This is a genomic window from Kitasatospora sp. NRRL B-11411 (assembly GCF_000721345.1).
GTDB classification, from domain to species: Bacteria; Actinomycetota; Actinomycetes; order Streptomycetales; family Streptomycetaceae; genus Kitasatospora; species Kitasatospora cineracea.
The window spans coordinates 1-55268 of sequence record NZ_JOGH01000022.1; the positions used below are offsets into that span (position 1 = coordinate 1).

The 55268-nt window shown below is 76.3% G+C and carries 50 protein-coding genes; 22 read left to right on the top strand and 28 right to left on the bottom strand.

Features of this window, described 5'->3' with window-relative positions; all coding sequences use genetic code 11:
• A partial coding sequence (locus tag IH44_RS0113280) for a PAS domain-containing protein (protein WP_157852301.1) occupies positions 1-1265 on the bottom strand: 1265 nt, incomplete at its 3' end.
• A 119-nt stretch (positions 1266-1384) separates the two neighbouring features.
• On the opposite strand from IH44_RS0113280, the gene IH44_RS0113285 reads away from it, so the two are divergent.
• Entirely contained in the window at positions 1385-2551 is a 1167-nt protein-coding gene (locus tag IH44_RS0113285) for a polysaccharide deacetylase family protein (RefSeq protein WP_051816851.1), read from the top strand.
• On the opposite strand, the gene IH44_RS0113290 is transcribed toward IH44_RS0113285, so the two are convergent.
• Complete coding sequence (locus IH44_RS0113290) at positions 2542-3669, bottom strand: mechanosensitive ion channel family protein (protein WP_063759601.1); 1128 nt, start codon at positions 3667-3669, stop codon at positions 2542-2544. The genes IH44_RS0113285 and IH44_RS0113290 overlap by 10 nt on opposite strands.
• A 145-nt stretch (positions 3670-3814) precedes the next feature.
• Between IH44_RS0113290 and IH44_RS0113295 the strand changes: the two genes are divergently transcribed.
• The 3 genes from IH44_RS0113295 (at position 3815) to IH44_RS0113305 (ending at position 5750) form a co-directional block, all read left to right on the top strand.
• Positions 3815-4876 (top strand): YihY/virulence factor BrkB family protein, encoded by a 1062-nt coding sequence (locus tag IH44_RS0113295; RefSeq protein WP_051816852.1) that lies wholly within the window; start codon positions 3815-3817, stop codon positions 4874-4876.
• A 119-nt stretch (positions 4877-4995) separates the two neighbouring features.
• Positions 4996-5349: a hypothetical protein gene (locus tag IH44_RS0113300; protein WP_030459715.1), complete on the top strand. Its 354-nt coding sequence runs from the start codon at positions 4996-4998 to the stop codon at positions 5347-5349.
• 44 nt (positions 5350-5393) lie between these two features.
• The gene (locus IH44_RS0113305; protein ID WP_030459716.1) at positions 5394-5750 is read left to right on the top strand and encodes an immunity 51 family protein; all 357 of its coding nucleotides are present in this window, start codon (positions 5394-5396) and stop codon (positions 5748-5750) included.
• Positions 5751-5899: 149 nt separating this feature from the next.
• On the opposite strand, the gene IH44_RS49390 is transcribed toward IH44_RS0113305, so the two are convergent.
• The 3 genes from IH44_RS49390 to IH44_RS0113320 all read right to left on the bottom strand — a co-directional run bounded on the left by IH44_RS49390 (position 5900) and on the right by IH44_RS0113320 (position 9254).
• Entirely contained in the window at positions 5900-6598 is a 699-nt protein-coding gene (locus tag IH44_RS49390; RefSeq protein WP_051816853.1) for a LysM peptidoglycan-binding domain-containing protein, read from the bottom strand.
• 524 nt (positions 6599-7122) lie between these two features.
• Positions 7123-7890 carry a type I methionyl aminopeptidase gene (map, locus tag IH44_RS0113315; RefSeq protein WP_030459718.1) on the bottom strand — a complete coding sequence of 256 codons (768 nt, stop codon included), beginning with the start codon at positions 7888-7890 and terminating at the stop codon, positions 7123-7125.
• A gap of 299 nt (positions 7891-8189) precedes the next feature.
• Positions 8190-9254 (bottom strand): aldo/keto reductase, encoded by a 1065-nt coding sequence (locus IH44_RS0113320; RefSeq protein WP_030459719.1) that lies wholly within the window; start codon positions 9252-9254, stop codon positions 8190-8192.
• Between the two features lie 117 nt (positions 9255-9371).
• Between IH44_RS0113320 and IH44_RS0113325 the strand changes: the two genes are divergently transcribed.
• The gene (locus tag IH44_RS0113325) at positions 9372-10214 is read left to right on the top strand and encodes a helix-turn-helix domain-containing protein (RefSeq protein ID WP_030459720.1); all 843 of its coding nucleotides are present in this window, start codon (positions 9372-9374) and stop codon (positions 10212-10214) included.
• A gap of 39 nt (positions 10215-10253) precedes the next feature.
• On the opposite strand, the gene IH44_RS0113330 is transcribed toward IH44_RS0113325, so the two are convergent.
• Both IH44_RS0113330 and IH44_RS0113335 read right to left on the bottom strand, forming a co-directional pair.
• Positions 10254-10628, bottom strand: a complete 375-nt coding sequence (locus tag IH44_RS0113330) for a nucleoside triphosphate pyrophosphohydrolase (RefSeq protein ID WP_232794927.1) — start codon at positions 10626-10628, stop codon at positions 10254-10256.
• Positions 10615-11184, bottom strand: a complete 570-nt coding sequence (locus IH44_RS0113335; RefSeq protein WP_030459722.1) for a TetR/AcrR family transcriptional regulator — start codon at positions 11182-11184, stop codon at positions 10615-10617. Before IH44_RS0113335 ends, IH44_RS0113330 begins: the two co-directional genes overlap by 14 nt.
• A gap of 122 nt (positions 11185-11306) precedes the next feature.
• Here IH44_RS0113335 and IH44_RS0113340 point away from each other — a divergent pair, with 122 nt between their 5' ends.
• Both IH44_RS0113340 and IH44_RS0113345 read left to right on the top strand, forming a co-directional pair.
• Complete coding sequence (locus tag IH44_RS0113340; RefSeq protein ID WP_030459723.1) at positions 11307-11771, top strand: nuclear transport factor 2 family protein; 465 nt, start codon at positions 11307-11309, stop codon at positions 11769-11771.
• 46 nt (positions 11772-11817) lie between these two features.
• Positions 11818-12072: a helix-turn-helix transcriptional regulator gene (locus IH44_RS0113345; protein WP_030459724.1), complete on the top strand. Its 255-nt coding sequence runs from the start codon at positions 11818-11820 to the stop codon at positions 12070-12072.
• A 124-nt stretch (positions 12073-12196) separates the two neighbouring features.
• Here IH44_RS0113345 and IH44_RS0113350 read toward each other — a convergent pair whose 3' ends face one another.
• From IH44_RS0113350 to IH44_RS0113360, 3 genes are all read right to left on the bottom strand, one after another.
• Entirely contained in the window at positions 12197-12694 is a 498-nt protein-coding gene (locus IH44_RS0113350) for a DinB family protein (RefSeq protein WP_030459725.1), read from the bottom strand.
• Between the two features lie 51 nt (positions 12695-12745).
• The gene (locus IH44_RS0113355) at positions 12746-13402 is read right to left on the bottom strand and encodes a class I SAM-dependent methyltransferase (RefSeq protein WP_030459726.1); all 657 of its coding nucleotides are present in this window, start codon (positions 13400-13402) and stop codon (positions 12746-12748) included.
• A 90-nt stretch (positions 13403-13492) separates the two neighbouring features.
• On the bottom strand, positions 13493-13807 hold the full coding sequence (locus IH44_RS0113360; RefSeq protein WP_232794928.1) for a hypothetical protein: 315 nt from the start codon (positions 13805-13807) through the stop codon (positions 13493-13495).
• Between the two features lie 218 nt (positions 13808-14025).
• On the opposite strand from IH44_RS0113360, the gene IH44_RS0113365 reads away from it, so the two are divergent.
• From IH44_RS0113365 to IH44_RS0113375, 3 genes are all read left to right on the top strand, one after another.
• Positions 14026-15279 (top strand): SLC13 family permease, encoded by a 1254-nt coding sequence (locus IH44_RS0113365; RefSeq protein ID WP_030459728.1) that lies wholly within the window; start codon positions 14026-14028, stop codon positions 15277-15279.
• A 410-nt stretch (positions 15280-15689) separates the two neighbouring features.
• The gene (locus IH44_RS0113370) at positions 15690-16415 is read left to right on the top strand and encodes a transglycosylase SLT domain-containing protein (protein WP_030459729.1); all 726 of its coding nucleotides are present in this window, start codon (positions 15690-15692) and stop codon (positions 16413-16415) included.
• A gap of 304 nt (positions 16416-16719) precedes the next feature.
• Positions 16720-18450, top strand: a complete 1731-nt coding sequence (locus IH44_RS0113375) for a sigma-70 family RNA polymerase sigma factor (protein ID WP_030459730.1) — start codon at positions 16720-16722, stop codon at positions 18448-18450.
• A gap of 77 nt (positions 18451-18527) precedes the next feature.
• Here IH44_RS0113375 and IH44_RS0113380 read toward each other — a convergent pair whose 3' ends face one another.
• Entirely contained in the window at positions 18528-19136 is a 609-nt protein-coding gene (locus IH44_RS0113380; protein ID WP_081966880.1) for an STAS domain-containing protein, read from the bottom strand.
• A gap of 96 nt (positions 19137-19232) precedes the next feature.
• Between IH44_RS0113380 and IH44_RS0113385 the strand changes: the two genes are divergently transcribed.
• Positions 19233-20024, top strand: a complete 792-nt coding sequence (locus tag IH44_RS0113385) for a VOC family protein (protein WP_030459732.1) — start codon at positions 19233-19235, stop codon at positions 20022-20024.
• A gap of 84 nt (positions 20025-20108) precedes the next feature.
• On the opposite strand, the gene IH44_RS0113390 is transcribed toward IH44_RS0113385, so the two are convergent.
• Positions 20109-21452 carry a deoxyribodipyrimidine photo-lyase gene (locus tag IH44_RS0113390; protein WP_030459733.1) on the bottom strand — a complete coding sequence of 448 codons (1344 nt, stop codon included), beginning with the start codon at positions 21450-21452 and terminating at the stop codon, positions 20109-20111.
• A gap of 218 nt (positions 21453-21670) precedes the next feature.
• Here IH44_RS0113390 and IH44_RS0113395 point away from each other — a divergent pair, with 218 nt between their 5' ends.
• The 3 genes from IH44_RS0113395 (at position 21671) to IH44_RS0113405 (ending at position 27172) form a co-directional block, all read left to right on the top strand.
• Positions 21671-22609: a serine/threonine dehydratase gene (locus tag IH44_RS0113395; protein ID WP_030459734.1), complete on the top strand. Its 939-nt coding sequence runs from the start codon at positions 21671-21673 to the stop codon at positions 22607-22609.
• Positions 22610-22903: 294 nt separating this feature from the next.
• Positions 22904-25237: a CRISPR-associated endonuclease Cas3'' gene (locus IH44_RS41000; RefSeq protein WP_035954974.1), complete on the top strand. Its 2334-nt coding sequence runs from the start codon at positions 22904-22906 to the stop codon at positions 25235-25237.
• Between the two features lie 96 nt (positions 25238-25333).
• The gene (locus IH44_RS0113405) at positions 25334-27172 is read left to right on the top strand and encodes a hypothetical protein (RefSeq protein ID WP_051816855.1); all 1839 of its coding nucleotides are present in this window, start codon (positions 25334-25336) and stop codon (positions 27170-27172) included.
• Positions 27173-27245: 73 nt separating this feature from the next.
• Here the strand turns inward: IH44_RS0113405 and IH44_RS0113410 are convergent, their stop codons facing one another.
• The 3 genes from IH44_RS0113410 to IH44_RS0113420 form a co-directional block, all read right to left on the bottom strand.
• Positions 27246-28253: an NADP-dependent oxidoreductase gene (locus tag IH44_RS0113410; RefSeq protein WP_030459737.1), complete on the bottom strand. Its 1008-nt coding sequence runs from the start codon at positions 28251-28253 to the stop codon at positions 27246-27248.
• Between the two features lie 187 nt (positions 28254-28440).
• Entirely contained in the window at positions 28441-28980 is a 540-nt protein-coding gene (locus IH44_RS0113415) for a DUF3291 domain-containing protein (RefSeq protein ID WP_081966882.1), read from the bottom strand.
• 32 nt (positions 28981-29012) lie between these two features.
• Positions 29013-29642, bottom strand: a complete 630-nt coding sequence (locus IH44_RS0113420) for a metalloregulator ArsR/SmtB family transcription factor (RefSeq protein ID WP_030459739.1) — start codon at positions 29640-29642, stop codon at positions 29013-29015.
• Between the two features lie 346 nt (positions 29643-29988).
• Here IH44_RS0113420 and IH44_RS41005 point away from each other — a divergent pair, with 346 nt between their 5' ends.
• Positions 29989-30240: a hypothetical protein gene (locus IH44_RS41005; protein WP_035954976.1), complete on the top strand. Its 252-nt coding sequence runs from the start codon at positions 29989-29991 to the stop codon at positions 30238-30240.
• A gap of 84 nt (positions 30241-30324) precedes the next feature.
• Here the strand turns inward: IH44_RS41005 and IH44_RS0113430 are convergent, their stop codons facing one another.
• The 3 genes from IH44_RS0113430 to IH44_RS0113440 form a co-directional block, all read right to left on the bottom strand.
• Positions 30325-30984 carry a zinc-ribbon domain-containing protein gene (locus tag IH44_RS0113430; protein ID WP_030459740.1) on the bottom strand — a complete coding sequence of 220 codons (660 nt, stop codon included), beginning with the start codon at positions 30982-30984 and terminating at the stop codon, positions 30325-30327.
• 105 nt (positions 30985-31089) lie between these two features.
• Positions 31090-32430: an NAD(P)/FAD-dependent oxidoreductase gene (locus IH44_RS0113435; RefSeq protein WP_051816856.1), complete on the bottom strand. Its 1341-nt coding sequence runs from the start codon at positions 32428-32430 to the stop codon at positions 31090-31092.
• A 190-nt stretch (positions 32431-32620) separates the two neighbouring features.
• Positions 32621-33526 (bottom strand): alpha/beta hydrolase, encoded by a 906-nt coding sequence (locus tag IH44_RS0113440; protein WP_030459742.1) that lies wholly within the window; start codon positions 33524-33526, stop codon positions 32621-32623.
• 42 nt (positions 33527-33568) lie between these two features.
• On the opposite strand from IH44_RS0113440, the gene IH44_RS0113445 reads away from it, so the two are divergent.
• Complete coding sequence (locus tag IH44_RS0113445; RefSeq protein WP_030459743.1) at positions 33569-34081, top strand: MarR family winged helix-turn-helix transcriptional regulator; 513 nt, start codon at positions 33569-33571, stop codon at positions 34079-34081.
• A 189-nt stretch (positions 34082-34270) separates the two neighbouring features.
• The gene (locus IH44_RS0113450) at positions 34271-36022 is read left to right on the top strand and encodes a sodium:proton exchanger (RefSeq protein ID WP_030459744.1); all 1752 of its coding nucleotides are present in this window, start codon (positions 34271-34273) and stop codon (positions 36020-36022) included.
• A 104-nt stretch (positions 36023-36126) separates the two neighbouring features.
• On the opposite strand, the gene IH44_RS0113455 is transcribed toward IH44_RS0113450, so the two are convergent.
• Positions 36127-36816 carry a TetR/AcrR family transcriptional regulator gene (locus IH44_RS0113455; protein WP_030459745.1) on the bottom strand — a complete coding sequence of 230 codons (690 nt, stop codon included), beginning with the start codon at positions 36814-36816 and terminating at the stop codon, positions 36127-36129.
• Between the two features lie 144 nt (positions 36817-36960).
• On the opposite strand from IH44_RS0113455, the gene IH44_RS0113460 reads away from it, so the two are divergent.
• Complete coding sequence (locus IH44_RS0113460) at positions 36961-37218, top strand: hypothetical protein (RefSeq protein ID WP_030459746.1); 258 nt, start codon at positions 36961-36963, stop codon at positions 37216-37218.
• A 120-nt stretch (positions 37219-37338) separates the two neighbouring features.
• Here IH44_RS0113460 and IH44_RS0113465 read toward each other — a convergent pair whose 3' ends face one another.
• Entirely contained in the window at positions 37339-38493 is a 1155-nt protein-coding gene (locus IH44_RS0113465) for an NAD(P)/FAD-dependent oxidoreductase (RefSeq protein WP_030459747.1), read from the bottom strand.
• 136 nt (positions 38494-38629) lie between these two features.
• On the opposite strand from IH44_RS0113465, the gene IH44_RS0113470 reads away from it, so the two are divergent.
• Positions 38630-39166 carry a GNAT family N-acetyltransferase gene (locus IH44_RS0113470; protein WP_030459748.1) on the top strand — a complete coding sequence of 179 codons (537 nt, stop codon included), beginning with the start codon at positions 38630-38632 and terminating at the stop codon, positions 39164-39166.
• A gap of 26 nt (positions 39167-39192) precedes the next feature.
• Here IH44_RS0113470 and IH44_RS0113475 read toward each other — a convergent pair whose 3' ends face one another.
• Together IH44_RS0113475 and IH44_RS0113480 are read right to left on the bottom strand one after the other, a co-directional pair.
• A complete protein-coding gene (locus IH44_RS0113475) occupies positions 39193-40419 on the bottom strand; it encodes a hypothetical protein (protein ID WP_157852306.1) in 1227 nt (408 codons plus the stop codon).
• Between the two features lie 233 nt (positions 40420-40652).
• Complete coding sequence (locus IH44_RS0113480; protein ID WP_030459750.1) at positions 40653-41123, bottom strand: NUDIX domain-containing protein; 471 nt, start codon at positions 41121-41123, stop codon at positions 40653-40655.
• Positions 41124-41410: 287 nt separating this feature from the next.
• Between IH44_RS0113480 and IH44_RS42760 the strand changes: the two genes are divergently transcribed.
• Positions 41411-43363 carry a cellulose binding domain-containing protein gene (locus tag IH44_RS42760; RefSeq protein WP_051816857.1) on the top strand — a complete coding sequence of 651 codons (1953 nt, stop codon included), beginning with the start codon at positions 41411-41413 and terminating at the stop codon, positions 43361-43363.
• Positions 43364-43471: 108 nt separating this feature from the next.
• On the opposite strand, the gene IH44_RS0113490 is transcribed toward IH44_RS42760, so the two are convergent.
• The 3 genes from IH44_RS0113490 to IH44_RS46490 all read right to left on the bottom strand — a co-directional run bounded on the left by IH44_RS0113490 (position 43472) and on the right by IH44_RS46490 (position 48321).
• On the bottom strand, positions 43472-45691 hold the full coding sequence (locus IH44_RS0113490) for an NADP-dependent isocitrate dehydrogenase (RefSeq protein WP_030459752.1): 2220 nt from the start codon (positions 45689-45691) through the stop codon (positions 43472-43474).
• A gap of 88 nt (positions 45692-45779) precedes the next feature.
• Positions 45780-47249 carry an SDR family oxidoreductase gene (locus tag IH44_RS0113495; protein WP_030459753.1) on the bottom strand — a complete coding sequence of 490 codons (1470 nt, stop codon included), beginning with the start codon at positions 47247-47249 and terminating at the stop codon, positions 45780-45782.
• Positions 47250-47670: 421 nt separating this feature from the next.
• Positions 47671-48321: a pyridoxamine 5'-phosphate oxidase family protein gene (locus IH44_RS46490; RefSeq protein WP_035954979.1), complete on the bottom strand. Its 651-nt coding sequence runs from the start codon at positions 48319-48321 to the stop codon at positions 47671-47673.
• A 380-nt stretch (positions 48322-48701) separates the two neighbouring features.
• On the opposite strand from IH44_RS46490, the gene IH44_RS0113505 reads away from it, so the two are divergent.
• The gene (locus IH44_RS0113505) at positions 48702-49565 is read left to right on the top strand and encodes a universal stress protein (RefSeq protein ID WP_030459755.1); all 864 of its coding nucleotides are present in this window, start codon (positions 48702-48704) and stop codon (positions 49563-49565) included.
• An 11-nt stretch (positions 49566-49576) separates the two neighbouring features.
• On the opposite strand, the gene IH44_RS0113510 is transcribed toward IH44_RS0113505, so the two are convergent.
• Entirely contained in the window at positions 49577-51301 is a 1725-nt protein-coding gene (locus IH44_RS0113510) for a PP2C family protein-serine/threonine phosphatase (protein ID WP_051816859.1), read from the bottom strand.
• A 210-nt stretch (positions 51302-51511) separates the two neighbouring features.
• Positions 51512-53470, bottom strand: a complete 1959-nt coding sequence (locus tag IH44_RS0113515; protein WP_030459757.1) for a BTAD domain-containing putative transcriptional regulator — start codon at positions 53468-53470, stop codon at positions 51512-51514.
• Positions 53471-53592: 122 nt separating this feature from the next.
• Here IH44_RS0113515 and IH44_RS0113520 point away from each other — a divergent pair, with 122 nt between their 5' ends.
• The gene (locus IH44_RS0113520) at positions 53593-54525 is read left to right on the top strand and encodes an alpha/beta fold hydrolase (RefSeq protein ID WP_081966884.1); all 933 of its coding nucleotides are present in this window, start codon (positions 53593-53595) and stop codon (positions 54523-54525) included.
• A gap of 80 nt (positions 54526-54605) precedes the next feature.
• Here IH44_RS0113520 and IH44_RS0113525 read toward each other — a convergent pair whose 3' ends face one another.
• A complete protein-coding gene (locus tag IH44_RS0113525; protein ID WP_030459759.1) occupies positions 54606-55268 on the bottom strand; it encodes a Type 1 glutamine amidotransferase-like domain-containing protein in 663 nt (220 codons plus the stop codon).

Sequence of the window (55268 nt, forward strand, 5' to 3'; positions counted from 1 at the left end):
GTGGGGGGCGGGGCCTCGGGGAGGGTGGTGTCCTCGCTGGGGGCGGCGGGCACGATGCGGCCGGTGAGGCCGTGCGCGTCGGGGTAGAGCGAGAAGGCCAGCCAGTGGCCGGGCGGGCGGCGGGCGAGGAACGCGGTGGGCTGCTGGGAGAGCATCGCGGAGCGGTAGCGGTCCTCGTAGGCGGGGTCGGCGAGCCAGGTCAGCACGTCCCAGGGGCGGCGGCCGAGCAGGTCGGCGCGGGTGGCGTGCAGCAGCATCTCGGCGCTGCGGTTGACGTAGCCGAGCCGGCCGTCCGGGTCGAGCGCGAACACGCCGTCGCGCAGGCGTTCCACGGCGGCGGTGGCGGCTTCGGCGGCGGTGGCGTCGGCCACGGCGACGACCAGCCGGGCGGAGTCGGGGACGGGGTGTCCGGACAGGTCGAGCTGCCGGGTGCCGCCGCCGGAGTCGCGCAGCCGGACCCGGTGGGTGAACGGGCGGCCCTGCCGGGCGGCCTGCCGGACGGCTTCGCGCAGCGGGGCGACGTCCTCGGGGACGAGCCGGTCCAGCAGGGCGGCGCCGCGGCCGTCGAAGGGGCCGGTGCCGAGGATCTCGCGCAGCCGTTCGTCGACGGTGAGCCGGTTGGCGGCGAGGTCCCAGTCGAGGAAGCCGAGCCGGATGCCGTCGCCGCCGGGCACCGGCAGCGGCACCACCACGGGCGGCCCCTCCCCGCCGACCCGGTCGCCGTACGGGAGCAGGCCGGTGGCCAGGCGGTTGCCGGCGGTGCGCAACTGGCGGCGGGTGGCGGCGGGCGGGCGTCCGCCGCCGGCGGGCCAGAAGACGGCGATCACGCCGAAGGTCCGGTCGCCGGCGGTGACGGGGGTGGCGGCGGAGGCGTGCGCGTACGGGAGTCCGACGGCGAGCCGGGGGTAGCGGCGCATGGTCTCGTCGGCGTCGGCGAGCACGATGGTGCGGCCGCCGCGGTAGGAGTCGGCGACCGGCAGGGGTGCGGCGACGGCGATCCGCCGGAACGGTTCGAGCAGGCTGAGCGGGATGCCGACGACGGCGGCGACGGCCAGCGAGCGGCGGTCGGCGGAGTGCAGGTAGAGCACGCCCCCGTACGCGGCGGTGGACCGGACGGCGCGCAGCAGCCCGTCGGCGAGCAGCGGTTCGGCGGCAGCGTCCCAGCGCGGGCGGGCGTCGCCGCGCGGGGGGTCGGGGCGCGTCGCCGCTTCGGGGTCGGTCCGTGGGGGCGGGCCGGACGGGTCCGCCGGGACACCCGGGCGCATGTCTCACTCTGTACGCCGCCGGTCGGGCCGCGTCAAACGGGGGACGGCACCGGTCCGTCCGGGTGACGGCCCCTCGGCGCGCCGATATGACAAGTACGCCAAGGGGATCATCGGCCGGTATGCCGACACCCTCCGCCACACCCCCCGGTAGCACGCCCAACACGCCCAACACGCCCGGTACCCCCGGCTCCTCCGCCCCGGACGCCCGCACCCGCGCCCGCCGCTCCCGCCGCTCCGGTCCGGTCCGCCACCACCGCCGGGGCCTGGCCGCCCTCACCGCACTCGCCACCCTCACCGTCGGCTGCTCCGCCCTGCGCGCCCAGGACCCCGACCCCGCCCGCGCCTCCGCCCCGGCCGCCCCGCCCGCCGCCGGGACCCCCGCCGTCCAGGCCGCCCAGGGCCAGGCCGCACCCGCCCAGGGCGCCCAGCTCGCCCAGGCCCAAGCCGCCCAAGCCGCCCAAGCAGCGCAGGCCGCGCAGGCCGCCCTCGCGGCGATGCCCGCCGCCCGCCCGCAGGCCGCCGCCGGGCAGGAGCTGAACGGCCGGCTCGCCGCCGCCGAGCAGCAGGCGGGCATGCAGCGGGTCCTCGCGGCCGCCCGGCGCTGGGGCCTGGCCGCGCTCCCGCTGCGCCCGCCCGCCCCGCCCGCCGTCAAGCCGGAGCTGGCCGACGGGCCCGGCGTCAAGCGCCTGCCGGGGCTGCCGCCGGTGGTCTACCGCGTGCCGACCAGCGACAAGGTGGTGTTCCTGACCGTCGACGACGGCGCCGAGAAGGACCCGCAGTTCGCCGCCATGGCCGCCGAGCTGGGCGTCCCGATGTCGGCGTTCCTCTCCGACTACCTGGCCCGCTCCGACTACGGCTACTTCCGCAGCCTGCAGGCCCACGGGGTCACGCTCGACAACCACACCCTCACCCACCCCGACCTGCGCCGGCTGGGCCCCGACGCGCTCCAGCACGAGATCTGCGACCAGCAGGACCACCTCCAGCAGGAGTCCGGCACCCGCCCCCACCTGTTCCGGCCCCCGTACGGCGAGTACACCGAGGCGGCCCTGCGCACCGCCGCGTCCTGCGGCGTCACCGCCTTCCCGCTGTGGAACGAGGAGGCCTTCCCCGACCACCTGGAGTGGCGCTACGCCGACCAGAAGTTCCACCCCGGCGACATCGTCCTCACCCACTTCCGCGCCCCCTCCGGCGACTGGAAGGGCACCATGCCCGACATGCTGCGCCGGGTGGTCGACGCCGCCACCGCCCAGGGCTTCGCCATCGCCCGCCTGGAGGACTACCTCTGACCCGACGCCTCCGCGTCCGACCTCGGGCCCGTCCCCGCCCCCGCGTCCGACCCCGGGCCCGTCCCCGTCCCCGCCTCCGCGTCCGTCCCCGTCCCCGTCCGCTCCCCGGGCGCGGCGGCCACCGCGACCCGGGGCAGCGCGTGCGGGTGGTGCTCGCGCAGGAAGCCGACCAGGTGCTCGCGCAGGTCGCAGCGCAGCTCGAAGGCGTCGCTCGCGTTGGCGGCGGTGGCCAGGGCGCGCACCACCAGGGTGCTGGGGGTGGTGTCGACGACCTGCAGGGCGCTGCCCTCGCCGTCCCAGCGCGGGTTCTTGGCCAGGTAGTCCTCGAACTCGGCCCGCAGCAGGCCGACCGGCGTGCTGTGGTCGAGGTGCAGCAGCGCGGTGCCGGTGATCCGGTCGGAGCGGCGCGACCAGTTCTCGAACGGGCGCCCGGCGAAGTACGACATCGGCATCACGATCCGCCGCTGGTCCCAGGTGGCGATCACCACCGCGGTCAGGGTGATCTCCTCGACGGTGCCCCACTCGCCGCCGACCACCACCACGTCACCGATCCGGGCCAGGTCGCCGAAGGCCATCTGGATGCCCGCGAACAGGTTCGACAGCGCGCTCTGCGCGGCGATGCCCGCGACCACGCCGACCAGCCCGGCCGAGGCCAGCAGGCTGGTGCCGACCACCCGCACCGCCGGGAAGGTCATCAGCATCGCGGCCAGCGCCAGCAGCGCGATCGCCGCCTGCACGATCCGGCTCAGCAGCCCCACCTGGGTGCGGGCCCGCCCGGCCCAGGCGGCGTCCCGGCGGCGCACCGCGAGCCGCACCGCCCCGTCCAGCACCAGCGCGGCGGCCCGCGCGCCCAGCCAGCCGCACGAACCGATCGTGGCCAGCACCAGCAGGCGCCCGATCCCGCCGGGCGCCCGCACCCACGGCATCGCGGCCAGCAGCAGCCCGCAGCCGGCCACCGCGAGGATCGGGCGGCGGCAGCCGCGCAGCACCCGGGGCACCGTCCCGACCCGGGCCGGCAGCCGACGGGTGGTCACCTCCACGACCCGGTCCGCCCCGTACAGCAGCACCACCACCGCCGCACCGGCCACCGCCAGCCGCACCGCGCTCCACCACCACACCTGCCCGCCCTCCTCGCTCCCCGGCTCCGGATGTCCCCGGCCGCCTTTCCCTCCTGGGGGCGTTCACACCCTCCGGCCGGGCATACGCGCAGGTGCCGTCCGCCGCCGGACGGCCACCCCGCCGCCCGCCACCGGAGGAGCGCCCATGAACCCCGTCGAACGCGCCCTGCGCACCGTCGACCGCACCCAGCAGCGCCACCGGCCGCTGGCCGTCGTGGTCGGGGTGGTCAAGAAGTACGGGGACGACCGGGGCGGGCTGCTGGCCGCGCTGATCACCTACTACGGCTTCGTCTCGCTGATCCCGCTGCTGCTCCTGCTCTCCACCGCGCTCGGCTTCGTCCTGCACGGCCACCCGGACGCGCAGCGCGCCGTGGTCGACTCGGCGCTCGCCGACTTCCCGATCATCGGCGACCAGCTGCGCGCGAACGTGCACTCGGTGCAGGGCAGCGGCCTGGCCCTGGTGATCGGCGTGGCGGGCCTGCTGTACGGCGCGCTCGGCATCGCGCAGGTGCTGCAGCACGCGATGGCCGAGGTGTGGAACGTCCCCGGGGTGCGGCGGCCCGGCTACTGGCCCCGGCTCGGCCGCAGCCTGGCGCTGTTCGCCACGCTCGGCACCGGCCTGCTGCTGTCCACGGCCGCGGCCGCGCTGCTGGGCGCCGCACTGGGCGGCCCGGCCGCCCGGATCGGCGGACTGCTGCTGTCCGCCGCCCTCAACTCCCTGCTGTTCCTGGCCTGCCTGCGGATCCTCACCCCCAAACAGGTCCCGGCCCGCGCCCTGCGACCCGGCAGCCTCCTCGCCGGCCCGCTGTTCACCCTCCTCCAGGCGTTCGGCGCCGCCCTGGTCGCCCACCAACTCCGGCACGCCACCGCCGTGTACGGCTTCTTCGCCACCGTGATCGGCCTGCTCTCCTGGCTCTACCTGGCCGCCCAGATCACCGTCTACGCCGCCGAGTCCAACACCGTCCTCGCCCGCCGCCTGTGGCCCCGCTCCCTCCTCCAGCCCCCGCTGACCGGCCCCGACGAACAGGTCCTCGAAGACATCGCCCGCCAGGAGGAACGCCGCCCCGAACAGCACGTCGACGTCGACTTCACCGACACCCCGCCGGACGAGGCCCCGTCGGACGAGACCCCGTCGAAGGACTCCCGGCCGAAGGACTCGCCGTCGGACAAGCACTCGCCGGACGGCCGGGGCGGCGCCGCGGCGTGAGGTCCGCCGCGGGCCCTGCCGCGCGGCGGGGTGTCCATGATGCGGATGGCCCGGTGGGCGCGGGGGGCGGCGTGGTCGACTGGGCGGGAGATTCGCCGCCCGGCCGAAGGAGCTTCGCCATGCTGTCCGTGCTGCCCTCGCTCGACGGGCTGGAGTTCGCGCCGGTGGGCCGGGCGGAGCTGGGGGAGGTCGACCCGGGGACGCGGTTCGCCTACCACGAGGACGACGGGCTGGTGTGGGCCGACTACCGGGGCGGCGAGGTGGTGCACGGGCACCTGGTGGGCACCCGGACCGGGGACACCCTCGACTTCCGGTACGTGCAGCTCAACCGGGCCGGGGAGACCAGCTCGGGGCACTGCACCAGCGTGCTCACCAGGCTCCCGGACGGCCGGCTGCGGCTGGAGGAGAACTGGCGGTGGGAGTCCCGGCCCGGCGCGGGGACCAGCGCCGTCGAGGAGGTCCTGCCCGCCTGAGCCCGCCGGGGGCGGTGTCGGTGGGCGCCGGTAGCGTCCGGGCCATGACTGATCGTGAGACCTACGCCCCGCTGGTGTTCCTGGAGTACGACCACAGGCCGGGTTCGTACGGCCTGCTGCTGACCGACGACCGGATGGTCGAGGTGGACGAGGTGTTCGAGGCGGCGGGGCAGCAGAACGGGGGCTACGGCTGGGAGGCGGTGGCCCGTTCCGCGGTCCGGTCGCGGGCACCGCAGCTGGAGGGGCGCTTCCGGTACGACCCGGAGGCCGGCATGTTCGTCGCGTACGGGGAGGACGCGGCGGCGCTGCGCGAGCTCGGGGCGCTGCTGTCGGGGGCCTTCCACGACCGGCCGGCCCTGCGGGAGCTGATCGAGGCCGCCGAGCCCGACTGGTTCGACTGATCCGGCCGATCCGACCGATCCGGCCGGTGCGCACGCGCGGACGCCGACGGCCGCCCCTCCCGACATGAGGGGCGGCCGTCGGCGTCGTGCGGTGCGGTCCGGTCCGGTCCAGTCCTACCGGGGTCCTGCCGGCATCCGATTGGGGTCGATCAGAGGGAGAGGACCTGGCCCGGGTAGATGACGTCGGCGGAGGCGCCGATGACCTGGGCGTTGGCGCTGTACAGCGCGTCCACGGTGGTGCCGTTGGCGGCCGCGATGGCGCCCAGGGTGTCACCGGACTTCACGGTGTAGCTGCCGCCGGAGGTGGTGGCGGTGCTGCTCTTCTTCCAGGACTGGTGGCCCTGGCCGGAGGAGTACTTGCCGCTGCCGGAGGTGTTGGCGGAGGCGGCGTCGGAGCCCGAGTCGGTCTGGGTGGTGGCCGGCTTGGCGGACTTGGTGCTGGTGTTGCTGGTGCTGCTGTCGCCGGTGCTGCTGGAGGAGGACGAGGTCGACGGGGTCGACTTCGAGGAGCTCGCGCTGCTGCCGGTCGAGGAGGTGTCGACCTGGGCGGCGGCGCCGCCCTGGGTCAGACCGGCCTGCACGGAGCAGACGGGCCAGGCGCCCGGGCCCTGCGAGGCCAGCACCTTCTCGGCGACGGCGATCTGCTGCGCCTTGGTGGCCTGGGCGACCTTGTCCCAGGTGGACACGTCCGCGGCCGAGGCCGAGGTCGCCGCGACGAGGCCGGCCACCGGGAGAACGGCCACCGCACTGCCCGCGACGACGGCGGCCCGGACGCGGTTGCGCTTCCGGTTGCCCTGCTCGGCGGTGGTGGCGGTCTTGGTGGCGGCAGTCTCGTTACGGAAGATCATGCGATTCCTTTCGGATGCCCCGGGCAGGCAAGGCGGAACCAGGGGCCCGGACGGGCCCTGCGGTCTCTCGCGCTTGTGGATCGGACGGGGCGGTCGAGGTCCGACCTGCGCTCCGTCGCGGTCACCCTGCCCGTCGGGCGGCTCGGTGGCCGCACCGGGGCGTTGGTTTCGGGTGATCCCGGGTAGTGCGCCCTGCACTGGTTACGAAGCTACGGGCGCCCGGCCCGAACTCCAAGCATTCGAAGGTTTACGCAGGTCAAGGGCCCGTTACCGGCAGTACAGCGGCGGGCGGCGGGCGCCCCGACCGCGATTTTCCGGGCCCGGGCCGGGCCCGGCCGGCGGCCGTTGTGACCGGGCTCACCGGTTTTGGCCGCCCCGGACGGGGAACCGCGCACCCTCCGTGGCCCCCCGCTGACGGCGCGCCGACCGTCCAGCGATCCGCCTATGGGACGGGCCACAGCGGCCACCCGCCGTCCACCCCGCGGTCACCCGCCGTGACCGGGCCCCCGGCCCGAACTCCCCGGTCAGGACAGCGCGGTGAGCACCCGGGGCCCGTCCTCGGTGATGGCCACCGTGTGCTCGGAGTGCGCGCCGCGCGAGCCGTCCGCCGAGCGCAGCGTCCAGCCGTCCGCGTCCACCCGCAGCTTCGCCGAGCCGGTGCACCACCAGGGCTCCAGGGCGAGCGTCAGCCCGGGCTTGAGCTCCAGGCCGCGGCCGGGCCGTCCGACGTTCGCCACGTGCGGGTCCTCGTGCATGGTGCGGCCCAGGCCGTGGCCGCCGAAGTCGGTGTTGATCCGGTAGCCCGCGCCCTGGCCGACCGCGGCGATGGCCGCCGAGATGTCGCCGATCCGGTTGCCGGGCACGGCGGCGGCGATCGCCGCGTCCAGCGCGGTGCGGGTGGACTGCGCCAGCCGGACGTCCTGCTCGGCCGGGGTGCCGACGATGACGGTGACCGCCGAGTCGGCCACCCAGCCGTCGATCGACACCGCGAAGTCCAGGCTCAGCACGTCGCCGTCACGCAGCACGTAGGGGTGCGGCTGCCCGTGCAGCACCGCGTCGTTCACCGACAGGCAGATCACGTTCCGGAACGGGCCACGCCCGAAGGACGGGGCGTAGTCCCAGTAGCAGGACTCCGCACCGCGGTCCGCCACCAGCTTCCGGGCCCGCAGCTCCAGGTCCATCACGTCCCGCCCCACCTCGGCCAGCCCGGACAGCTCGGCCAGCGTCTCGGCGACGAACCGGCCGGTGACGGCCATCTTCTCGATCGCCTGCGGAGTCTTCAGCTCGATCACGGCACCGCTCCCTGCACGGCGGCCGCCCGGCCGCCCGGTCGAAAGAACCACCGGTATTCAAATACCGGCAGCGGACAGCGACACGCTAGCAGCCCCCCGGTATTCAAATACCAGGGGGCGGCCGAGTGGCGCGCCCGGCGGCGGCTGCGGCTGCGACTGCGGCTGCGATTGGTGGACAGCGATCGATGGACGGCGACTCCCGAGCCGCAGTCCGCGAGCGGCGGCCCCGGAGGCGGCCGAGTGGCGCGCCGGTGGGGATCCGGTCGCGGGAGGCGGGGCCGGTTCCTAGGGGGCAGCGGTCAGCGGCGGGGCTCGATCCGCAGGTCGCCGGTGGTCACCCGGCGGATGGGCTCGCTGGTCAGCAGGTCGTGCGGCTGGCCGAGTCCGATCGCGCTCGCCGCGTCCAGGCGGGCCAAGTGGGCGGGCGTGAACTCGACTTCGAGGGCGCCCAGGTTCTCCTCCAGCTGGGCGGGGGTGCGGGCCCCGATCAGCGTGGTCGCCACGCCCGGGTTCCGCAGGGTCCAGGCCAGCGCGACCTGGGCCGGGGTGCGGCCCAGCTCGGCGGCGACCTCCCGGGCGGCCCCGGCCACGGCCAGGTTGCGTTCGGTGAGCGTGCCCAGGGCGAGGTTGTGGCTCCTGCGGGTGCCGTCCCCGGCGCCGGCGCCCGTCACGGTCAGGTCGTCCCGGCCGTACTTGCCGCTGAGCACCCCGCCGCCCAGCGGCGAGTACGGCACCACGCCCAGACCCATCTCCCGGGCCATCGGAATCAGGTCGCGCTCCGCGGTGCGTTCGATCAGGCTGTACTCGAGCTGCAGCGCGACCAGCGGCGACCAGCCGCGCAGGTCGGCGACCGCCTGCATCCGGGACACCTGCCAGGCCGGGGTGTTGGAGATCGCCACGTACAGCACCTTGCCCTGCCGCACCAGGTCGTCCAGGCCGCGCAGGACCTCCTCCGCCGAGGTGCGGAAGTCCCAGACGTGCAGGTACAGCAGGTCGATGTAGTCGGTGTCCAGCCGCCGCAGGCTCCCCTCCACCGACCCGAACAGCGCCTTGCGGTGACCGCCCCCGGAGTTGGGGTCGCCGGGGCGGCGCAGCGTCGAGTACTTGGTCGCCAGCACCAGGCGTTCGCGTTCCTCGTGGGCGAACTCGCCCAGCAGGCGCTCGGAGCTGCCGTCGGTGTAGGTGTCGGCGGTGTCGAGGAGGTTGCCGCCGAGCCCGACGTAGTGGTCGAACAGCTTGCGGGCCTCGGCCCGTTCGGCGCCCCAGCCCCACTCGGTGCCGAAGGTCGCCGTGCCCAGGGCCAGCGGTGAGACCCGCAGTCCCGAGCGGCCCAGCAGCCGGTAGGCGTCGAGGGTCAGTGCCATCAGGTCCTCCTGTGCTCGTGGTCCGTTGCCGGAACCGAGTCTGTGGCGGCGGCGGCCCGCGGGTAAGGGACGGCGCTTCCTGGGAAGAGCGCTCCCACCCCGGCGGTTGGACCGCTCATGACGACCCGAGCGATGGACGCCGCCCAGGAGTTGGCCGCCTTCCTGCGGAGCAGGCGCGAACGCCTCGACCCCGACCGGCTGGGCCTGCCCTCGCACCGCCGGCCCCGGCGGACGCCGGGGCTGCGCCGGGAGGAGGTCGCCGAACTGGCCGGGGTCAGCACGGACTACGTGGTCCGGCTGGAGCAGGGCCGCGGGCTGCGGCCCTCGGCGGAGGTGCTGGGGGCGCTGGCCCGGGCCCTGAGCCTGGATCCGGGCGAACGCGACTACCTGTTCGACCTGGCCGGACACCGCCGCCCCGGCACCACCGGCGGGCCGGCCGCCGGCGCGGCGCCGGCGCCGGCGCTGGCCCGCCTGGTCGGCGACCTCTCGCCGCTGCCGGCCATGCTGCTGGACCACCGCTACGACATCCTCGCCTGGAACCCCGAAATGGCCCGGCTGCTACCGGACTTCGAGGCCGTGCCGCCGGCGCGGCGCAACGCGATGCGGCTGTGCCTGCTGCACCCGGCGATGCGCGGCTTCTACGCCGACCGGGAGCAAGCGCTGCGGGACGGGATCGCCCACCTGCGCGCGGCATGGGCCGCGCACCCGCAGGACCGGGAACTGTCCGCCCTCATCGCCGAGTTCGCCACCCAGGACGAGGACTTCGCCCGCCTGTGGGCCGAGCGGGAGGTCGGCGTCAACGGACGCGGCCGGAAGCTGCTGCGGCACCCGGTCGCCGGTCCGATCACCGTCGACTTCGAGATCCTGCTACCGCTCCAGGACCCGGAACTGCGGCTGCTGGTCTACCGCCCCGCGGACGAGGAGAGCCGCGCGTCCCTGGACCGCCTGTGCGCGCGGTGACCGGTGCCGGGGAGACCGGCGACTCGCGGTCGGCCGCGCTCAGTGGTTGCCGGTCCAGACCACCCGTCCGGCGAAGCCCCCGCGCTCCGCGGCCTTGCGGCGTCGGAGCTCCTCGACCCGGGCGAAGTCCGCTCCGTGGGCCGTTGCCAGTGCGCGGACCACCTCCAGCAGGTCGGCCAGTTCCTCCAGCACCTCCTGCTCGCCGTGAGCGGCCCGCACCTCGGCGGCCTCCTCGGACAGCTTGTCGCCGAGCCGGGCCAGGTACTCGGCCGCGTCGGCGACGTACACCTGCGGTTCCTTCCCGGCGGCCCGGATGATGGCCGGGATCCCGTCCCGGACCAGCTTGCCCGGGCCGGTCGGCGGATCAGCGAGCGGCTCGGCGGGCGGCTCGGCGAGCGGCTCAGCGGGCGGCATCGAGCAGCACCTCCACGGCGGCCCGGGCCCGGCGGGCGGGGGCGGGGTCGGCGTCGATCGCGGCGGTGACGATGGCGCCCTCGGCCAGCAGGTGGACGGGGGCCGGGTCGGCCAGGCCCGCGGCGCGCGACCAGTCGGCGAGCTGGGCGTGGAAGGCCGCCTTGTGGGCGCGCACCTCGGCGAGCACGGCCGGGGAGGACGGGCCCAGCTCGCCGAAGGCGTTGATCCAGGCGCAGCCCCGGTAGCCGGGCTCGGCGAACCAGCGGCCCAGCCAGTCGAACGCGGCCAGCAGCCGGGCCCGCGGCTCGGACTCCGCCTCGACGGCGGCGGCCAGCCGGGCCCGCCAGCGCAGGTCGCGGCGGCGCAGCACGGCCACCACCAGGTCGTCCTTGGCGGGGTGCAGGCGGTAGATCCGCTTGAGCGGCAGGCCGGAGGCGGCCCGGACCTCGTCCATGCCGACGGCGCGGACGCCCTTCTCGTAGAACAGCGCCTCGGCGGCGTCGAGCAGCGCCTCGCTGTCCTGGCGGGTCTGCTCCTCGGTGGGCGGGGCGGGCATCGGCGGCTCCGGTTCGGCGGTCTTCGGGCGTGCTTGACGTGGAGAACGGTCGTTCCCTAGCGTAGGGCCCGCCAGAGTGGAGAACGACCGTTCTCCACCTCGCCGAACCGCTGGAGGCCGCCGTGCCCGAGGACCGCCCGCCGCTCCCCCCGTTCACCCGCGCCACCGCCCTGGCCAAGGTCCGGGCCGCCGAGGACGCCTGGAACACCCGCGACCCCGCCGCCGTCGCCCGCGCCTACACGCCCGACACGGTCTGGCGCAACCGCGACACCTTCCTCACCGGCCGCGCCGAGGTCACCGCCTTCCTCACCGCCAAGTGGCAGCGCGAACGGGAGTACGCCCTGCGCAAGGACCTCTGGGCGTTCGAGGACGACCGGATCGCCGTCCGCTTCCAGTACGAGTGGCACGACGCGGACGGCCAGTGGTGGCGCAGCTACGGCAACGAGCTGTGGGAGTTCGACCCGCACGGCCTGATGCGCCGGCGCGAGGCCAGCATCGACGACGTCCGGATCGACGCCGCCGACCGCCGCATCCACGGCCCCCGGCCCGCCGACGAGCGGAACGGGCCGGAACTGCCGCTGCGCTGAGCCGCCCGCCTGGGCGGTGGGCGGGGCGGTTCAGTAGCGTGTCCGCATGGTGCGAGTCCCCCTGACCCCCGAGCAGATCGAGGCCGGCCGCCGCCTGGGCGCGCTGCTGCGCGAGACCCGGGCCGGCCGCGACCCCGCCACCGTCGCGCAGAGCGCCGGGATCTCCCCCGAGACGCTCCGCAAGATCGAGATGGGCCGCCTACCCAGCCCCGGCTTCGGCACCGTCGTCGGCCTCTGCGCCGCGCTCGACCTCCCCCTCGACACCGCGGCCCACGTCTGGCTCGGCGAGCCCGCGGGCTGACGCGGCGTCAGGCGGCCGTCCGGGCAGCTCGGCAGGTCGGGCGACTCGGTCAGGTCGGGCGGTTCGGCAGGTCAGGTCGGTCGGGCGACTCGGTCAGGTCGGGCGGCTCGACGGGTCGGGCCGGTCAGTCGAGGACCAGGTGCTGGCGGCCGTCGATGAGCTCGCGGACGGCGTCCAGGTGGCCGGCGTGGGTCGCGGTCTCGGTGATCACGTGCAGGACCACCTCGCGCAGCGTGTCGTAGCGCCAGGAGCCGAAGAAGTCCGGCCACCAGGCCGGGGGCGCGTCGAGGTCGGCGGTGGCGAGGAAGGCGTCGGCGCGCGCCGCCTCCGTGCGGTAGAGCGCGAAGACCTCCTCGGCGCTCCGCTCCGGGTCGGGCCGCCAGGCGTCGGCCCCGGTGCCGAGGATCTCGTCGATCGCGTGCTGCTCCCCCGCCGCGACCGCGCGGAACCAGAACTTCTCGTCGTCCAGGGCGAGGTGGTGCACCAGCCCGAGGCACGTCCAGCCGGAGGGGAGCACCGGGCGGCGCAGCGCCGCCTCGTCGAGGCCCGCCAGGATGTCCAGGACGTGCTTGCGCTTGCCGTTCAAAACGCCCAGCAGCGTGGTGAGTTCAGTGTCGGCCATGGGCCGGACCGTACCCCGCTCCACCGACAGCCGCCCCCGCCGCCGCCCGGCTCAGACCCGGGCCACGATCGCGTAGCGCTCGTCCCGCACCGGGCCGCCCCAGAGCTCCTCGTCCGCTTCGAGCGATTCGACCTGCAGCTCGCGGACCAGCGGGCGGAGCGCGGCGGTCAGGGCGGACGCCGTGATGCCGCCGGCCCAGGGCAGGCCCTCCGCGCCGGGGGCGTAGGGCTCGACGGCCGCGCCGGCCTCCCGCCAGCGGCCCTCGACCAGCACCAGGCGACCGCCCGGACGCAGGCGGGCGGCCCACTCCCGGAGGGCGGCGTGCGGGTCCGGGAGCGTCCAGAGCAGGTGCCGGCAGAGCACCGCGTCGTAGCGCCCGTCACCGGTCGGGGGGCGGCTCGCGTCGCCGACCAGGAAACTCCCCGCCAGCCCGGCCGCGGCGAACTTGGCCCGGGCCAGGCCGACCATCGCCGGGGCGAGGTCCACGCCCGTCACCCGGTGCCCGGCCTCGGCGAGCAGCACCGAGAGCGAACCCGTGCCGCACCCGGCGTCCAGCACGTCGAGCCCCGCGCCCGGCAGCCACCCGGCCAGCCGGCGGCGCCAGGCCCCCCTGGTCCCGGCCGCGCGCAGCCCGTGGTCGGGCTCCCGGTCGAACCCGGGGGCGGCATCGTTCCAGTACGCGGCGATCGAGTCGAGCGGTCCGTCCATCCGGGCACGCTCCCACCCGCCACTGACACTCCCCGATCCCCCGACCCCCGCTCCCCGACCCTCGTTCCCCGGACCGGCGGGCGGGGCGGGTCAGCCGTGCCGGGATCCGCCGCGACGGCGGTGGGCCGCGGCGACGGCCCGGACCGAGCGGTAGGAGAGCACCGCGAGGGTCGACTCGGCGGACAGCACGGCGGCGGTGCTGCGCCAGGAGCCGAGCGACAGGACGGAGAGCGCCGAGCCGACCGAGCCGAGGGACAGCACGGAGCCGACCGAGCCGATCGACAGGATCGACCCCACCGAGCCGATCGACAGCAGGGAGCCGGTGGAGCCGAGCGAGAAGCCGCGGGCCGCCGCTGCCCGCAGCCGTCGCGCACCGGTGCCCGGGGCGGGTGGTGGAACGGACATGTCCCCTTCTCTCTCTTCCCCGGGCCGGTCGCCGGTGCCGGCCCCCAGCCTTCCGCCGGGCCGCCGCCCGCGCAAAGGCGCCGGTCGGGGGGGGTGGTGGGGGCGGGGCTGGACGGCGGGGCTGCTTGGATGGGGCGTTCGCCGGACAGACGGGATCCGGTCGGTCCGGTCGGTCCGGTCGGTCCGGTGGTCGGGTGCGGTGGAAGGAGCGGGTTCGAGTGCACGGGGTGTCCGCCGAGGTGCTGTCGCTGGTGTTGCTGGCGGCGGTGCTGGGGTGTGCGGTACGGCGGCCGTTCGGGTGGCCGGAGGCGGTGGTGGCGGTGCCGGCGGCGGGGCTGCTGGTGGCGGTGGGGGCGGTGTCGCCGGGCGCGGCGTGGGCCGAGGTGGAACGGCTGGCGCCGGTGGTGGGGTTCCTGGCGGCGGTGCTGGTGCTGGCGCAACTGTGCGACGACGAGGGGCTGTTCGAGGCGTGCGGGCGCTGGATGGCGGGGGCGTCGGGCGGGCGGCCGGTGCGGTTGCTGGGGCAGGTGTTCGCGGTGGCGGCGCTGGTCACGGCGGTGCTGAGCCTGGACGCGACGGTGGTGCTGCTGACGCCGGTGGTGATCGCCACGGCGGGTGCGCTGGGGGTGCGGGCCCGACCGCACGTGTACGCGTGCGGGCACCTGGCGAACAGCGCGTCGCTGCTGCTGCCGGTCTCCAACCTGACCAATCTGCTGGCGTTCGCCGCCAGCGGTCTGGGGTTCGGCCGGTTCACGGCGCTGATGGCGCTGCCGTGGCTGGCCGCGGTGGGGGTGGAGTACCTGGTGCTGCGGCGGTGGTTCGCGGCGGAGCTGGCGGTGCCGGCCGAGCGGCCGGTGGCGGCGGGCGGGGTGCGGCTGCCGCGGTTCGCGCTGGGGACGGTCGCGGGGACGCTGGCCGGCTTCGTGCTGGCCTCGGCGGTCGGCGTGTCCCCGGCGTGGGCCGCGGCGGCGGGTGCGCTGGTGCTGGCGGTGCGGGCGCTGGCCGGCCGGCGCAGCACGCCGCGGCGGATCCTGTCGGCGGCGGCCGTCCCGTTCCTGGCCTTCGTCCTGGCGCTGGGCGTGGTGGTGCGGGCGGTGGTGGACAACGGGCTGGCCGGGCGGCTGGCGGCGGTGGTCCCGGCGGGTGACGGGCTGCCGGTGCTGTTCGCGCTGGCGGGGCTGGCGGCGGTGCTGGCCAACCTGGTGAACAACCTCCCGGCGACGCTGCTGCTGGTCCCGCTGGCCGCCCCGTCCGGTCCGGGCCCGGTGCTGGCGGTGCTGCTCGGCGTGAACCTCGGCCCGAACCTGACGTACGCGGGCTCGCTGGCCACCCTGCTGTGGCGCCGGATCACCCGGGAGCGGGCGGTCGACGACGGCGGGCCGCGGCTGTTCACGGCGCTCGGCGCGCTCGTCGTCCCGGCCACCCTGGCGGTGTCGGTGCCGGCCCTGTGGGTGTCGCTGCGCCTGTTCTGACCGGGCCCGGGGGCGGTCCGGCCGCCCGGTGTCCGCGCAGGCCGGCGGCGGGATCGCCGGGTCCGCCGGGCGGGCTGACGGGGTGTCGGGGCCGGTCCGCCGGGTTTTCCGGCAGCCGGGGGTGTGAGATCCGCCACGGCCGGGGGAATTGCGTAGACGCGCCCGGGTGCGGCAGGGTGAATCGGCGTCAGGCCCTGCGTACGGCCCTGCGCGCCCGCCAACTCCGGTCGGTGGACGGACAACTGAACACCGCGAGGCCGTACGCCGCTCGATCCCGCCGACTTCCCCGGGCCCGCCCGGGGGGACGGCCGAGCCCGTGCCTCCCGTGACCGGTGTTCGACGGAGGCCAGTGCCAGGGGCAGATACGCGCCCGGACGGTCACACGCCGGGCGACGCCGGAAGGAAAGCATGTGACTCGGATCTCGGTCCGGGGCGTCGCTGTCGCCTCCGCCACCGCGGTGACCGCCGTCGGAGCGGTCGTCGGTGCGGCGTCCGGCAGTGAGGGCAAGACCGTCCAGACGGTCGACGTGGCGAGCGCGACCCTGCTCGCCGACGCGCCCACCGGTGCGCAGGCCCAGAGCGTCGGCGACGGCATCAGCCGCCAGGCGAACGCCCAGCAGGTCTCCGCCGACACGGCCGCCAAGAAGGCCGCCGCCGAGGCCGCCCGGCAGAAGGCCGCGGCCGACGCCCAGGCGAAGGCCGACGCGGACAAGGCCGAGGCCGACGCCAAGGCGGCCGCGGAGAAGGCCGCCGCCGAGGCGAAGGCGGCCAAGGACGCCGAGGCGAAGCGGGCCTCCGAGCAGGCCAGCCGCGACTCCGCGCGCAGCGTGCTCGCCAGCATCCCGGCCGGTTCGGTCCAGGACATCGCGCGGCAGATCGTCGGCGACGACACCCAGTTCCAGTGCTTCAGCCAGATCGTCACCTGCGAGAGCGGCTGGGACTACACCGCCACCAACTCCTCCTCCGGTGCCTACGGCCTGGTCCAGGCGCTGCCGGGCTCCAAGATGGCCTCGGCCGGCGCGGACTGGCGGACCAACCCGGCGACCCAGGTCAAGTGGGGCCTCAACTACATGAACAGCCGCTACGGCAGCCCGTGCGGCGCCTGGTCGTTCTGGCAGTCGCACCACTGGTACTGATCCCGGCTGGTACTGATCCCGGCCGCCGGTTCCGGCCGCGGTTCGAAGGCCCGCGCGTCCCTCCGGGGAGGCGCGGGCCTCACCGTTGCGGCCAGCCGTCCGGCAGGGCGAGCACCGGTCCTCCCCCGTTTCCGCACGTCCCCCTCACCCCTCCCGTCCGTTCCCGCCGCGGGAGTCGTCCGGGGGCTCACTAAGCTTCGCGTCTGCCGAGGATTTCCTTCCGCTTTTTGCGTTATCCGCCGGGGGCCGACGGATCTCCGAAGGTGTGAGGGCAGGACGCGAGAACACGAGGACGGGCCGGGCTGTGGACAGTGGGCGGGTGGCGGCGCTGGTCGGGCGGGCGCAGCACGGTGACCGGCAGGCGGTGGCGGAGCTGGTCGGCGGGCACCTGCCGCTGGTGTACAACGTGGTGGGGCGGGCCCTGTCGGGGCACCCGGACACCGACGACGTGGTGCAGGAGACCATGCTGCGGGCCGTGGACGGCCTGGCCGGGCTGCGTGACCCGGCCGGGTTCCGCAGCTGGCTGGTGGCGATCGCGCTGAACCAGGTGCGGCGCCGGTTCCGGGACGAGCACGCGCTGGACGCGGTGCCGGACCCGACGGCGGTGGCCGACCCGGCGGCGGACTTCGTGGGCCTGACGATCGTCCGGCTGGGCCTGTCCGAGCAGCGCCGCGAGGTCGCCGAGGCGACCCGCTGGCTGGACGGCGGGGACCGCGAGCTGCTGGCGCTGTGGTGGCTGGAGGCGGCGGGCGAGCTGTCCCGGGCCGAGCTGGCGGCGGCGCTGGAGGTGTCGCCGCAGCACGCGGCGGTGCGGGTGCAGCGGATGAAGGGGCAGCTGGAGGCGGCCCGGGTGGTGGTGCGGGCGCTGGCCGCGGTGCCGGGCTGCCCGTGGCTGGCGGAGCTGACGGCCGGCTGGGACGGCGTGCCGGGCGCGCTGTGGCGCAAGCGGATCGGGCGGCACGCCCGGGAGTGCGCGGTGTGCGGGGAGCAGCGCCGCGGCCTGGTCCCGGCGGAGGGGCTGCTGGCCGGGCTGGCGCTGGTCCCGCTGCCGGACGGGGCGCAGTTCGGCGCGGGACTCGGCCCGGACCTCGCCGCGGGCCCCGGCGACGGCTTCGCCCCCGACTTCGACCCCGGCTCCGGCGGCTACGACGGCCCTGGCTACGACGGTGGTGGTGGCGGCGTTCCGGGGTCCGCCGGGCCCGGGCGGGCGGTGCACCGGCGGGGGTCGTCCTCGGGCGGTTCGCACCGGGCGGGGGCGCGGCGCGGGCACCGGCGGGCCCGGCGGCGCGGTCCGGCCCCGGTGGTGCTGGGCGGCGGGGTGGTGGCCGCGGTGGCGGTGGTGGTCGGGCTGCTGGTGGTGGTCGGCGGGTCGGACGCGCCGTCGGCGGTGGACACGGCCGAGCAGGCGCCGCAGTCCGCGGTCGCGCTGGTCGACCCGGCGCAGGGCACCGCCCCGGCGCCGGACGGGGACCCGTCACCGTCCGCCTCGGCGTCCGGGTCCGGGTCGGCCGCCCCGTCGCCGTCGGCCCCGCCCTCCCCCAGCCAGGTGCCGTCGCCGTCCGCGTCCTCGGCGCCGGCCGCGCCCGCCGCGTCGGCGACCCCGGCGGCCCCGACCGCGAACGCCGCCTCGGCGACGGCCGCGAAGCGCTCGGCGGATCTGGCGCAGCAGGTGGTGGACCTGGTCAACTCGCAGCGTTCGCAGGCGGGTTGCGGTCCGGTGCGGTCCAACGCGAAGCTGGCGACGGCGGCGCAGCGGCACTCCGAGGACATGGCGGCGCGCAACTTCTTCGACCACACCAACCCGGACGGCGCCGGCCCGCAGCAGCGGATCGACGCCGCCGGGTACGCGTGGAGCGGCTGGGGCGAGAACATCGCGCGCGGGCAGAAGGACGCGGCCGCGGTGATGGACAGCTGGATGAACAGCCCGGGCCACCGGGCGAACATCCTGAACTGCAAGTTCACCGAACTCGGGGTGGGTGTCCACCTGGGCAGCGGTGGGCCCTGGTGGACGCAGGACTTCGGCACGCCGCGCTGAGGCCGCCGCCGGCCGTCCCGCCGTCGCCGCTGCCGACCGTCCCGCCGCGGGGCCGCCCCCCGCTCCGGGCCGGGCGGTCAGTCGGCGGCGGCGTGCGTCCCTTCGCGTGGGCGGGGGACGGCCTCGGCGACCTCGGCGGTCTCGGCGGCGTCCGCGGTCAGGAGGGGCTCGCGCAGGTCGGCCAGTGCGTCGTCCACCGAGTCGTGGACGTCGAAGATCCGCTCGATCCCGAACAGCTGGAGGATCTTGCGGGTGTGGACCTCGGGTCCGGGCAGGACCAGCCGGAGTTGTCCGTCGCGGGAGGACAGCATGCGGCGGGTGGCCACCAGGACGGCGAAACCCGTGGAGTCGCAGAAGTCGACCCGGCTGATGTCGACCACCATCCGCAGACAGCCGTCGGTGACCAGTCGCTGCAGGCGTTCGCGGAGGGCGGCGACTCCGCTGATGTCCACCTCTCCGGCCACCTGGACCACTGTCCAGCCGTATCGCTCCCCGTAGCTCACGCTCAATGCCACGCTGTTGCCTTTCTCTGGTGTCGCTTGGGGTATGCGGCCCCTGCCCGTTTCCTCCGGCGGCAACCCTGTTCCGGGTGATGATTTGGCGGCTGGGCGGAGGAATTTCCGCGAAATGTCATGCGCAGGGTCCGCTCGACGGCGGAATTCGCGGTCCGATCCGATGATCTGCACAGGATTTACTCCGGTTGGCGGTACCGCGGGCCGGTGCCAGGCTGGGAAGGAGTGCCCGGAGAACGCCCGGAGAACGCCCGGCGAAGGGAGAACGCCGTGATCACCACCGACTTCGTGCCCGGCTCACCGTGCTGGCTGGACCTGGGAGCACCCGACGTGCCCGCCGCCGCCGCGTTCTACGGACCGGTGCTGGGCTGGGAACTCGCCCCGCCGCCCGGCTCGGACGACTTCCTGCTCGCCACCGCGGCCGGCCGGACCGCGGGCGGGATCGGCCCGCTCACCGAGCGCGGCGCCCGCTCCGCCTGGATGCCGTACTTCTTCACCCCGGACGTCCACGAGACCGCCGCCTCCGTCCTGCGCGCGGGCGGCACCGTCCGGGTCGAGCCCCGGGACGTGCCCGAGTGGGCCTCGCTGGCCCAGTTCACCGACCCGCAGGGCGCTCAATTCGCTGTCCTCACCCCGGGCCCGGTCGGCGGGCTCGGCGCCGTCGACGGCCCGGGCGGGCTGTGCTGGACGGAGCTCTACACCACGGACGCGGCGGGCGCGCTGGCCTTCTACGAGACGGTCTTCGGCTGGCAGCACGAGGACACCCCGATGCCGGGCGGCGGCGACGGCGTCTACACCATCGTCACCCCCGCCGGGCAGCCCGCCGAGCGCATGCACGGCGGCATCCTCCAGGTCGGCCCGGCCGAGCTCACCCTCTCCCGCGGCACCCCCTCCTGGCACCCGGTCTTCACCGTGCCCTCCTGCGACGAGGCCGCGGACCGGGTCCGCGACCGGGGCGGCATCGTCGTCATGGGGCCCGAGACCGCCCCGGGCATCGGCCGGATGGCGGTCTGCACCGACCCGTCCGGCGCGGACTTCGTGCTGATGACCCCGGAGCGCTGAGGCCCACCGGGGCCGGACGGCGCCGAAGCAGGACGGCGCCGGAACAGGACAGCGTCGGGGCAGGGCGGCGCCGGAGCAGGACGGTCAGAGCTGGGCGTCCTGCTGCTGGCGGAGGATCGCGCGGAGGCGGTGGCCGGTGGCGTCCGGGGCGATCAGCGGGTCGGGGTAACCGGCCGGGCGGTGCGGGGACCGCCAGGGGCGGTGGATCTCGCGGCCGGGCAGGTGGGCGAGTTCGGGGACCCAGCGGCGGACGTAGGCCCCGTCCGGGTCGTGGCGGTCGGCCTGGACGAGCGGGTTGAGGACCCGGTTGGGGCGGGTGTCGGTGCCGGTGCCCGCGACCCACTGCCAGTTCAGCTGGTTGTTGGCGAGGTCGCCGTCGACCAGGTGGTGCAGGAAGTGCGCGGCGCCGGGCCTCCAGTCCTGGTGGAGGGACTTGGCCAGGAAGCTCGCGGTGAGCAGCCGGGCCCGGTTGTGCATCCAGCCGGTCTCGGCGAGCTGCCGCATGCCCGCGTCGACGATCGGGAACCCGGTGCGGCCGTCCCGCCATGCCTCGAACTCGCGGTCGTCCCGGTGCCAACCGCCCTTGCGGGGGCGGTAGTCGGCGTGGGCGGCGTCGGGCCGGGCGGCCAGCACCTGGTGGTGGAAGTCGCGCCAGACCAGCTGCCGGACGAAGGCTTCCGCGCCGGGGCCGCCGCGGCGTTCGGCGAGTTGGGCGAGTTCGTTGGCGGACAGGCAGCCGAAGTGCAGGTACGGCGAGAGGTGGGAGGTGCCGTCGGCGGCGAGGTCGTCGTGCAGGTCGGCGTAGCGGTCGCCGTGCCAGTGCTGCCAGGCCCGGCGGGCGGCGCCCTCGCCGGGGGCGGGGAGGCTGCGGGCGGTGGGGGTCGCGGTGGGCAGCGGGGCGCCGTGCAGGCCCTCGGGGGTGTGCAGGGCGCGCGGGGGCGGCAGCGGGGTGCGGCGGACGGCCTGCTGCCAGGCCCGCTGGTAGGGGGTGAAGACGGCGTAGTGGTCGCGGCCGACGGGGTGCACCGCCCCGGGCGGGACGGCCGTCAGCGAGCCCTCGTGCACCCGGAGCCGGTCGCCCAGCGCCCGGCGCAGCCGCTGCTCGCGGCGGCGGGCGTACCCGCTGACCCCGGCGGCGACGTGCACGGTGGCCGCGCCGGTCTCGGCGGCGAGCTTCGCGGTCTGCTCGGCGGTGTCGCCCTCCCGCACCAGCAGCCGGCCGCCGGCCCGGCGCAGCGCGGCGTCGAGGTCGGCGAGGCAGCCGGCCAGGAACGCGGCCCGGTTGGGGGCGGCGAAGCCGGCCGCGGCGACCGCCGGGTCGGTGACGAACAGCGGCACCACCTGGTCGGCCCCGGCGCGGGCGGCGTGCAGGGCGGGGTTGTCGTGCAGGCGCAGGTCCTGGGTGAACAGGACGACGGCGAGAGTCATGGTGCTGGTTTCCGTACGGGTGCCTGGCGGTGTCGACATGACGGCCTGTCGACCTCGATGCGGTCGGGCGGCCGGTCGAACACCTGGGTGGACTGCGGCGGGGACGGGTGTCCCCCGCCCGGTCTTCGGAGCCGCGGCCCGAACGGATGGGTTCCGGGCGCGCGACAGCGGTACTGTCGGCCCGTCCCCTCTCCGCACCGACCACCGGGAGCCGTACCGTGCACCAGCTCAGCCCTGCCGACGTCCGGGCCGCCGCCGACCGGATCGCGGGTGCGGTCCGCCCGGTCCGGGTGGTGCCGGGCGGACCCGGCGGAGTGTGGCTGGCCCTGGAGCACATGCAGCACACCGGCTCGTTCAAGGCCCGCGGCGCGGTCAACTTCCTGCGCGCCCACCGGGACGCGGGCACCCTCCCGGACGCGGGCGTCACCATCGCCTCCGGCGGCAACGCGGGCCTGGCCTGCGCGTGGGCCGCCCGCCAGGAGGGCGTGCGGGCCACCGTGTTCCTCCCGGTGAACGCCCCCGCCGTGAAGGTCGCCCGGCTGCGCGGCTACGGGGCCGACGTCCGGCTGGCGGGCGACGAGTACGCGGAGGCCCTGGCGGCCTGCGAGGAGCACGCGGCGGCGAGCGGCGCGCTCGCCTCGCACGCGTACGACCACCCGCTGGTGGCCGCCGGGGCGGGCACCCTGCTGGCCGAGATCCGCCGGCAGGTCCCGGACCTGGACACCGTGGTGGTCTCGGTCGGCGGCGGCGGTCTGTTCGCGGGCGTCGCCACCGCGGCCCGCGAGCACGGGGTGCGGACCGTCGCCGTCGAACCGGAGAACTGCCGGGCCCTGCACGCCGCCCTGGCCGCCGGCGCCCCCGTGGACGTCCCCGTCGACTCGGTCGCCGCCGACTCGCTCGGCGCCCGCCGCGCCTCCGCCGACGCCCTCGCCGCGGCCCGGCACGCGACGGTCCGCACCGCCCTGGTCCCGGACACCGCGATCGTCCGGGCCCGCCACCACCTCTGGGAGGACCACCGCCTCGCCGTCGAACACGCCGCCGCCACCGCCCTGGCCGCCCTCGGCACCACCTACCACCCCGCCGAGGACGAACGGGTCTGCGTCGTCCTGTGCGGCGCCAACACCGACCTGACCACCCTGACCACCCCGGCCGCCTGAGCCCTGGCCCCCGCCAGCAGCAGCGAAACTGACCCTCCGTCGTCCGCATCGCCCCCCTGGAGTTCGGGGATCCGGCTGCCGCCTCCTCACCACCAGTCCCCGCCAGCGGCAACGAAACTGACATCCCGTCACCTGCTCCGCCCCCTAGAGTTCGGGGGTCCGGCCGCCGCCCGCCCCTCTCTGCCACCTCACCGCCAGCCCCCGCCAGCCCCCGCCAGCAGCAGCGAAACTGACGCCCCGTCGTCCGCTCCGCCCCCTAGAGTTCGGAAGTCCGGCCAACGGAGGGGAACGGGGATGGCACAGGGGTTCGAGGAGTTCTTCCGGGCGGCGACCGGCCACCGGCCGTACGCCTACCAGCGGGTGCTCGCGGAGGACGGGCTGCCGCGTTCGGTGCGGGTGCCGTCGGGGGGCGGGAAGACCGCGGGGGCGGTGCTGGCCTGGCTGTACCGGCGGACGGTGGCCGCGCCGGAGGCGACCGCTCGGCGGCTGGTGTACGTGCTGCCGCAGGGCAGCCTCGCGCACTGGACGCACGCCCGGATCGGCCGCTGGCTGCACCGTCTCGGTCTCGCCGACGCCGTGGACCTGCACCTGCTCGCCGGGCCGGACGGCCAGAACGGCGCCTGGCGGCGCCACCCGGAGCGGAGCGCGATCCTGGTCGGCACCCACGACGTGCTGCTGAGCCGGGCGCTGATGCGCGGTCTCGCCGACAGCCGGACGATGGCGCCGGTCTCGTTCGGGCTGCTCAACAACGACGCGCACTGGGTGTTCGACGAGGCGGGCCTGCTGGGCCCGGGCCTGCCGACGGGCGAGCGGCTGCAGGCGCTGCGCGAGGCGCTGGGCACGACGGCGCCGACCGGCAGCACCTGGATGTCCGCGGTCGGCGACGGCAGCGCTCCCCCGGCCGGGCCCGGCCCGGCCCCGGTGCGCCGGATCCGGCAGCTGCACCCGGACCCGGAGCGGTACGTGGCCGACCTGGTGGCGGCGCTGGGCGCCGCGCACCGGCCCGGCACCCGGACGATCGCCGCGCTCGGCTCTCCGGCCCGGGCCCGCGCGGTGCACGCCGCGCTGCGGGCCGCGCACCCGGGGCGGCCGGTGGCGCTGCTGCTCCCGTACCACCGTTCCGCCGAACTCCCGCTGCCCACAAGGGAGTCGGCGGACGGCTTCCTGGTGGTGACGCGGGCGCTGGACGCCGGTTCCGACCTGTCGGGCCGCACGGTGCTGACCGAACTCGCGCCGTGGAGCGCCCTGGTCCAGCGCGCCGGGCGCTGCAACCGGCACGGCGAGCACCCGGACGGCGGCGACCTGCTGTGGTGCGTCCCGCCGGAGGGCCCGGGGCCGGACGGCGCGGTGGCCCGGTGGCTGACGGCGCACGAGGGGGCGGCCGTCACCGCCGCCGACCTGTTCGCCGTCGACGCACCCCGCTCCCCCGTCCCGGAGCCCGCGCCGGACGCGCCGGACGCACCGAACGTGCCAGACGTACCGAACGCGCCGAACGCGCCGAACGCGCCGGACGCGCCGGACGCGCCGGACACGCTGGGCGGGCCCGAGCTGGTGGCGCTGTTCGACACCGCGCGCGGGGCCGGGCCGGCCGGGGCCTGGCCGTGGGTGCAGGCCGCGGCGGACCGGACGGTCTTCGTCGCCTGGCGCGCGTTCGGGCCGGACGGGCCCGCGCCGGAGGAGCCGGAGCCCGGGCGGCACGAGCAGTGCGAGGCGCCGCTCGCCGAGGTCGCGGCGTGGCTGGCGGCTGCGGCGGCGGCGGAGGAGGAGGGGGACGGCGGCGGGGCCTGGCTGCGGGACCGGGTCGACGGCCGGTGGCGGCGGGCGGTGGCCGCGGACCTGTGCGCGGGCGCGGTGCTGCTGCTCGACGCGGCGCGCGGCGGCCACCTGTCCGGCACCGGCTGGACGCCCGGCAGCCGCACCCCCGTGCCCTCGCTGTTCACCGGCCGCACGCCCCCGGCGACCGCGTGCGCCGCCTGGGTGTCCCTGGAGCAGCACCTGCGGGAGACCGAGGAGGAGGCCCGCGCCCTGACCGCCGCGCTGCCCGGCCTGACCGGGCCGCAGCGGGAGGCGGTGGCCCTCGCCGCCCGGCTGCACGACCTCGGCAAGTGCCACCGCGTCTTCCAGGACAAGCTCCGCGACGGCGGCGGCGACCCGCCCGAGGGGCTGCTCGCCAAGTCCAAGGCCCCCTGGAGCAACGGCACTTCGTCCCGGCCGTTCTTCCGGCACGAGCTGGTCACCGCGCTCCTGCTGCTGGCGGGCGACCACTGGCACCCGCCCGGCACGGACCCGTCCCTGGTCGCCTACCTGGCCGCCGCCCACCACGGCCACGTCCGGGTCACCGTCCGCCCGGAGCCCGGCGAGGCCGCCGCCGCCCTGTTCGGCGTCCGCCCCGGCGACCGCACCCCGCCGTTCGCCCTGGCCACCGGCGAGCGCTTCCCGGCCCTGGAGCTGGCCCCGGCCGACCCGTTCCGCCCGGACGGCCCCTGGCCCCGGCTGGTCGCCGCGCTGCTGGCCGACCCGGGCCTCGGCCCGTTCCGCCTGGCCCACCTGGAGGCCCTGGTGCGCACCGCCGACTGGCGTTCCAGCGCCCGCCACGACGGCCCCAACCCGCAGGCCCCGCAAGGGTGATCGGGCCGCCCCGGGCCCTCCGGCGCAACCATCCGATGATCCACTCGTTGGTCCGTCCGACGTACCCGGCTTTGCCGCCGAGCCTTGGAGGGGCCGATGGATCTCAGGACACTGCCGCGGCCCCGGGCGGTCGGGGGCGGCGGGCGGCCGGAGTCCGCGGAGGCGGTGCTGGTGCGGCACTACCGGCACCTGGTGGGGATGGCGTACCTGACCCTGCCGGCCGACCGGGGGCGGCACGCCCGGGTGGTGGCGGCGCACGCGGTGGTGCAGCGGGCGCTGCCGGTGGCGGGCGGGAAGGTCGCCGGGCAGCAGGGGTACGACGCGGTGCGGGCCCGGGTGCTGCGCGGGGCGCTGCGCCGGCGGCGGTGGCCGGGGGCGGTGTTCCCGCGGGTGTGGGGGGTGCGGCTGTTCACGCCGCCGGACGACGCGGACGCCGAACTGGACGCCCGGCTGGCCGGATTGCCCGCCGCCGCGCGGGCCGGTTTCGCGGTGCAGGCGCTGGACGGCCTGGGCCTGGCGGAGGCCGCCGAGGCGCTGGCCTGGGCCGGGGTGGAGGAGCCGGCCGAGGCGGCCCGGGCCGGGGCCGAGCTGCTGGGTTCGCTGGACGGCGCGGGCTGGCCGGAGCTCCCGCCGGGCTACGACGCCTGCACGGTCCACCTGCGGCCGGGCGACCTGCTGCGCCGCCGCCGGCGGGCGTTCACGGCCGCGGCGGTGGCGGTCGCGCTGACCGCCGCCGTCCTGCCGATGCTGCTCTCGCCCCGGCCCGGTACCGGCAGACCGGCTGCGCAGGTGGTGCCGCCCGAGCGACGCACCGACGGCCTGTGGCGCACCAGCGCGAGGCTGGGCCTCGGGGTCTGGCCGGCCCGCGGCGAGTTGCGGGACGACGCCGCGCTGGTCGGGCGGGCGGTCGCCGCCTGGCAGCAGGCCGGTCCGGGCACCGCCGCCGAGCCGGGCAGCGTGCCCGGCCCGCCCGTCGTGGTGCCCCAACTGCTGTACGCGGGGCGGCTGGACGGCGCGTCGGTGGTGCTGCTGACGGACGGCCGGACCCTGGCCCGGTACGGCGACGACCCGGCGGCGGGCGGGGGCCCGGTGCTGGCGCTGGCGGCGGCCGGGGAGAGCGACGTGACGGCGGGGGCGGCCGTGGTACTGCGGCGCGACGGCCGCGGGGCGCGGTACCTGCTGGCGCCGTGGGTGGCGGCGGCCGCGACCCGGCGGCTGGACCGGCCGGAGGAGGCGGAGCACCCGCTGGCGTTCGCGGACGGGGTGACCGACCCGGTGCCGGGGACGGCCGCGCCGGGCTGCCCGGGGCCGGTGCTGCAGCTGCGCTCGGACCCGGTGGTGGCGGAGCAGCACGCGTTCCTGCTGGCCGACCTCGGCGGGCTGGCCCCGGCGCACCTGACGTACACCCCGCCGCCGGACGCCGCGGCCCCGGCCCGGCCGCCCCGGGAGGCGGTGGGGGCGCAGGCGCTGCGGCGGTGGGCGGCGGGGGCCTGCGCGGTGCCCGAGGCGGGGCCGGGCGTGCGGCAGTTGAACCTGTGGGAGTTCGCCGACCAGAAGCTGCCGCAGAACGCCGGGGAGCTGGCCTGGGCCTGCCTGCGGGCCGACCGCTGGGACGGGTCGGGCAGCGCGGCGGCGGCCGTGCTGCCGCCGGACGGCGGGCGGGCCGAGCGGCTGGCGCGCGCCGACGGGCGGGCGTGCAGCCGCTACGAGCAGGACACCGTCGCCCAGTACCGCTGGCGCGCGCCGAACGGCACCCCGTACCTGCTGGTCGCCGCCAGCCGCCGGGTCGCCCGGCTGACCGTCACCGCCCAGGCCCGCCGGGTCGACCAGGCCGTGCCGCCGACCCGCACGCTGGCGCTGGACAACCCGGGCGGCGGGCCCAGCACCGTGGAGGCGGTCACCGCCTCCGGCACCCGGCTGCGCCCGATCGGCTGACGCGCCGTCAGGTGCCGTGCACCAGCGGCCGGGTCGGACCGGAACAGATCGGGCCGGGTCAGGTCAGGTCAGGTCAGGTCAGGTCGAGGATCAGCTTGCCGGTGTTGGCGCCGCGGAACAGCATCTGGAAGGTCTCCGGGAAGGCGTCGACGCCGCCCTTGACCAGGTGTTCGCGGGTGCTGAGGCGGCCGTCGGCGATCCAGCCGGCGATCTCGCGGGCGGCCTCCGGGTAGCGGGTGACGTAGTCGAAGACCACGAAGCCCTGCATCCGGGCCCGGCGGACCAGCAGCGAGAGGTAGTTGGCGGGGCCCTGGACGGTGTGCTCGTTGTTGTACTGGCTGATGGCGCCGCAGATCACCACCCGGGCGTGCACGGCCAGCCGGGTGAGGGCGGCGTCCAGGACGGTGCCGCCGACGTTGTCGAAGTAGACGTCGATGCCGTCGGGGGCGTGGGTGCGCAGCGCCTTGCGGACGTCCTCGGTCTGGTAGTCGACGGCCGCGTCGAATCCCAACTCCTCGGTGAGCCAGGCGCACTTGGCGGGCCCGCCGGCGATGCCGATCACCCGGCAGCCCTTGAGCTTGGCGATCTGGCCGACCAGGCTGCCGACCGCGCCGGCCGCGCCGGAGACCGCGACCGTCTCGCCCTCGTTCAGCGCGCCGACCTCCAGCAGGCCGAAGTAGGCGGTCATGCCGGGGGTGCCGAGCGCGCCGAGGTGGGTGGGCAGCGGGGCGGCGGCCGGGTCGATCCGGCGGGTGCCGCGGCCGTCGGACAGCGCGTACTCCTGGACGCCGAAGCTGCCGCTGACGAACTCGCCGACCCGGAAGTCGGGGTGGGCGGACTCGACCACCTCGAGGATCGAGCCGGCCCGCATCACCTCGCCGAGGCCGACCGGCGGCAGGTAGGAGGGGCGGTCGTCCAGCCAGCCGCGCATCGCCGGGTCGAGCGAGAGGTAGCGGGTGCGGCCGAGGAACCAGCCGTCGGCCGGGCCGGTGACCGGTTCCTCGGTGAGCGTCCAGTCCTCCTGGCGGACCGGGCCGACGGGGCGGCGGGCGAGTCGGATCTGACGGTTGGTGGCCGGCATGGCGCGCTCCTGCGAGGGTGCTGGACGGGACGACGGGGCCGTCGGTGCTCGGGGGGTGGACCGGCGGCCCCGCCCACCCGAGTCTAAGCAAGCGCTTAGTCATCTGGCCAGGGGTTCACCGCACGACCGGCCGGGGGTTCACCCTCCGGCCCCCTCCCGCCCGACCGGCGGGCGGGCCGCTCCCGGCTCAGCGGGCGTCCGGCGCCGGGTGCGGCTCCCGGAAGGTGAACGCCTCCGGGCCCGGCCCGTGGTCGCGGATCAACGCGATCCGCGCCATCGCCTCGGCCACGCTCGGGCGGTGTCCGGCCGGGACCCACCACATCGCCTGGTGCGCCCCGTCCGGACGCTGGAACCACTCGCGGCGGCGGGCCAGCACCCGCAGGTGGTCGCTGCGGTAAACGTACTCCCGGAGCGCCTCGACCGACTGCCAGACCGAGCAGTTGATCTGCAGCAGCCCGTCGTCCGGGTCGGGGTGCAGGCCGGTGGCGTCGGCGCCCGCGTCGTCGACCAGCCGCCAGACGAAGCCGGGGCTGCGCTCGGCGAGTGCGTTGATCTCCGCCAACTGGTCCATGAAACCGGCGAGTTCGGGGCTGTCCAGCGGGGCCACGGTGCGGCCGACGTTGACCTGGGCGAGCTGGTGGCCGGAGGCGGGAGCGGGCACGGCGGGAACGGACTCGGCGGGAGCGGGCACGGCAGGGGCGGGCACGGCGGCCTGAGGGGCAGTCATGCGGCAAGCATGGCCCGGCCCGGCCTCTATCGTCAATGGTTGTTGTTTTTAGAGAGCGCCACGCAGCAGCGGCCCGCGCCCGGGTCCATCACGGGCGTCCACTCCGCCCCGGCCAGGCCCTCCAGCAGCGCCAGGTTCATCCCGCACACCAGCGCCGGGAACTCCTCCGCCAGTGCGTGGAAGGGGCAGTTGCGCAGCCGCACCACCTCGCCGTCCGGGAACGGCGCGTAGCCGCGCTCCGCCAGCGCCGCCGGCAGGTCCGGGGCCGGGTCGGCCGAGCCCGCGGCCCGGGCCGCGGCCTGCAACTCCCGGTCCAGTCCGGCCCGTTCGACCACCTCGGCGAGCAGCCGGCCGGCCCCGCCGTAGTCCCGGGGCGGGAGCGCCACCGCGAACTCCTCCGCCGCCCGGCGGTACAGCTTGGCCGGGCGGCCCGCACCGGGGCCGCCGCGCCCGTCCGGACGGCGGTAGGAGACCGCCAGCAGGCCCGCCGCCACCAGCTTGTCCAGGTGGAAGGCGGCCAGCGAACGGGAGACGCCCGCGGCCTCGGCCGCCGCGTCCCGGCCGACCTCTTCCGGCGCGCCGGCCACGTGCCGGTAGAGGGCGCGCCGCACCGGGTCGGCGAGGGCGCCCAGCGCCTCGATCGAGGAGTCCTCAGCAGTCATCCGCCGAGTCTATGACCGGCCGACCGACCGCCCCGGGCCCGGCACCCACCGCTCCCGATTCCGCCCCCGCCCCGCCCCCGTTCCCGCCTCCGCCCCCGTTCCCGGTCCGACGCGAACGCGCCCCACTCCCGCCCCCGGTCCGACGCGAACGCGCCCCACTCCCGCCCCCGGTCCGACGTGAACGCGCCAGCGGGGCGGCGCCGTTGCGCCACGACGGCGGATTGCCCGCGGATTGCCCGGCATCGGCTTCTACACCTCTGTAGAGTGTCCCTGACCGCCACCAGCCGGGTCGTTCGGGCACCCCGCACCCGTCACCCCCGTCGACCGGACTCGAAGGAGGCCCGCAGTGCTCCCTCCGCAACTGCAGACCGACCCCGCCTGGTCCCCGCCGGAGCCGGAGGTCCGGCCCGCCTACCAGCCCGTCGAGGTGCTCCTCGACGGCTCCGGCACCTGGGCCCTCGGCCGGATCAACGCCTGGTGGCACTCCCCCGCGGGCGAGCCCTGGTGCCGCCTGCGCCTGATCGGCACCACCGGCGAGCCCGAGTGGCGCCGCTACGACCCCGAACGCATCCTGCTGCTCCCCACCCACGGCACCTGACCGCGCGGGAGCGCCGCACCGCACCGGCCGGGCGACGGACCCTCAGGGGCCCGGCCCGGCCGGTGCGGTGTCGGCGTCCGGCCCTCAGCGCCGGGTGCCGCAACTGGGGCAGAACGCGGAACCGTCGGGCACCTCGGCGTGGCAGGAGGTGCACTGCGCGGGCTGGGCGAGCCGGAAGCCGCAGCCGGGGCAGAACGGGGTGCCGTGGGTCTCGGCGCGGCACTGCGGGCAGACCAGTTGGCGCTCCGCGGTGACGTCGAACTGCCCGGCCCGGGACTGGCCGTGGTCGTACGCGTTCTGCGTGACGGCGTCGTTGAGTCCGCGCTGGCGGGCGGCGGCGGCCTCGGCGGCGGTGTCGGGGGCGCAGTCGAGGCACAGGCCCTGGGCGGCGTTCCAGCAGCGGCCGCAGACGTAGTGGGTACAGCGGGCGCAGCGGTTGAAGTGCTGCTGGGCGTTGCCGATGGCGCGTTGGAAGGCGGCGTCGCGGCCGCTGCCCCAGCTGGCGCCGGCCAGGCCGTCGGCGGCGTTGCTGAGGCCGTTGGAGGCGCTGCCGCCGAGCAGGCTCCAGGCGGCGCTGACGCCCTTGTTGATCCAGCCCGCGGCCTGCCCGGTGCGGAAGGGCTCGAACTCGGAGCGCCAGGTGTCGTAGCAGCGCGAGCAGGAGAACTCGAACTGGAAGCCGGCGCCGGTGCCGTGCTGCTCGCTCAGGTCGCGGTAGTTGTTGCTGAAGTAGATCTCGCTCATGTCGGCTGCCCAACCCTTGCACGTGCCGTCTGGATGGATCGCACAGGTTGCCACACCCGGGTGTGGCCGCCGGTACGGGGGCCGGTGTTCCGGCGGGCGGTGTGGTCAGCCGCCGAACAGGACCGGTCCCAGCACGGAGGGACGGAACAGCAGGGTGGGCGGTTCCACCATCGCGGCGACCTGGTGGAAGGCGGCGGCGACCCGGGCGTCGGTGACGGCGCGGGCCAGCACCCGGTCCAGCATCCGCTGCTGGACCTTGACCTGGAGGCCGGAGGGCCCGCCGGTGGTGCCGGCGAAGCGGACGTCCTCGCCGGCCGCCATCTGCCAGGGGTTGCGGGTGACGCCCGCGATGGCGTCGCGGGTCTCCTTGACGGCGGCGTGGCCGAGGTCGCCGTGCTTGCGGACGGCGTCGCGCAGCGCGCGGGCGGCGAGCGCGGCGACGGTCATGCCCTGGCCGTAGACCGGGTTGAAGGTGCAGGAGGCGTCGCCGAGGGCGAGGAAGCCGTGGGTGGAGGAGCGTTCGTAGTGCCGCCACACGCTCGGGCCGGGGACGAAGCCGCGGGCCGGGCCGGTGGGCTTGGCGCCGGTCACCGTCTCGGCGATGCAGGGGTCGCGGAGCAGGCCGAGCTGCTTCTCGAACTCCTCAGGCTGGATGGAGGGTTCGTAGCCGCGCATGCCGCCCATGCCGACGATCCAGCGGTCTCCCTCGACGGGCAGCAGGACGCCGAAGCGGCCCTGGTCGGGGGCATGGCTCTGCAGGTAGAGGGCGGAGTCGGCGGGGGCGTCGGCGGGGCGGTGGTAGAACCGGGTGGCGTAGGAGACGCCGGCGTCGACCCGGTCGCGGGGGACGGCGGGCGCGCCGAGCACCGAGAGCCACTTGGCGGCGTGGGTGGCGCGGCCGGCCGCGTCGACGACCAGCTCGGCCGGTATCTCGGCGGTCTCCTCGCCGCGCCGGCCGCGCCGGTTGACCTGCACGCCGGTGACGGTGTGCCGGTCGCCGAGCAGGCCGATCACCTCGGTGCCGGTGCGGAACTCGACGTTCGGCGCGGCCCGGACCCGGTCCAGCACCACCTGGTCGATCAGCGGGCGGCTGCAGGTGAGCACGGCCAGGTCGCTGTCGTAGGGGGCGAGCCAGCCCGCGGAGGTGAGCCAGCGCAGGCCGCCGGAGAGCGACACCCGGGTGGCGCCGGCCGCGAGGAGTTCGGCGAGGGCGCCGGGCAGCAGTTCGTCGATGGTGCGCTGGCCGGCCTCCAGCAGCAGGTGGCCGTGCTTGGCCTGCGGGACGCCGGGGCGGAAGTCCGCCCCGTCCGGGTAGCGGTCGCGTTCGACCACCACGACCCGTTCCGCCACGCCGTGCAGCGCCCAGGCGGCCAGACATCCGGCCAGTCCGCCGCCGATCACCACTGCCGTGCCGCGGTCACCGGCCGCGCTCCCCCTAGAACTCATGCCCGTACAGTAAGGGACACGGCGCGCTGGGTCACCGGAAGTCCGCAGTTCGGCAGCCTTTTCGTGACGGGCAACTCCCTTCCGGGCCGGGCGATTTCGCCGGTTCCGCCCGGTGCCGCCCGCCTTGTCCGGGGCCCGGGCCCCGGCGGCCGACGGTCCGTCAGCGGCCGTCGGCGGGCGTCAGCGGCCGTCAGCGACCGCCGGCGGTGCGCTGGCGCAGGAACAGGGCGGCCCGCTCCAGCGCCTCGTCGGCCTCGTCGAGGACGCCCGCGAAGCACTGGAAGACGTGCGGGACGTCGGCGGTGACGTCGAGGGTGACGTCCACGCCCGCGTCGCGGGCCCGGGCGGCCAGCCGGGTGGAGTCGTCCAGCAGCAGTTCGTTGGCGCCGACCTGGATCAGCATCGGGGGCAGGCCGGTGAGGTCGGCGTGCACGGCGGGGCTGAGCAGGGGGTGGCGCGGGTCGGCCCCGGCGAGGTACATGGCGCTGGTGCCCTCGAAGGAGGAGCGGGTGAAGATCGGGTCGATGTCCTCCTTGGTGTCCATGCTGGCGCCGCTGCGGGTGGCGTCGGTGCCCGGGGAGAAGGCCAGGATGCCGGCGGGCAGCGGGAGTCCGGCGTCCCGGGCGGCGAGGACGGTGGTGACGGCGAGGCCGCCGCCCGCGGAGTCGCCCGCGAGGACGGTGCGGGCCGGGTCGGCGCCGCGTTCGAGCAGCTCGCGGTAGGCGGCCAGGGTGTCCTCGATGGCGGCGGGGAAGGGGTGTTCGGGGGCGAGCCGGTAGTCCGGCGAGTACGCGGGCAGGCCGCTGCCCGCGACCAGGTGGCCGGTCAGCGAGAGGGCGGTCTCCGGCGAGCCGAACACCCAGCTGCCGCCGTGGAAGTACAGGATCGTCCCGTCCCGGGCCTCGCCCACCGGGTCGACCCGCAGGGCGGGGCGGCCGCCGAGGACGGCGGGCGCGGTGCGGATCCGCTCGTGCGGGACGAGCATGCCGGCCATCAGCTCCCGGAATCCGGCCCGGATCTGCTCGACGGTCCGCTCCCCCTCCGGGGCCGGCCGCCGCAGCATCCGGTCGACCTCGGCGCGCTGCTCCCTGCTCATGGCACACTCCTGTCAGAAGTAGCTTCCGCTACACTATATGCCATGGAATATACATCGGCAGACGGCCCCGCCGGCGCCGCCACCGCCGGCACCCCCGCCCCCTCCGCCGACCTCGTCGCGCTCTTCGCCGACCTGGTCCGCTGCGAGACCCGGCTCTACAACGGCCTCGGCGAACGCCTGCGCGAACGGCACGGCATCGTCACCTCCCAGTACGAGTTCCTGCACTACCTGCACGAGCACCCCGGCTGCCGGGTGGCCGACCTGGCCGCCGAGTTCGCCATCGGCGTCGGCGCGACCAGCAAGGGCGTCGACCGCCTGGAGAAGCAGGGCTGGGCCGCCCGGCAGCCGAACCCCGACGACCGCCGCTCCTCGCTGCTGGTGCTGACCCCGGCGGGCGAGCAGCTGGCCGCCGAGGCCGGGCGGACCTTCACCGAGGCCCTGGCCGAACTGCTCGGCACCGACCTGGACGCCCCCGCTCTGGACGGCCTCGCCCGCGCCCTGTCCACCCTGCGGGCCGCCCTGGAACGCGACCGGACCGGCACCCCGGCCGGCTGACGCCCCGTCGGCGACCGTGCCATCGACGACCGCCTCGTCGACGACCGCGCCGTCGACGACCGCCCCCGCGGCGCACGCCACGCCGGTCCCGGCCGCTCCGCGACCGCCCCCGCGCCGGGCTGGGCCGGACGGGGGACCCGCCGGGCGCGTGGCGCGCCGGGGCGGCGGTGCGCGGCATGGGATGGCCAGATGACCTCTGAGCAGATCCTGATCGGGGCCGGGCTGACCGTGGTGCTCGCCGTGGCGTCCCAGCTGCTGGCCGCCCGGCTGCGCATCCCGGCGATCATCGTGCTGCTGCCGGTCGGCTTCGCGGCCGGCGCGGTCACCGACGACATCCACCCGGACCGGCTGCTCGGCCCGGCCTTCTCCCCGCTGGTCTCGCTGGCCGTCGCGGTCGTCCTGTACGACGCCGGGCTCGGCCTGGACCTGCGCCGGCTGACCGGCCACACCCGGCACGCGGTGGTGCGCCTGGTGTGGGTCGGCACCCTGCTGACCGCCCCGGCCGCCGCGTTCGCCGCCGCCCCGCTGCTCGGGCTGTCCGGCGCGGCGGCGGCGATGCTCGGCGCGGTCCTGGTCGTGTCGGGGCCGACGGTGGTGGGGCCGCTGCTGAACTTCGTCCGCCCCACCGAGCGGGTGCAGCGGATCCTGGTCTGGGAGGGCTCGCTGATCGACGCGGTCGGCGGCATCCTGGGCGCGCTGGTCTTCCACGCGCTGGTCGGCGGGCAGCACCGGCAGTTCGGCCGGGGCCTGCTGGAGTTCGCCGCCAGCGTGGGCCTGGGCCTGCTCGGCGGGCTGCTCGGCGCGGCGCTGCTGTGGTGGCTGCTGGTGCGCGGGCGGCTGAACGACGTGCTGGGCACCAGCGCCCAACTCGCGGCCGTGGTGGGCGTCGCCGCGCTCTGCGACGCGCTGCGCGAGGACACCGGGCTGATCGCCGCGATCGTGATGGGCGTGGCGGTGGCCACCCTGCCCGCGTTCGACCTGCCGGCCCGGCGGACGTTCTTCGAGACGCTGGTGTCGCTGGTGGTCGGGGTGCTGTTCGTGTCGATCTCCTCGACGGTGGCCTGGTCGTCGGTGCGCCCGCTGCTGCTGCCCGCGCTGGGCCTGGTCGCGGTGCTGGTGGTCGTCGTGCGGCCGGTGGTGGCGGCGCTGTCCACCGCCGGGACGGACCTCGCCGAGGGCGAACGGGCCTTCCTCGGCTGGATGGCGCCGCGCGGGATCGTCGCCGCCTCCACCGCCGCGGCCTTCTCCGCGGGCCTGGCCGCGGCGGGCGTCGGCGGCGCCGACAAGATCCTGCCCGCCACCTTCCTGGTGATCGTGTTCACCGTGACGCTGTACGGCCTGAGCGCCGTCCCGGTGGCCCGGCTGCTGCGGGTGGCCCGCCCGGCCCGCTCCCGCCCGCTGCTGGTGGGCGGCGAGCCGTGGACGCTCGAACTGGCCGCCGTGCTCCGCTCGGCCGGGCTGGACGTGCTGCTGTGGGCCGGGCGGGACGAGCAGCGGGAGCGGATCGCGGCCGCCGGGCTGGAACTCGCCGACGGCGAACTGCTGGCCGCCGCGGGCGGCGAGGGCGCCGAGCAGGAGGGCGTCACCGCGGTGTACCTGCTGACCGCCGAGGACGAGTTCAACGCGCTGGCGGCGGCCGTGCTGCGCGACGGGTCGGAGCTGCCGGTGTTCCGGCTGCCCGCCGCCGCGCCCGGGCCCGGCGTGGTCGGCGACGGGGCCGCCGCGACGCTCCTGCCGACCGCCCTAACCGGCCCCGAACTGGCCCGCCGGCACGCCGCCGGGGCCCGGATCCTGCGCCGCCCCGCCGACGGCGAACTGCCGCCCGGCCACGACCTGCTGTTCACCCTCGACCGGTCCGGCCGGCTGGCCCCGGCCACCCCGCACGGCCGGCCGGCCCACCCCGGGCAGGTCACCGAGCGGATCGTCCTCGGCCCGGCCTGACCGCCGACCGGAACCGATCGACCGTCCGACCGTCAGTGACCGGAGCCGACCCGCCGTCAGCGGGCGGAGCCGACCGGCCGTCAGCGACCGGAGCCGACCAGCCGTCAGCGGGCGGTGGCGGCCACCCCGTTGACCAGCATCCGGAACGTCCAGGCCAGGCGTTCGGCGGGGTGGCCGGAGACCAGTTCCCCGGCGGTCGCGGCCACCTTCGGGTAGCGGGCCGGGTCGGCCTCGCGCAGGGCGCGCACCATCGCGCCGTGCTCGGCCTCGGCCTCCGCACCGGTGCGGGCGGACTGCTCGGCGGCGGTGGCGGTGGCCACCTGGAGCAGCGCGTCCACGCCCCAGGCGGCCTGCCCGGCCGGGACGCCGCCCTCGTCGAGCAGGCCGAGCAGGGCTTCCACCAGCGCCAGGTAGTGCGGCCCGGCGGGGCGGGCGAGCAGCGCGGAGTGGGCCAGCGCCGGGTGCTCGAACAGCACGGCGGTGTAGGACTCCAGCACGGCGACGATCCGCTCCCGCCAGTCCCGGCCGGGATCGGCGGCGGCGGTCAGGTCGACCGTGCCGAGGTGGTGCTCCAGGATCGCGGCGTGCAGCTCGGCGGTGTTGGCCACGTACACGTACAGCGAGGCCGGGCCGGTGTCGAGCTCCTGGGCGAGGCGGCGCATGGTCACCCGCGGCAGTCCCTCGCTCGCCATCAGGCGGACGGCCGCCGCCACGATGCCGGCCTGGGTGAGCGCGGGCTTGGCGGGCCGCTCGCGGCGGCTGCGCGGGGCGGGGGCGGCGGTACGGTCGTCCATGGCCCCAACCTAGCGCCCCGGCCCCGCGCCCCGGACCGCCCGCACGCCCCTTTCGCGCCCCCTCTGCACGCCGCCGGGTCACCTTCTCGGGGCCGAAACCGCCGAGCGCCCCCGCGCGGGGCCGCGAGCCGGGATGATCGGCCCGTGGACCACAACGACACGCACGCCGGACGGGCCCAGTGGATCGGCGACGCCCTGCACAAGCTGACCGGCCACCGGCCGCTGGTGGAACGGGTGCCCGGCGGCGGCTACCGGGTCACCCTGCACGTCGTCGAGCACCCGGACGCGGCCACCACGGTCGCGGTGCTGCGGGTGCTCGGCCGGGGCGACCGGTTCGGGTACCGGGACCGGCGCTCGCGGGAACGGCTCTGGGTCGAGATCGACCCCCCGAGCCCGTCCTGACCGGCTCCCGAGCCCGCACCGGCCCGCACCCGCCCGCCGGGCCTGTCGTCCTGCCCCGCCGACCCGCCGGCCCGCCCGGAGGCCGCCGGCTCAACGGGCACCGGCTCAACGGGCGCCGGGTCAGCGGGCGCCGGTGAACACCTCGAGCAGCCCGGCGACCGGGTCGGGCCCGAACATCAGCTCCAGGCTGGCGGCGGACTCCGCGGCGGAGGCCTCGGCCCGGGCGAACATGTCCTGCTCGTAGGCGTGCAGGGCGGCCTCCGGGTCGTCGGGGCGGGCGGCCAGCGCGAGGGCGAGTTCGGCGCCGTCCTGCATGGCCAGGTTGGCGCCCTCCCCGGCGAACGGGGACATCAGGTGGGCGGCGTCGCCGAGCAGCGTCACGCCGGGGACGCGCTCCCAGCGGTGGCCGACCGGCAGCGCGTGGATCCGACGCAGCGTCAACTCGCCATCGGCGTCGTCGATCAGGGCCCGCAGCGGGTCGGCCCAGCCGGTGAAGGCGGCCAGCGCGGCGTCCCGGAGCGCGGCGGACCCGGCCGGGTCGGCCGACCCGGCCGGTCCGGTGGCGGGCGGCCAGTCCTCGCCGGTGCGCAGGGCCGCGTAGACGTGGATGCTGCCGTCGGACTCCAGGTGGCCGAGGAAGCCGCGCCCGTCGCCGAGCGCCATGAACATCCCGCCGCCGACCAGGGCGGCGGCGCCGGGGTGGCGGCGGGCGGCGTCGTGCAGGTCGGCCTCGACGAAGGAGACGCCGGTGTAGGCGGGCCGGGCCGCGGAGAGCAGCGGGCGGACCTTGGACCAGGCGCCGTCCGCGCCGACCAGCAGGTCGGTGGTGATCGCGCTGCCGTCGGCGAAGGCGACCCGGTGGCGGCCACCGCCGAGCGGCTCGACCGCGACGGCCTTGCGGCCCCAGTGCACGGTGCCCGCGGGCAGCGAGCCGAGCAGCAGGTCGCGCAGGTCGCCGCGGTCGACCTCGGGACGCCCGCCGGTGTCGTCGTCCGGCTCGGCCAGGTGCACGGTGGCGTCGGGGCCGAGCAGTCGCAGCGCCTGGCCGCCGGGGTGGACGATCGCCCGGAAGCCCTCGGTCAGGCCGGCGGCCGCGAGGGCGGGCTGGCCGGAGTCGTGGTGGATGTCGAGCATGCCGCCCTGGGTGCGGGCCTCGGGGCCCGGTTCCAGGTCGAAGACGGCGGCGGGGATGCCGTGGACGTGCAGGGCGCGGGCCAGCAGCAGGCCGCCGAGACCGCCGCCGAGGACGGCCAGGGGGTGGTGGGTGGTGGTCATGGCGGGCTCCTTCGTCGGGTCGGTGGCTTCTTCTCCACCGTAACGAACATGTTCGTAACGAACAAGTTCGACACACGCGCGGCTCGGCCCCGAAGCCCTTGACGGCCCGTCGGCCGTGCACGATACGTTGACGGGCATGATCGAACCCGCCCCGCTGCCCTGGCCGCCCGCCCCGATCCGGACCGCCCGGCTGCTGCTGCGCGAGCCGCTGGCCGGGGACCGGGCGGCGATCGTCGAGCTGTTCACCTCCCCCGAGGTCGGCACGTACATCGGCGGTCCCCGCCCCCGCGAGGAGTTCGAGCGCACCCTGCCCGAGGTCCCGCAGGGCCGCCCCGGCCTGCTGGTGGTCGACCTGGACGGCACGATGATCGGCCTCGTCACCCTCGACCCGCACGGCTCCGACCGCCTGGCCCACCTGCACCCCGAAGGCGGCGCACGCGAACTCGGCTACCTCTTCCTCCCGCACGCCTGGGGCCGCGGCTACGCCACCGAAGCCTGCACCGCCGCCCTCGACTGGCTGGCCGGCGCCCTGCCCGACACCCCCGTCGCCCTCACCACCCAGACCGCCAACACCGCCTCCCGCCGCGTCGCCGAACGGCTCGGCTTCACCGAACTCGAACGCTACGAGGAGTACGGCGCCGAACAGTGGTTCGGCATCCGCCACCCGAACTGACCCTCACCGCACCAGGATCGGATTCGTCAGCCGCTTTCCGCTCCTCTTCCCGCAACAGCGGTGGACCGGTCGTCGGAAGATGGGGAACCGGCTGCGGAGGCACCCGTCTCCTCGCTCCGGTCCGCGAGCGCCTGCTCGGGCCCGTCCGCCCCCGACCGCTGAGCGGGCAGCGGGTTCCGGGCTCCTTCGGCACCGGATGACGGTTGAGGTTGCCCCGGCGGGGCCTCACCGTTGCGAACGGAGATCAGCGTTGCGATGAGCCGCAGCGCTTCGGCCAGTCCATAGCGGTAAGCCATGACTAGAAATGCGACCAGGGGTATGGAGAAGGTAGCCAAGGGCGCTCCCACGTACACCGGCAAATCGAGGCCGTTGGTCACCCATCCCACCCCGATCGCGATGACCAGGCCGATCACCGCCGACAGGGCGAGTCGCCGCCCGTCTGCACGATCAGGCGATTCCGGTGTGGCCGACTCGGGCTCAGGAAGCCACACCCCGGCACCGAGGAGACTGGTGAACCTGCCGTCCGCGGTCTGCCCGGCGATGGCGGACGCGTGGTCGGCCAGAAGCTTTGCCGCACCCTCACGATCCGAGAGCAGCCGATCGGCAACGCTTTCGAGGACAGCCGCAACCTTGCGAGCGTGCCCCCTCGTCGCGGCCCGTGTCGAGCTCCGCGCCCCGTAGTCGTTGGCCGCGTGGCCGGAGCCGTCCACGACGGCCGTCCCCAGCGCCGCTGTTGAGACACTGAGTTCCGCCGCCGCCAGGTGTCCCCCAGCCGCATGGACCCGTCCGCACACTTCGAGCACCCTCAATGCCGGTACCAGCGCCTGGTAGCAGGGCCGTATGCGCACTCCCCCAGCAGCGTTCATCAGGGTGCGAAGCGCCCAAACGGCCAGGGAGAAGATCAGGATCACCGTTCCCAGCGCGACCTTCTCCTGGTGCGTCGGACACGCTGCCAGCGCTTCCCCCCTCGCCGGCAGCAGGCCGCCGGGCGTGCACCCCCCTTTCATGGTGGTGACCGCCATACCAGCGACGATGCCGTCGATGATTCCGATCGGCACCAGTGCCAGCAGGCCCAGACCCGAGTGGTACTGGAGGGCTTTCCGAAGAAGGGCAACATCGAGGGACACGGACAGCAGCGACGATGCGGAGGCAGCCTCGCCCAGAAGTTTCTCGACATGACGGTGGTGCAGACGCCTCAGCGGGCGCCAGAGAGGAGGAACCGCCACGGGCTGTGCATTCGGACCGGTCGGCATGCCGACCAGGATGCCGGATCACGGTCCCCGGAGTGGGCGCTTCGGATTCCTCTCCCACTACCGACCGCCCGGACAGGGTATCGAACGCGCGTCCGCCCGCTCTCCATTGCCACTCCACCGCAGCGGGACCGGATCGGCCTGCGGGATGCCAGGCAGCCGGGTCGGCGGAAAGTCCATCGCCACCTCCTGACCGGCCCGACTCCCCGGCAGCGCACGGAGGTTCCGGTGGCCGGTCAGCCCAGGGCGAACCAGGGTGAGGGGGTGTCGGCAAGGGCCTTCTCCAGCAGCAGGGTGTCGTTGGGGGTCAGCGGGGGGAGGGCGTCCAGCGGGAACCAGGCGACCGCGAGCGACTCGTCGTCGTTGACCCGGGGTTCGCCGGACAGCGGCCGGCAGCGGAAGGCGATGTCCAGGTACTGCACCTGGTCACCGTTGGTGCAGGCGAAGGCCGGCAGGGTGTGGACGCTGGTGATCCGTTCCGGGAGGACGGTGACGCCGGTCTCCTCCTGCACCTCGCGCACCACGGTGTCGGCGGGCTGCTCGCCGGGCTCGACGATCCCGTGCAGCAGGGCCCAACGTCCGTTGTCACTGCGGCGGTTGAGCAGGATCCGGTCGTCCTCGACCACCACGGCCGTGATGCCGGACAGCCACAGCGGGCCGTGGCCGACGTGTTCGCGCAGGTCGAGGATGAATTGCGGAGTGGGCATACCCGGCACTGTAGTGCGCGCCCGCCCGTTCCCGGCGGAGGTCCGGGCCGCAGCGGCCGGACGCCCCGGTTTTCTGTTCGTTTCACCGCGGCCGGGCCCGCTGCCCGGCGGCCCGCCCGCCCGCCCGGCCGCGCCGACCTGCCCCGATCCCCCGGGCGCCCCGACCCGGGCCCGGCCGGCCGGGCCGCCGGGCCCGCGGCCGCCTTGACCGGCGGCGCGGGCGGGGGCCGACAATGCTCCCCGCCCCCGGACCGGTCCCCGCTCGCACCGAGACCCAGGAGAGAGCCGTGACGCCAGCCCCGCAGGAACCCCCGACCGACCGGCCCGCCGCCCCGAGCCGCCGGACCGTGCTGGCCGCGCTCGGCGCCCTCCCGGTCCTCGCCGCGGCCGCCGCCCCGCTCCCCGCCGCTGCCGCTGCCGCTGCCGCTGCCGCGACGATCGCGACCGCGACCGCGACCGCGACCGTGCTGATCGACCCGGCCGCGCGCCGCCAGAGCATCCGCGGCTTCGGCGGCATGAACCACCCGCTGTGGGCCGGCGACCTGACGGCGGCCCAGCGCGAGACGGCGTTCGGCAACGGCCCGGGCCAGCTGGGCTTCACCGTGCTGCGGATCCACGTCGACGAGGACCGGGCGAACTGGAGCCGCGAGGTGGCGACCGCGAAGCGGGCGGCCGAACTCGGCGCGATCGTCTTCGCCACGCCCTGGAACCCGCCGGCCGCCCTGGTGGAGACCTTCGTCCGCGGCAGCCAGACCGATGCCCGGCGGCTGCGCCACGACCAGTACGGCGCGTACGCCCAACACCTGGAGGACTTCCGGGTGTTCATGGCGGACAACGGGGTCGAGCTGTACGCCGTCTCGGTGCAGAACGAGCCCGACTACGCGCAGGACTGGACCTGGTGGACGTCCGACGAGATCGTCCGCTTCCTGCGCGAGAACGCGGGCGCGATCGGCACCCGGGTGATCGCCCCGGAGTCCTTCCAGTACGTCAAGGGCCTCTCCGACCCGGTCCTGAACGACCCGGTGGCGCTCGCGAACCTGGACGTCCTCGGCGCGCACCTGTACGGCACCCCGTACGCGAACTTCCCCTACCCGCTGTTCCAGCAGAAGGGCCAGGGCAAGGAGCTGTGGATGACGGAGGTGTACTACCCCAACAGCTCCGACTCTGCGGACCTGTGGCCGCAGGCGCTCGGCGTCGGCGAGCACATGCACCACGCGCTGGTGGACGGCGGGTTCCAGGCGTACGTGTGGTGGTACATCCGGCGCAGCTACGGGCCGATGCGCGAGGACGGGCAGCTCAGCAAGCGGGGCGCGGTGATGGCGCACTTCGCGAAGTTCGTCCGCCCCGGGCACGTGCGGCTGGACGCGCCCGCGAACCCGCAGGCGAACGTGTGGACCTCCGCGTACCAGGGCGGGTCCGCGGTGACCGTGGTGGCCGTCAACCAGGGGACGGCGGCGGTGAGCCAGCAGTTCGCCCTGGCGGGCGGCACCGGGTTCACGGTGTCCGCCTGGGTGACGGACGCCACCAGGACGCTGGCGGCCCAGGCCGGTCCCGCCCAGGCGGGCGGGTCGTTCACGGCGACGCTGCCCGCGCAGAGCGTCACCACCTTCGTCCTCACCCCCGGCGGGACCGAGCCGATGCCGCCGACCGCGCCCGGCACGCCGGTGGTCGAGGCGGTCACGGCCGCCTCCGCCACCCTGTCCTGGGCGCCGTCGACCGACGATACCGGGGTCGCGCGGTACGACGTGGTGCGGGTGGACGCCGCCGGCGAGACGGTGGTCGCCTCGACCACCACCACCCGGGTGACCGTCACCGGCCTGGCCGCGGGCACCGGGTACGCCTTCGCGGTCTACGCCTTCGACCCGCCGGGCAACCGTTCGCCGCGCTCCGCGACCGTCGCCGTGACCACCCCGGCCGCCCCGGCGGGCGGCTGCGGGGTCGACTACCGGGTGGTGAACGGCTGGGGCGGCGGGTTCCAGGGCGAGATCGTGCTCCGCAACACCGGCCCGGCCGCGCTGACCGGCTGGACACTGTCCTTCGCGTTCACCGCCGGGCAGGTGGTGAACCAACTGTGGGGCGGCACCGCGACGCAGAGCGGGGGCGCGGTGAGCGTGGCCCCGGCGGACTACACCTGGACGATCCCGGCGGGCGGCTCGGTCACCCTCGGCTTCCTCGCCACCCAGGGCGCCACCAACCCGGCCCCGGCCGCCTTCGCACTGAACGGCGCGGCCTGCGGCTGATCCCCCGCCGGCCCGCTGCCGCCGGAGAACGCCCGGGAACGCGGACGCCGCCGCGGTCCGTCCCCTTCCGGGGGCGGGCCGCGGCGGCGCCGGGGCGGTGACGGGGCGTCAGGCCAGGGTGGCGAGCGCGTCGTTGAGGGTCTTCGACGGGCGCATCACGGCGGCGGCCTTGGCCGGGTCGGGCTGGTAGTAGCCGCCGAGGTCGACGGCCGAGCCCTGGACGGCGATCAGCTCGTCGACGATGGCCTGCTCCTGCTCGGTCAGGGTCGCGGCGAGCGGGGCGAACGCGGCGGCGAGCGCGGCGTCCTCGGTCTGGGCGGCCAGCTCCTGGGCCCAGTACAGGGCCAGGTAGAAGTGGCTGCCGCGGTTGTCGATGCCGCCGAGGCGGCGGGAGGGCGACTTGTCCTCGTTGAGGAAGGTGCCGGTGGCGCGGTCCAGGGTGTCGGCGAGGACCTTGGCGCCGGCGTTGCCGGTGGTGGTGGCCAGGTGCTCGAAGGAGGCGGCCAGCGCGAAGAACTCGCCGAGCGAGTCCCAGCGCAGGTAGTTCTCCTTGACCAGCTGCTGGACGTGCTTGGGGGCGGAGCCGCCGGCGCCGGTCTCGAACAGGCCGCCGCCCGCCATCAGCGGGACGACCGACAGCATCTTGGCGCTGGTGCCCAGCTCCAGGATCGGGAACAGGTCGGTCAGGTAGTCGCGCAGCACGTTGCCGGTGACCGAGATGGTGTTCTCGCCGCGGCGGATGCGCTCCAGCGAGAGCTTGGTGGCCTCGACCGGGGAGAGGATCTGGATGTCCAGGCCCTCGGTGTCGTGCTCGGGCAGGTACGCCTTGACCTTCTCGATCAGGACGGCGTCGTGGGCGCGCTCGGCGTCCAGCCAGAACACGGCCGGGTCGCCGGTGGCGCGGGCGCGGGTGACGGCCAGCTTGACCCAGTCCTGGATCGGCAGGTCCTTGGTCTGGCAGGCGCGGAACACGTCGCCGGGGGCGACGGCCTGCTCCAGGACGGTCTCGCCGTTGGTGTCGACCAGGCGGACGGTGCCGGCGGCGGGGATCTCGAAGGTCTTGTCGTGGCTGCCGTACTCCTCGGCGGCCTGGGCCATCAGGCCGACGTTCGGGACGGAGCCGATGGTGGCCGGGTCGAGGGCGCCGTGGGCGCGGCAGTCGTCGATGACGGCCTGGTAGACGCCCGCGTAGGAGCTGTCCGGGAGGACGGCCAGGGTGTCGGCCTCCTGGCCGTCCGGGCCCCACATGTGGCCGGAGGTGCGGATCATGGCCGGCATCGAGGCGTCGACGATGACGTCGCTGGGGACGTGCAGGTTGGTGATGCCCTTGTCGGAGTCGACCATGGCCAGGGCCGGGCCGTCGGCGAGCTCGGCGTCGAAGGACGCCTTGATCTCGGCGCCGTTGGGGAGCTTGTCCAGGCCGGCCAGGATGCCGCCGAGGCCGTTGTTCGGGTTGAGGCCCGCGGCGGCCAGGTCGGCGCCGAACGCGGCGAAGGTCTTCGGGAAGAAGGCGCGCACGACGTGGCCGAACAGGATCGGGTCGGAGACCTTCATCATGGTGGCCTTGAGGTGCACCGAGAACAGCACGCCCTCGGCCTTGGCCCGGGCGACCTGCGCGGCCAGGAACTCGTTGAGCGCGGCGGCGCGCATCACGGAGGCGTCGACGACCTCGCCGGCCAGCACCGGGACCTTCTCGCGCAGCACGGTGACGGTGCCGTCCTCGGCGACCAGCTCGATGCGCAGCGCGCCGTCGGCGGCGATCACGGCGGACTTCTCGGTGGAGGCGAAGTCGTTGACGCCCATGGTGGCGACGTTGGTCTTGGAGTCGGCCGACCAGGCGCCCATCCGGTGCGGGTGGGTCTTGGCGTAGTTCTTGACCGACAGCGGGGCGCGGCGGTCGGAGTTGCCCTCGCGCAGCACCGGGTTGACGGCGGAGCCCTTGACCTTGTCGTAGCGGGCGCGGATGTCGCGCTCCTCGTCGGTCTTCGGCTCGTCCGGGTAGTCGGGCAGCGCGTAGCCCTGGGCCTGGAGCTCGGCGACGGCGGCCTTGAGCTGCGGGATGGAGGCCGACACGTTCGGCAGCTTGATGATGTTGGCGCCGGGGGTCTTGGCCAGCTCGCCGAGCTCGGCGAGGGCGTCCGCGATGCGCTGGTCCTCCTGGAGGTACTCCGGGAAGACGGCGATGATCCGACCGGCCAGCGAGATGTCGCGGGTCTCCACGCTCACCCCGGCGGTGGAGGCGTACGCCTGGACGACCGGCAGGAACGAGTACGTGGCGAGGGCGGGGGCCTCGTCCGTGTGGGTGTAGATGATGGTCGAGTCAGTCACCGTAGCTCCAGCTTCCACGTCTGCAACGTCTTGACGTCAAGATATCTCGTCCCGGGGGGATCTCCGCAACCAACCCCCCGGGCGGCGCTCATCCGGACTCGGCGCGGGCGGCGATGTTGCGGGCCATCCCGCCGAAGACGACCGCGTGGAACGGGGCCACCGACCACCAGTACGCCTGCCCGGCCAGGCCGTGCGGGTGGAACAGGGCGCGCTGGCGGTAGCGGGAGCCGGTGCCGTCGGGGGTGACGGTCAACTCCAGCCAGGCCAGGCCGGGCAGCCGCATCTCGGCGCGCAGCCGCAGCAGCCGGCCGGGTTCGATCTCCTCGACCCGCCAGAAGTCCAGCGAGTCGCCGACCCGCAGCCGTCCGGGCGAGCGGCGGCCGCGGCGCAGGCCGACGCCGCCGGCCAGCCGGTCGAGCAGGCCGCGCACCGTCCAGGCCAGCGGCAGCGAGTACCAGCCGTGCTCGCCGCCGATGCCCTCGACCACCCGCCACAGCGCCTCGGGCGGCGCGTCCGCGTACCGTTCCCGGACGTCCTGGTACAGGCTGCCGCCCGCCCAGTCCGGGTCGGTGGGCAGCGGGTCGCTGGGGGCGCCGGGCAGCGAGGCGGAGGACCAGCGGGTGTCGACCTCGTCGTCGCGGATGCGGCGCAGCGCGAGTTCGACGGCGCGGTCGAAGCCGACCGGGCCGCCGGGCGGGTCGGGGATCCAGCGGTCCAGGTCGTGCTCGGAGCGGACCACCTCGTGGCGCAGCGACTCGACCAGCGGCCGGGCCAGGCTGCCGGGCACCGGGGTGACCAGGCCCACCCAGTGCGCGGACAGGCCGGGCGTGAGCACCGGGACGGCGACCAGCAGCCGGCGGTGCAGGCCGGCCAGGCGGGCGTAGCGCTGCATCATCGCCCGGTAGGTGAGCACCTCGGGGCCGCCGATGTCGAAGGCCCGGTCGGTGGCCGGGTCGTCGGGCAGGTGGGCGGCGGCGACCAGCAGGCGCAGCACGTCGCGGACGGCGATCGGCTGGATCCGGGTGTCCACCCAGCGCGGGGTGATCATCACGGGGAGGCGCTCGGTGAGGTGGCGCAGCATCTCGAAGGAGGCCGAGCCGGAGCCGATCACCACGGCGGCACGCAGCTCGGTGACGGGCGTGCCGCCCTCGCGCAGGGCCCGCCCGGTGGCGACCCGGGAGCGCAGGTGCGGGGAGAGCAGGCCCTCGGGCAGGTCGGGCGGGACGAGGCCGCCGAGGTAGACGATCCGCCGGACGCCGGCCCGGGCGGCGGCCCGGCCGAAGGCGCGGGCGGCGTCCCGGTCGACGGCCTCGAAGCCGGGGCCGCTGCCCAGCGAGTGCACCAGGTAGTAGGCGACGTCGACGCCGTCGAAGGCGCCCTCCAGGGTGGGCGGCCGGGTGACGTCCCCGGTGACGGCCTCGACGGCGGCCCGCCAGGGGTGGTCGCGCAGCCGGGCCGGGTCGCGGACCAGGCAGCGCACCTCCGCCCCGTCGGCCAGCAGCCCGGGCACCAACCGCCCGCCGAGGTAGCCGGTGGCCCCGGTGACCAGACAGCGCATGGCATCTCCTCCCGTCCGTTCCACCATCCCCCAGGGTCTTCGTCACCGCGGCCCGGACGGATCGCCGGGCCGGGCGGATCGCCGGGCCGGGCGGGCCCGGCGGCGGACGAGGGGGGGTGGATGGAGTGCCAAGTAGCCGTCGACCCGGTGCCAAGTCGGGGTGCCGGGGCCGGGCTACGGTGGGCCGTGTTCAGGGAGAACCCGTGCTCCACGGGGGTGCCGGCTCCTTCCCGATGTGGCGGGGAGTCGATCCGGTACCGGAGCGCGGACGTGTCGGGGCGGACTGCTCTTCCGCCCGCACCGGCGGGTAGCCGGTCCGGCCGGTGGCCTTCCCCAGTGCCACCGGGCGGACCGGCCCGGGTCGCCCTCCCCTTCGGCCCGGCCGGTTGACGCGCCCGGCCGGTTGACGCGCCCGGCCGGTTCAGTGGCGCGGACCGCCCGCCCGGATGCTCCGTCCGGTGACGGTGGTGGGGGTCAGCCGCACCCAGCGGCCGTGGCCGGCGGGCTGCGGCAGTTCGGCGAGCAGCGCCGGTTCGGTGACGTACTCGAGCGGGCCGATCATCAGCACGCTCCAGCCCTCGTTCAGGTCCTGGTCGGCCCGGTCCACCTCGAACGCGGCGTCGCCGCCCGCCCCGGGGGCCAGCGGCCCGTCCGGGCCGGTCCGGTACAGCACGGTGTGGTCGTGCACCAGGTAGCCGACCGGACGCACCACGGGGCCGTCCGGCCCAGTCCGGGCGATCCGGCCGAGGCCGTGGGCGCCCAGCCGCCGCCAGCAGTCCGCGACGCCCAGCTCGCCGAGCACCGGCGGCCCGGCCGGCACCGGCCCCGCGGGGCGGGCCGCCCGCTCGGCGGGGCGTCCGGCCACCAGTTCCTCGTACTCCAGGCCGAGGACGGCGGCCAGCCGCAGCAGCGCGGGCGGGTCGAAGGCCGGCCCGAGTTCCAGGACGCGGTGCAGGTAGGCCGTCGACATGCCGGCCCGCGCGGCTGCCTGCCCCTCGGTCAGCCCGAGGTCGGCGACGCGGTCCGCGAAGCGGCGGGCGAGCGCGCTCGATGGCGCGTGTTCGGTGGTCACTGCGGTCACCTCCCGTGGATCCGTCGGTCCGGACCGGTGCGCACGGGGGCGGGACTGCTCCCGGCGCTCCTCCCGGCCGGTACCCCCAGGGTGCCCGACGGAGGACCCGCCCCGGCAGGGGCCTTGGACCCGTCCCGACCTGCCGAAGGCCCCGCCCGGAGGCGACCGGCCCGCCCGGACCCGGACGCCGTCACCCGCCGCCCGCCCGTCGTCACCCGCCGCTCGCCCGCCGTTGTCGGCCGTCGCCCGCCGGGACCAATGGCCCGGTCCGGGCGGGTCCGGCGGCCCTGGCGGGGGCGGACGGGCGGGCGCAGAGTGGGGGGCGACCCCGCTGTCGGGCGATGGGGGCCCGCGGGGACTCGCACAGGGAAGGCACTGCCATGACTCGTCCCGTTCTCGCCGCAGTCGACGCATCCGTCCGCAGCCGGGCCGCCGCGCACTGGGCCGCCCAGGAGGCCGGCCGGCGCGGTGCCCCGCTGCGGCTGCTGCACGCCTGGCCCTACCTGGGCCGGAAGGCCAACGACCTGGTGAAGGCCGAGGACCTGGAGAGCGGCGCGCAATCCATGCTGGGCGACGTCGCCAAGGAGCTGGGTGCCGCGTACCCGGGCCTGGAGGTGACCGGCGAGCTGGTGCCGGACGCCGCGATCGACGGGCTGACGGCCGCCGCCGAGCAGGGGCAGCTGCTGGTGATCGGCACCCGCGGGCTGGGCGGTTTCCGCGGGCTGCTGGTCGGCTCGGTCAGCCTGGGCGTGGCGGGCCGCTCGGCGGCACCGGTGGTGCTGGTCCGCGAGGGCCGGCCGGAGCCGCAGTCGCACGAGCCGGAGGTCACCGTCGGCCTGGACGCGCTCGAACCGGACGACGCCGTACTGGAGTTCGCCTTCCAGGAGGCGCAGCTGCGCGACGCCCGGGTGCGGGTGGTGCACGGCTGGGAGCTGCCGCCGGTGTACGGGTACGCCGGGTGGATCCCGGTGGAGACCGAGCAGCAGGAGCTGGGGGCGCTGGCGGTGGGCATGGTCGCCGAGGCGGTCGCCCCGTGGCGGCAGAAGTACCCGCGCACGCTGGTCCTGGAGGACGTCCGCACCGGTGGCGGCGCGGCCGCGCTGGTCGAGGCGTCCGAGCAGTCGGACCTGGTGGTGGTCGGCCGGCGTCGGCGCACCCTGGGTCTGGGCAGCAAGCTCGGCTCGGTGGCGCACGCGGTGATCCACCACGCGCAGGCCCCGGTCGCGGTGGTGCCGCACGACTGACCGCCGGCCGCTCAGCTCCCGGGCTCGGGCTCGGGCTCGGACTCGGGCTCGGACTCGAAGCGGAAGGCCAGCAGGGTGGCGTCGTCCTCGGACAGCGGGCCGGACATGTCGCGCACCACGGCGTCCACCAGTTCCTGCAGGTCGGGGCCGTGCGCGCAGTCCTCGACGGCGTGCCGCCGGACGGCCGCGCAGAGCGCGTCGAGGCGGGTGTCGATGTCCTGGTCGCGGCGTTCGACCAGGCCGTCGGTGTACAGCAGGACGGTGTCGCCGGGGCGGACGTACGTCTCCACCGCCCGGTAGGCGACGTCGGGCAGCACGCCCAGCGGCGGGCCGGTGTCGGCGGCCATCGGGGCGGCCCGGCCGTCCCGGAGCAGGACCGGCGGGGGGTGGCCGGCGCAGATCCAGCGCAGCAGGCGCCGGTCGGGGTAGTAGCGGGAGACGATCGCGGTGGCGGTGGCCTCGTCGCCCTCGTCGCAGGCGATCCGGTTGAGCCAGCCGCCGAGCGACTCGACCAGCGCGCCGGTGAACGCCAGCCCGGCCAGCGCGTGCCGCAGCATCGACATCAGGGCGACCGCGTCCAGGCCGTGCCCGCGCGCGTCGCCGACCGCCAGCAGCACCTGGCCGTCCGGGAGTTGGCGGACCTTGAACCAGTCGCCGCCGACCCCGGCCTCGGCCGGGCGGTAGGCCACCGCGGTGCGGACGTCGATCCCGACCAGGGCCGCGGAGCGCGGCTGCAGGGCCTCCTGGAGGCGCTGCACCACGTGGTGCTCGGCGTCGGCGCGCCGGGCCTGGCGCTCGGTCTCCTCCTGCTGCTCGCGCAGCCGCCGCCGGCTCTCCGACAGCTCCGTGACGTCCTGCAGCACCACCCGCAGGCCCTCGACCGGCCCGCCGCCCTCGCGCACCGCCTCGGCCACCAGCCGGACCCGGCGCGGCCGGCCGACCCCGTACAGCTCGGTCAGCACGTCGATGTCCTCGCCGGTGGCCAGCAGCCGGCCGAGGTCGCGGTACAGCGCGGGGCGGGCGGTCTCGGTGACCCGGCGCAGCGCCCGGCCGGGGGTGAGGGCGGCGGTGTCGGGCGGCAGGCCGAGCAGCACCGCCAGGCCGGGCGAGACGTCCAGCCGGTCCTCCTCCAGGTCCCACTCGGCCCAGCCGACCCGGGCGATGCGCTGCGCGGCGCGGGTGATCTCCTCGGTCCGGTCGTCGGGCCACACCAGCAGCAGCCGGCGGCCCAGCCGGTGCGCGGTGACGTGCTCGCGGCGGGTGCGGGTGCCGCCGTCGGGCGTCCGCAGGCTCCGCCGCACCGGCACCGAGCGGGCCGCGTACCCCGTCCGCAGCACCTCGCCGACGGTGTCCGCGAACGCCGCGCTCCACAGCCCCGGGTACGCCTCGCGCAGCGAGAGGCCGCCGCCCCCGTCGGCCTGCCGGTGCAACTGTCCGGGGTGGTGCGGGTGCCGGAGCGCGGCCTCGTTGACGATCACCGCGGCCAGGTCCCGGACGGCGCCCGCCCCGTCGAGCACCGGCTCGGCCAGCACCGCGGCCTGCGGGACGGCGTCCAGCAGGTGCCGCAGGTCGAGGTCCGGCGGGCGGGCCAGCTCCGGGTCGAGCGCCGCGTCCGGGACGACCGGCGGCGGGCCGGGCGGTTCGGCGGGCGCGGACCGGCGCTGCTCCTCGCGCAGCCGCTCGACGGTGCGGCGCAGGGCCTCGCCCCAGTCGGGCTGCTCCGGTCGCCCGTGCACGGCCGCCCCTCTCGCTCCGCCCGGCACTCCCCGCCCGCCGTCCTGCGCCGGGCGTTCTCCGCCACTTTTCCGGCGGCCCGGCCCGGCGGCGACCCCGGCGGCCCGGACGGGTGAGCCGCCGGGCCCGGCCCGGCTGACGCGCCGTCACCCGGCCGCGGGCCCGCCCGGGGCGGCCGGCGCCGGGGTCGACCACCGGGTCGACTCCCGGGGTCAACTCCCGGCGCAGGAACGGGCTTCGGCCAGGTAGCGGGCGACCGGGCCGAGGGTCAGCAGGCCGCTGGCAGCGCCGGCGTGTTCGGTGCGGGCGGGGTGGAGGGCTTCGGCGGCCCGGGTGGCGGTGGCGGGGTCGGCGAGGCGGGCGGCGGCGTGGGCGGTGAGGCACCAGAGGGCCTCCTGGAGGTGGTCGGGCGGGGGGTCGGGGAGGGCGGTGAGGGCTTCGGCGGCTTCGGTGCGGCGGCCCTGGGCGAGCAGCAGGTGCGGGCGGGCCCAGGGGAGGTGGGGGCCCCAGTCGAGGCGGGGGTCGACGGGGGCGGGGCGTTCGTGCAGCAGGCGCAGGCCGAGCAGGGCGAGCGGGAGGAGGCCGCGGCGCAGGCCGGGCATGCCGGCGGTGCGCAGGGCGGTGTCGGCGTGCCGGTAGCGGGCGGCGGCCTCGGCGGCGGTGGGGCCGCCGGGGCGGGTGCTGTGTTCGGCGGCGGCCCGGGCCCGGAACCAGGTGGTGAGGACGCCGACCAGGGGTGCCTCGGTGGTGGCGGCGAGCCGTTCGGCGGCCCGGGCGTGTTCGGCGGCGGTTTCGAGGTCGCCGAGGGCGGAGGCGGACTGCAGGCGGACCAGCCGGCCGAGGACGGCGAAGTGCGGCAGGTCGTGGCGGGTGGCGAGGTCGAGGATCTCCGCGCCGGTGCGGTCCCGTTCAGGGGCGAGGCCGGGGCGGCCGAAGGACTGCAGGAACACCCCGTTGAGGGCGAACGCCAGCAGGGCCGGGTCGCCCAACTGCCGGGCCAGGGCCTCGGCGCGGCGGGCGGCCCGGCCGGCGCGGCGCAGCCCGCCGGGGCTCTGGTCGGCGGTGCGGCTCTCGACGGCGACGGTGGCCAGCAGCCGGGCGGTGAGGGGGTCGGGGGCGTCCGGGCCGAGGGCGGCGAGGGTCCGTTCGGCGGCCTCGACCACGGCGCGGGACTGGGCGGCGTCGTCGGCGCGGCTCCACAGGGCGGGGACGTCGTAGGCGGCGATGACCTGGGCGGTCAGCAGCGGGTCGCCGGTGCGTTCGGCGGCGTGGACGGCGGCGAGGCGGTCGCGGCGGGCGTGCAGCAAGGCGTCGCCGCCCGCGAGCGAGAGGGTGCGGGCGAGGTCGACGGTGGTGCGCGGGCCGAGGCGGCCGCCGGGCAGGCTCCAGGCGGCGGGCGGCTGCCCGTGGGGGGCGGTGCCGGTGAGGATGTCGGCTTCCAGGCGCTGGAGTTCGGCGCCCGGGTCGAGGCCGAGCCGTTCGCCGAGCAGGGTGCGGGCGCGGCGCAGGGCGGCCAGCGCGTCGGCCTGCCGGCCGGAGCGGTGCAGGGCGCGGGCGAGCAGCGCCCAGGCGGCCTCGCGCCACGGGTGCTCGTCGACGTGGGCGCCCAACTCGGCTGCCAGAGAGGATAGTTGGGCCTCCGTTCCGGTGTCCGGCGGGGTGTCGAGGAGCAGTCGGGCGCGCAGTTCGATCGCGTCCAGCCGCAGTTCTTCGAGCCGGTCCCGTTCGCGGCGGGCCCAGGGCCGGTCGGGCAGGTCGGCGTAGGCGGGGCCGCGCCAGTCGGCGAGGGCGGCGGTCAGGTCGGGGGCGGCGGCGGGGTCGTGCCGGGCGCGGGCCAGGGCGTCCTCGAAGCGGTGGGCGTCGACGTCGGCGCGGGGCAGGCGCAGCGCGTAGCCGGGGCCCTCGGTGACCAGCAGGCGGGGCGGGGTACGGGGCGGCCGGTCGGGTTCGAGGGCGCGGCGCAGGGCGGCGACGAAGGTGCGCAGGGCGCCGACGGCGCGCGGCGGCGGGTCCTCGGCCCACAGGTCGTCGACCAGGGTGGCGGTGGGGACCAGCCGGCCGTCGGCGGCGACCAGCCGGGCCAGGACCTCGCGGTGGCGGGGGCCGCCGAGTTCCACCGGGGTGCCGTCCGCGTGCCGGGCCCGGACGGAACCGAGCACGTCGATTCGCATGCCCCCATCCTCCCTCCGGGGCGGGGCCGGGCCGCCGGGCACGGTGCGCGTGCTGATCGGTTGCTGATCGACGGGGCCGAGGCTGGTGCGGTCGGTTCCCGATCGGAGGAGAGGTTCCTGTCATGGAGTTCACAGAGTTCACGGAGTCCGCGGAATTCGCAGAGTCCACGGAGTCCGCGGAGTTCGGCGTGCGGGGGTTCGAGGACGTCCGGCTGCCCGGTGCGGACGGGGTGGAGGTCGCCGCGTGGGTCGGCGGCAGCGGCAGTCCGGTGGTGCTGCTGCACGGGTTCCCGCAGACCCGGCTGATGTGGCGGCACGTCGCCGAGCGGCTGGCCGCCGAGCACACGGTGATCTGCCCCGACCTGCGCGGCTACGGCGCCAGCGGGAAGCCCGCGGCCACCGGCCCCGAGGTGTACGCGAAGCGGACGATGGCCGCCGACGTGGTGGCACTGGCGGCCGCGCTGGGCCACCGGCGGTTCGCGCTGGTGGGGCACGACCGGGGCGCGCTGGTGGCGTTCCGCGCCGGGCTGGACCACCCGGGGACGGTCAGCCACCTCGGCATCCTCGACGTGGTGCCGACGCTCGACATGTGGGACGTCCTGCACGGCACCTCGGCGGCGGTCGGCTACCACCTGTACCTGATGGCGCAGCCGCCCGGCCTGCCCGAGACGATGATCGCCAACAGTGCGGACGCCTTCTTCGGGTCCTTCCTCGACGCCTGGGCGAACGACCCGGCCGCGCTGCCGCCCGAGGTCCGCGCGGAGTACCTGCGGGCGAGCGCGGCGGCCGTCCCGTCGATCGTCGCGGACTACCGCGCCTCGGCCGGCATCGACGTCCTGCACGACCGGGCCGACCTGGACGCCGGCACCCGGCTGGCCATGCCGGTCACCGTCGTCCAGCAGGACTGGGGCGCCCGCCTGGGCTACGACGCCGCCGGGCTCTGGCGGGCCTGGGCCCCGGACCTCGACCACCGGCTGACCCGGGCGGGGCACTTCATGGCCGAGGAGGCCCCCGACGAGATCACCGCGGCCGTCCGGGCCCTGCTGGCCCGCTGACGGGCCGTCGACGGGCGCCGCCGGCCCCGTTCTCGTTCGGACGCCGCCCCGTTCTCGTTCGGACGCCGCCCCGTTCTCGTTCAGAAGCGGCGCCAGTGGCCTTCGGAGACGATCTCGACGGCGCCGTCGACGACCTGGACCGCGGTCTCGTCGTCGATGGCGTAGGCCGGGTTCGGCAGGGCGGCGGCCCAGCGTTCGGCGTCGGCCGCGGTGTTCTCCGGCAGGTCCGGGTGGTCCAGGTGCGGGAAGAGGGAGAAGTCGACCAGGCCCAGGGTCTCGTCGCCGCCGCCGGGCGGCTCCCACCCGACGAAGTCCGCGCCGATCCGGGGCGTCATCACCATGCTGCCGGCGCTCAGTCCGACCCAGGTCTTCCCGGGGAAGGAGGGGAGCAGCTCCGCCAGGCCGGACCGGCGCATCCAGTGGCACAGGTAGAGCGCGTCACCGCCGTTGGCGAGCAGGACGTCGGCCTGCTCGACCCAGGGCAGCCAGCGCTCCGGGCCGATGCTGGGCAGCGCGGTGAGCTCCAGGACGCCCATGGACTTCCAGCCGAGTTCGCACATCGGGGTGGTGGAGCGCCCGGTGACGAAGCGCCAGGCCCCGGCCGGGCTGCCCATCGGGTGGCCGTAGCCCGCGGTGGGGATGCACAGGGCGTCGGCCTCCTCGATCGGTTTGCCCAGCAGGTCGACCAGGGCCCGCCGGATGCTGGGGTTCTTCACTCCGGCAGAGGTGAGGAGCAGTTTCAC

Excerpts from the sequence above, each read along its gene's own strand:
- IH44_RS0113450 (WP_030459744.1), top strand. The coding sequence starts at position 34,271 with ATGACCTCTGAGCAGATCCTGATCGGGGCCGGGCTGACCGTGGTGCTC.
- IH44_RS0113515 (WP_030459757.1), bottom strand. The coding sequence starts at position 53,470 with ATGCGAATCGACGTGCTCGGTTCCGTCCGGGCCCGGCACGCGGACGGC.
- IH44_RS0113285 (WP_051816851.1), top strand. The coding sequence starts at position 1,385 with ATGCCGACACCCTCCGCCACACCCCCCGGTAGCACGCCCAACACGCCC.
- IH44_RS0113345 (WP_030459724.1), top strand. The coding sequence starts at position 11,818 with ATGGTGCGAGTCCCCCTGACCCCCGAGCAGATCGAGGCCGGCCGCCGC.
- IH44_RS0113445 (WP_030459743.1), top strand. The coding sequence starts at position 33,569 with ATGGAATATACATCGGCAGACGGCCCCGCCGGCGCCGCCACCGCCGGC.
- IH44_RS0113330 (WP_232794927.1), bottom strand. The coding sequence starts at position 10,628 with ATGCCGCCCGCTGAGCCGCTCGCCGAGCCGCCCGCCGAGCCGCTCGCT.
- IH44_RS0113335 (WP_030459722.1), bottom strand. The coding sequence starts at position 11,184 with ATGCCCGCCCCGCCCACCGAGGAGCAGACCCGCCAGGACAGCGAGGCG.
- IH44_RS49390 (WP_051816853.1), bottom strand. The coding sequence starts at position 6,598 with ATGATCTTCCGTAACGAGACTGCCGCCACCAAGACCGCCACCACCGCC.
- IH44_RS0113520 (WP_081966884.1), top strand. The coding sequence starts at position 53,593 with ATGGAGTTCACAGAGTTCACGGAGTCCGCGGAATTCGCAGAGTCCACG.
- IH44_RS41000 (WP_035954974.1), top strand. The coding sequence starts at position 22,904 with ATGGCACAGGGGTTCGAGGAGTTCTTCCGGGCGGCGACCGGCCACCGG.
- IH44_RS0113435 (WP_051816856.1), bottom strand. The coding sequence starts at position 32,430 with ATGAGTTCTAGGGGGAGCGCGGCCGGTGACCGCGGCACGGCAGTGGTG.
- IH44_RS0113405 (WP_051816855.1), top strand. The coding sequence starts at position 25,334 with ATGGATCTCAGGACACTGCCGCGGCCCCGGGCGGTCGGGGGCGGCGGG.
- IH44_RS0113300 (WP_030459715.1), top strand. The coding sequence starts at position 4,996 with ATGCTGTCCGTGCTGCCCTCGCTCGACGGGCTGGAGTTCGCGCCGGTG.
- IH44_RS0113470 (WP_030459748.1), top strand. The coding sequence starts at position 38,630 with ATGATCGAACCCGCCCCGCTGCCCTGGCCGCCCGCCCCGATCCGGACC.
- IH44_RS0113415 (WP_081966882.1), bottom strand. The coding sequence starts at position 28,980 with ATGACTGCCCCTCAGGCCGCCGTGCCCGCCCCTGCCGTGCCCGCTCCC.
- IH44_RS0113320 (WP_030459719.1), bottom strand. The coding sequence starts at position 9,254 with ATGGCACTGACCCTCGACGCCTACCGGCTGCTGGGCCGCTCGGGACTG.
- IH44_RS0113440 (WP_030459742.1), bottom strand. The coding sequence starts at position 33,526 with ATGAGCAGGGAGCAGCGCGCCGAGGTCGACCGGATGCTGCGGCGGCCG.
- IH44_RS0113305 (WP_030459716.1), top strand. The coding sequence starts at position 5,394 with ATGACTGATCGTGAGACCTACGCCCCGCTGGTGTTCCTGGAGTACGAC.
- IH44_RS0113295 (WP_051816852.1), top strand. The coding sequence starts at position 3,815 with ATGAACCCCGTCGAACGCGCCCTGCGCACCGTCGACCGCACCCAGCAG.
- IH44_RS0113410 (WP_030459737.1), bottom strand. The coding sequence starts at position 28,253 with ATGCCGGCCACCAACCGTCAGATCCGACTCGCCCGCCGCCCCGTCGGC.
- IH44_RS0113455 (WP_030459745.1), bottom strand. The coding sequence starts at position 36,816 with ATGGACGACCGTACCGCCGCCCCCGCCCCGCGCAGCCGCCGCGAGCGG.
- IH44_RS0113420 (WP_030459739.1), bottom strand. The coding sequence starts at position 29,642 with ATGACTGCTGAGGACTCCTCGATCGAGGCGCTGGGCGCCCTCGCCGAC.
- IH44_RS0113390 (WP_030459733.1), bottom strand. The coding sequence starts at position 21,452 with ATGACTCTCGCCGTCGTCCTGTTCACCCAGGACCTGCGCCTGCACGAC.
- IH44_RS0113465 (WP_030459747.1), bottom strand. The coding sequence starts at position 38,493 with ATGACCACCACCCACCACCCCCTGGCCGTCCTCGGCGGCGGTCTCGGC.
- IH44_RS0113495 (WP_030459753.1), bottom strand. The coding sequence starts at position 47,249 with ATGCGCTGTCTGGTCACCGGGGCCACCGGCTACCTCGGCGGGCGGTTG.
- IH44_RS0113505 (WP_030459755.1), top strand. The coding sequence starts at position 48,702 with ATGACTCGTCCCGTTCTCGCCGCAGTCGACGCATCCGTCCGCAGCCGG.
- IH44_RS0113430 (WP_030459740.1), bottom strand. The coding sequence starts at position 30,984 with ATGAGCGAGATCTACTTCAGCAACAACTACCGCGACCTGAGCGAGCAG.
- IH44_RS0113475 (WP_157852306.1), bottom strand. The coding sequence starts at position 40,419 with ATGCCGACCGGTCCGAATGCACAGCCCGTGGCGGTTCCTCCTCTCTGG.
- IH44_RS0113325 (WP_030459720.1), top strand. The coding sequence starts at position 9,372 with ATGACGACCCGAGCGATGGACGCCGCCCAGGAGTTGGCCGCCTTCCTG.
- IH44_RS0113480 (WP_030459750.1), bottom strand. The coding sequence starts at position 41,123 with ATGCCCACTCCGCAATTCATCCTCGACCTGCGCGAACACGTCGGCCAC.
- IH44_RS0113350 (WP_030459725.1), bottom strand. The coding sequence starts at position 12,694 with ATGGCCGACACTGAACTCACCACGCTGCTGGGCGTTTTGAACGGCAAG.
- IH44_RS0113355 (WP_030459726.1), bottom strand. The coding sequence starts at position 13,402 with ATGGACGGACCGCTCGACTCGATCGCCGCGTACTGGAACGATGCCGCC.
- IH44_RS0113360 (WP_232794928.1), bottom strand. The coding sequence starts at position 13,807 with ATGTCCGTTCCACCACCCGCCCCGGGCACCGGTGCGCGACGGCTGCGG.